This window comes from Poseidonocella sp. HB161398 (assembly GCF_005870025.1).
Classification (GTDB): domain Bacteria; phylum Pseudomonadota; class Alphaproteobacteria; order Rhodobacterales; family Rhodobacteraceae; genus Mangrovicoccus.
In genome coordinates this window covers 1-56139 of sequence record NZ_VATA01000035.1, presented here as the reverse complement: position 1 = coordinate 56139, position 56139 = coordinate 1, and the positions used below count along the sequence as shown (strand labels likewise).

At 67.8% G+C, this 56139-nt stretch carries 50 protein-coding genes and 3 pseudogenes (1 of these 53 only partly in view); 22 read left to right on the top strand and 31 right to left on the bottom strand.

What is annotated here, in order from left to right; translation table 11 throughout:
- The 3 genes in view from FGX59_RS23080 to FGX59_RS23070 are tightly spaced (at most 25 nt apart) and all read right to left on the bottom strand, a layout consistent with a single transcriptional unit that may run on beyond the window.
- On the bottom strand, positions 1-343 hold the 5' portion of the coding sequence (locus tag FGX59_RS23080) for an RNA-binding S4 domain-containing protein (RefSeq protein WP_138469488.1). 26 nt of this gene lie to the left of the window's left edge; 343 of the gene's 369 nt are visible here — the first part of the coding sequence; it begins with the start codon at positions 341-343; its stop codon lies beyond the left edge, outside the window.
- Position 344: 1 nt separating this feature from the next.
- Positions 345-3398 (bottom strand): helicase-related protein, encoded by a 3054-nt coding sequence (locus tag FGX59_RS23075; protein WP_138469487.1) that lies wholly within the window; start codon positions 3396-3398, stop codon positions 345-347.
- A 25-nt stretch (positions 3399-3423) separates the two neighbouring features.
- Positions 3424-3978, bottom strand: a complete 555-nt coding sequence (locus tag FGX59_RS23070; protein WP_138469486.1) for a tetratricopeptide repeat protein — start codon at positions 3976-3978, stop codon at positions 3424-3426.
- Positions 3979-4041: 63 nt separating this feature from the next.
- On the opposite strand from FGX59_RS23070, the gene FGX59_RS23065 reads away from it, so the two are divergent.
- The 6 genes from FGX59_RS23065 to FGX59_RS23040 all read left to right on the top strand — a co-directional run bounded on the left by FGX59_RS23065 (position 4042) and on the right by FGX59_RS23040 (position 8905).
- On the top strand, positions 4042-4329 hold the full coding sequence (locus tag FGX59_RS23065; protein ID WP_138469485.1) for an SCP2 sterol-binding domain-containing protein: 288 nt from the start codon (positions 4042-4044) through the stop codon (positions 4327-4329).
- Between the two features lie 23 nt (positions 4330-4352).
- Complete coding sequence (locus FGX59_RS23060; protein WP_171060791.1) at positions 4353-5300, top strand: alpha/beta fold hydrolase; 948 nt, start codon at positions 4353-4355, stop codon at positions 5298-5300.
- 70 nt (positions 5301-5370) lie between these two features.
- Positions 5371-6075 (top strand): DUF1045 domain-containing protein, encoded by a 705-nt coding sequence (locus tag FGX59_RS23055; protein WP_138469484.1) that lies wholly within the window; start codon positions 5371-5373, stop codon positions 6073-6075.
- A 71-nt stretch (positions 6076-6146) separates the two neighbouring features.
- Positions 6147-6998 (top strand): UDP-2,3-diacylglucosamine diphosphatase, encoded by an 852-nt coding sequence (locus tag FGX59_RS23050; protein ID WP_138469483.1) that lies wholly within the window; start codon positions 6147-6149, stop codon positions 6996-6998.
- A 19-nt stretch (positions 6999-7017) separates the two neighbouring features.
- A complete protein-coding gene (locus FGX59_RS23045; RefSeq protein WP_138469482.1) occupies positions 7018-8247 on the top strand; it encodes a DUF3419 family protein in 1230 nt (409 codons plus the stop codon).
- Between the two features lie 7 nt (positions 8248-8254).
- On the top strand, positions 8255-8905 hold the full coding sequence (locus FGX59_RS23040) for a class I SAM-dependent methyltransferase (protein ID WP_138469481.1): 651 nt from the start codon (positions 8255-8257) through the stop codon (positions 8903-8905).
- A 7-nt stretch (positions 8906-8912) separates the two neighbouring features.
- Here the strand turns inward: FGX59_RS23040 and ccoS are convergent, their stop codons facing one another.
- From ccoS to ccoG, 4 genes are read right to left on the bottom strand one after another with little or no spacing between them, the layout of a single operon-like run.
- Positions 8913-9077 carry a cbb3-type cytochrome oxidase assembly protein CcoS gene (ccoS, locus tag FGX59_RS23035; protein ID WP_138469480.1) on the bottom strand — a complete coding sequence of 55 codons (165 nt, stop codon included), beginning with the start codon at positions 9075-9077 and terminating at the stop codon, positions 8913-8915.
- Entirely contained in the window at positions 9078-11279 is a 2202-nt protein-coding gene (locus FGX59_RS23030) for a heavy metal translocating P-type ATPase (RefSeq protein ID WP_138469479.1), read from the bottom strand.
- Between the two features lie 4 nt (positions 11280-11283).
- The gene (locus FGX59_RS23025; RefSeq protein ID WP_171060790.1) at positions 11284-11745 is read right to left on the bottom strand and encodes a FixH family protein; all 462 of its coding nucleotides are present in this window, start codon (positions 11743-11745) and stop codon (positions 11284-11286) included.
- Entirely contained in the window at positions 11745-13235 is a 1491-nt protein-coding gene (gene ccoG, locus FGX59_RS23020; protein WP_138469477.1) for a cytochrome c oxidase accessory protein CcoG, read from the bottom strand. Before ccoG ends, FGX59_RS23025 begins: the two co-directional genes overlap by 1 nt.
- Positions 13236-13585: 350 nt before the next feature.
- Between ccoG and FGX59_RS23015 the strand changes: the two genes are divergently transcribed.
- Complete coding sequence (locus FGX59_RS23015) at positions 13586-14278, top strand: DUF2270 domain-containing protein (RefSeq protein WP_138469476.1); 693 nt, start codon at positions 13586-13588, stop codon at positions 14276-14278.
- Between the two features lie 19 nt (positions 14279-14297).
- Here the strand turns inward: FGX59_RS23015 and FGX59_RS23010 are convergent, their stop codons facing one another.
- The 5 genes from FGX59_RS23010 to ccoN form a co-directional block, all read right to left on the bottom strand.
- The gene (locus FGX59_RS23010; protein ID WP_138469475.1) at positions 14298-14870 is read right to left on the bottom strand and encodes a hypothetical protein; all 573 of its coding nucleotides are present in this window, start codon (positions 14868-14870) and stop codon (positions 14298-14300) included.
- 164 nt (positions 14871-15034) lie between these two features.
- Positions 15035-15901 (bottom strand): cytochrome-c oxidase, cbb3-type subunit III, encoded by an 867-nt coding sequence (gene ccoP, locus FGX59_RS23005; RefSeq protein WP_138469474.1) that lies wholly within the window; start codon positions 15899-15901, stop codon positions 15035-15037.
- The gene (locus FGX59_RS23000) at positions 15898-16083 is read right to left on the bottom strand and encodes a cbb3-type cytochrome c oxidase subunit 3 (RefSeq protein ID WP_138469473.1); all 186 of its coding nucleotides are present in this window, start codon (positions 16081-16083) and stop codon (positions 15898-15900) included. Before FGX59_RS23000 ends, ccoP begins: the two co-directional genes overlap by 4 nt.
- 12 nt (positions 16084-16095) lie before the next feature.
- Positions 16096-16821: a cytochrome-c oxidase, cbb3-type subunit II gene (ccoO, locus tag FGX59_RS22995; protein WP_138469472.1), complete on the bottom strand. Its 726-nt coding sequence runs from the start codon at positions 16819-16821 to the stop codon at positions 16096-16098.
- Positions 16822-16833: 12 nt separating this feature from the next.
- Positions 16834-18447 carry a cytochrome-c oxidase, cbb3-type subunit I gene (ccoN, locus tag FGX59_RS22990; RefSeq protein WP_138469471.1) on the bottom strand — a complete coding sequence of 538 codons (1614 nt, stop codon included), beginning with the start codon at positions 18445-18447 and terminating at the stop codon, positions 16834-16836.
- A 207-nt stretch (positions 18448-18654) separates the two neighbouring features.
- On the opposite strand from ccoN, the gene FGX59_RS22985 reads away from it, so the two are divergent.
- Positions 18655-19491, top strand: coding sequence for a universal stress protein (locus tag FGX59_RS22985; protein ID WP_138469470.1), 837 nt, complete (start codon positions 18655-18657; stop codon positions 19489-19491).
- A 164-nt stretch (positions 19492-19655) separates the two neighbouring features.
- On the opposite strand, the gene fnrL is transcribed toward FGX59_RS22985, so the two are convergent.
- Positions 19656-20405 carry a transcriptional regulator FnrL gene (gene fnrL / locus FGX59_RS22980; RefSeq protein WP_305036031.1) on the bottom strand — a complete coding sequence of 250 codons (750 nt, stop codon included), beginning with the start codon at positions 20403-20405 and terminating at the stop codon, positions 19656-19658.
- Between the two features lie 63 nt (positions 20406-20468).
- Here fnrL and hemN point away from each other — a divergent pair, with 63 nt between their 5' ends.
- Positions 20469-21824 (top strand): oxygen-independent coproporphyrinogen III oxidase, encoded by a 1356-nt coding sequence (gene hemN, locus FGX59_RS22975; RefSeq protein ID WP_138469468.1) that lies wholly within the window; start codon positions 20469-20471, stop codon positions 21822-21824.
- A gap of 12 nt (positions 21825-21836) precedes the next feature.
- Here hemN and FGX59_RS22970 read toward each other — a convergent pair whose 3' ends face one another.
- The 8 genes from FGX59_RS22970 to FGX59_RS22935 form a co-directional block, all read right to left on the bottom strand.
- Positions 21837-23453: an ABC transporter ATP-binding protein gene (locus tag FGX59_RS22970; protein WP_138469467.1), complete on the bottom strand. Its 1617-nt coding sequence runs from the start codon at positions 23451-23453 to the stop codon at positions 21837-21839.
- Positions 23450-23752 carry a hypothetical protein gene (locus FGX59_RS22965; protein WP_138469466.1) on the bottom strand — a complete coding sequence of 101 codons (303 nt, stop codon included), beginning with the start codon at positions 23750-23752 and terminating at the stop codon, positions 23450-23452. Before FGX59_RS22965 ends, FGX59_RS22970 begins: the two co-directional genes overlap by 4 nt.
- Complete coding sequence (locus FGX59_RS22960; protein WP_240722662.1) at positions 23749-24891, bottom strand: ABC transporter permease; 1143 nt, start codon at positions 24889-24891, stop codon at positions 23749-23751. The genes FGX59_RS22965 and FGX59_RS22960 overlap by 4 nt, the downstream gene beginning before the upstream one ends.
- A 1-nt stretch (position 24892) precedes the next feature.
- The gene (locus FGX59_RS22955) at positions 24893-25987 is read right to left on the bottom strand and encodes a microcin C ABC transporter permease YejB (RefSeq protein WP_138469465.1); all 1095 of its coding nucleotides are present in this window, start codon (positions 25985-25987) and stop codon (positions 24893-24895) included.
- A gap of 7 nt (positions 25988-25994) precedes the next feature.
- Positions 25995-27914 carry an extracellular solute-binding protein gene (locus tag FGX59_RS22950; RefSeq protein WP_138469464.1) on the bottom strand — a complete coding sequence of 640 codons (1920 nt, stop codon included), beginning with the start codon at positions 27912-27914 and terminating at the stop codon, positions 25995-25997.
- 279 nt (positions 27915-28193) lie between these two features.
- Complete coding sequence (gene groL / locus FGX59_RS22945; RefSeq protein ID WP_138469463.1) at positions 28194-29834, bottom strand: chaperonin GroEL; 1641 nt, start codon at positions 29832-29834, stop codon at positions 28194-28196.
- 60 nt (positions 29835-29894) lie between these two features.
- Positions 29895-30188, bottom strand: coding sequence for a co-chaperone GroES (locus tag FGX59_RS22940; protein WP_138469462.1), 294 nt, complete (start codon positions 30186-30188; stop codon positions 29895-29897).
- A 273-nt stretch (positions 30189-30461) separates the two neighbouring features.
- Positions 30462-31820 (bottom strand): calcium-binding protein, encoded by a 1359-nt coding sequence (locus tag FGX59_RS22935; RefSeq protein WP_138469461.1) that lies wholly within the window; start codon positions 31818-31820, stop codon positions 30462-30464.
- Positions 31821-31977: 157 nt separating this feature from the next.
- On the opposite strand from FGX59_RS22935, the gene purU reads away from it, so the two are divergent.
- Entirely contained in the window at positions 31978-32862 is an 885-nt protein-coding gene (purU, locus tag FGX59_RS22930) for a formyltetrahydrofolate deformylase (protein ID WP_138469460.1), read from the top strand.
- Positions 32863-32913: 51 nt separating this feature from the next.
- The gene (locus tag FGX59_RS22925) at positions 32914-33855 is read left to right on the top strand and encodes an SH3 domain-containing protein (protein ID WP_138469459.1); all 942 of its coding nucleotides are present in this window, start codon (positions 32914-32916) and stop codon (positions 33853-33855) included.
- A gap of 117 nt (positions 33856-33972) precedes the next feature.
- Here FGX59_RS22925 and FGX59_RS22920 read toward each other — a convergent pair whose 3' ends face one another.
- Positions 33973-34755, bottom strand: a complete 783-nt coding sequence (locus FGX59_RS22920) for a glycosyltransferase family 25 protein (RefSeq protein WP_138469458.1) — start codon at positions 34753-34755, stop codon at positions 33973-33975.
- A 200-nt stretch (positions 34756-34955) separates the two neighbouring features.
- Here FGX59_RS22920 and FGX59_RS22915 point away from each other — a divergent pair, with 200 nt between their 5' ends.
- The 7 genes from FGX59_RS22915 to FGX59_RS22885 all read left to right on the top strand — a co-directional run bounded on the left by FGX59_RS22915 (position 34956) and on the right by FGX59_RS22885 (position 41104).
- A complete protein-coding gene (locus FGX59_RS22915) occupies positions 34956-35876 on the top strand; it encodes a manganese-dependent inorganic pyrophosphatase (RefSeq protein ID WP_138469457.1) in 921 nt (306 codons plus the stop codon).
- A gap of 166 nt (positions 35877-36042) precedes the next feature.
- The gene (locus FGX59_RS22910; RefSeq protein ID WP_138469456.1) at positions 36043-36918 is read left to right on the top strand and encodes a TIGR01459 family HAD-type hydrolase; all 876 of its coding nucleotides are present in this window, start codon (positions 36043-36045) and stop codon (positions 36916-36918) included.
- A 70-nt stretch (positions 36919-36988) separates the two neighbouring features.
- Positions 36989-37417, top strand: a complete 429-nt coding sequence (locus FGX59_RS22905) for a MaoC family dehydratase (protein ID WP_138469455.1) — start codon at positions 36989-36991, stop codon at positions 37415-37417.
- Positions 37418-37502: 85 nt separating this feature from the next.
- A complete protein-coding gene (locus tag FGX59_RS22900) occupies positions 37503-38441 on the top strand; it encodes a bifunctional riboflavin kinase/FAD synthetase (protein WP_138469454.1) in 939 nt (312 codons plus the stop codon).
- A gap of 28 nt (positions 38442-38469) precedes the next feature.
- Positions 38470-38910 carry a YcgN family cysteine cluster protein gene (locus FGX59_RS22895; protein ID WP_138469453.1) on the top strand — a complete coding sequence of 147 codons (441 nt, stop codon included), beginning with the start codon at positions 38470-38472 and terminating at the stop codon, positions 38908-38910.
- 1 nt (position 38911) lies between these two features.
- Complete coding sequence (locus FGX59_RS22890) at positions 38912-39952, top strand: low specificity L-threonine aldolase (protein WP_138469452.1); 1041 nt, start codon at positions 38912-38914, stop codon at positions 39950-39952.
- A gap of 132 nt (positions 39953-40084) precedes the next feature.
- Complete coding sequence (locus tag FGX59_RS22885; RefSeq protein ID WP_138469451.1) at positions 40085-41104, top strand: ribose-phosphate pyrophosphokinase; 1020 nt, start codon at positions 40085-40087, stop codon at positions 41102-41104.
- A 409-nt stretch (positions 41105-41513) separates the two neighbouring features.
- Here the strand turns inward: FGX59_RS22885 and atpC are convergent, their stop codons facing one another.
- From atpC to FGX59_RS22855, 6 genes are all read right to left on the bottom strand, one after another.
- A complete protein-coding gene (gene atpC / locus FGX59_RS22880; RefSeq protein ID WP_138469450.1) occupies positions 41514-41909 on the bottom strand; it encodes an ATP synthase F1 subunit epsilon in 396 nt (131 codons plus the stop codon).
- A gap of 12 nt (positions 41910-41921) precedes the next feature.
- On the bottom strand, positions 41922-43340 hold the full coding sequence (gene atpD / locus FGX59_RS22875; RefSeq protein WP_138469449.1) for a F0F1 ATP synthase subunit beta: 1419 nt from the start codon (positions 43338-43340) through the stop codon (positions 41922-41924).
- 25 nt (positions 43341-43365) lie between these two features.
- On the bottom strand, positions 43366-44241 hold the full coding sequence (locus FGX59_RS22870) for a F0F1 ATP synthase subunit gamma (protein ID WP_138469448.1): 876 nt from the start codon (positions 44239-44241) through the stop codon (positions 43366-43368).
- Positions 44242-44262: 21 nt separating this feature from the next.
- Positions 44263-45801, bottom strand: a complete 1539-nt coding sequence (atpA, locus tag FGX59_RS22865; RefSeq protein ID WP_138469447.1) for a F0F1 ATP synthase subunit alpha — start codon at positions 45799-45801, stop codon at positions 44263-44265.
- Positions 45801-46367: a F0F1 ATP synthase subunit delta gene (locus FGX59_RS22860; RefSeq protein WP_138469446.1), complete on the bottom strand. Its 567-nt coding sequence runs from the start codon at positions 46365-46367 to the stop codon at positions 45801-45803. The genes atpA and FGX59_RS22860 overlap by 1 nt, the downstream gene beginning before the upstream one ends.
- Positions 46368-46599: 232 nt before the next feature.
- Positions 46600-47445 carry a class I SAM-dependent methyltransferase gene (locus FGX59_RS22855; RefSeq protein WP_138469445.1) on the bottom strand — a complete coding sequence of 282 codons (846 nt, stop codon included), beginning with the start codon at positions 47443-47445 and terminating at the stop codon, positions 46600-46602.
- 61 nt (positions 47446-47506) lie between these two features.
- On the opposite strand from FGX59_RS22855, the gene gloB reads away from it, so the two are divergent.
- The 4 genes and pseudogenes from gloB to FGX59_RS22835 all read left to right on the top strand — a co-directional run bounded on the left by gloB (position 47507) and on the right by FGX59_RS22835 (position 53924).
- Positions 47507-48274, top strand: a complete 768-nt coding sequence (gloB, locus tag FGX59_RS22850) for a hydroxyacylglutathione hydrolase (RefSeq protein WP_138469444.1) — start codon at positions 47507-47509, stop codon at positions 48272-48274.
- A 191-nt stretch (positions 48275-48465) separates the two neighbouring features.
- On the top strand, positions 48466-50790 hold the full coding sequence (clpA, locus tag FGX59_RS22845; protein WP_138469443.1) for an ATP-dependent Clp protease ATP-binding subunit ClpA: 2325 nt from the start codon (positions 48466-48468) through the stop codon (positions 50788-50790).
- An 85-nt stretch (positions 50791-50875) separates the two neighbouring features.
- Positions 50876-51766: a M23 family metallopeptidase gene (locus FGX59_RS22840; RefSeq protein ID WP_240722660.1), complete on the top strand. Its 891-nt coding sequence runs from the start codon at positions 50876-50878 to the stop codon at positions 51764-51766.
- A 1097-nt stretch (positions 51767-52863) separates the two neighbouring features.
- Positions 52864-53924 (top strand): annotated as a pseudogene (locus FGX59_RS22835) (IS110 family transposase).
- 391 nt (positions 53925-54315) lie between these two features.
- On the opposite strand, the pseudogene FGX59_RS22830 reads toward FGX59_RS22835, so the two are convergent.
- The 3 genes and pseudogenes from FGX59_RS22830 to FGX59_RS39755 all read right to left on the bottom strand — a co-directional run.
- A pseudogene (locus FGX59_RS22830) lies at positions 54316-54773 on the bottom strand (transposase); the annotation flags it as partial.
- Between the two features lie 75 nt (positions 54774-54848).
- Positions 54849-55433, bottom strand: a complete 585-nt coding sequence (locus FGX59_RS39760; protein WP_370296196.1) for a transposase — start codon at positions 55431-55433, stop codon at positions 54849-54851.
- A gap of 411 nt (positions 55434-55844) precedes the next feature.
- Positions 55845-56139, bottom strand: a pseudogene (locus tag FGX59_RS39755) (transposase); the annotation flags it as partial.

Sequence of the window (56139 nt, the reverse complement as noted above, 5' to 3'; positions counted from 1 at the left end):
CGCGCGCCTGGTCGCGCTCGCGGCGGCTCGGCGCCGCGCCTGCCGCCGGTGCGGCCGGATCGCGCGGCTGCTCGGGCGTCAGGTCCTCGTAGAGCGCCTGCGCCTCGGGGGCCGGGCCGCGGCGGGTGCCGATGGCGGCGATCCTGACCACCCGAAGCCGGCTGCCCTGCGGAAAGCTCAGCGTGTCTCCGGGCTTCACCACCTGCGAGGATTTCCGCACATGGGTGCCGTTGAGGCGGAGCTGGCCCGAGGACGCGACCTCTGCGGCCAGTCCCCGGGTCTTGAAGAAGCGCGCATGCCAGAGCCATTTATCGACCCTCAGCCGCGGCGCGTCCTCGCTCATGTCAGCGCTTGTCCTTCAGCCCCATCAGCGCAGCGGCGAAGGGGTTGTCGGGGTCGATGGCCTTTTCCTTGCGCTGCGGCTTGGAGGAATAGACCTTGGCGCCCTGCTCCTTGCGGGGACCGTCCTTGTTCCAGTCGCGCTTGCCGCCGCCGGGCTTGCCCTTGCCGCGGGGCTTGCCGCCGCCTTCGCTGCGCGGCTTGCCGTCGCGCTTGCCGCCGCCTTCGCCGCCCTGGGACTGGCCGCGGAAGTTCTTGCGGCCGCCATTGCGCTCGCCGCCGCGGCGGCGCGGGGCCCAGGCGAAGGTGTAGAACACCTCGGTCACGACCTCGGCGTCTTCCTCTGCGGGCGCTGCCGCTTCGGCATCAGCCTCTGCTGCCGCTTCCACAGGAGCCTCTGCCTCTGCCTCCGCCTCGGCGTCAGCCTCTGCAGGTGCCTCGGCGTCTGCCGCAGCCTCGGCGTCTGCCTCGGCGGGTGCGGCCTCGGCGACGGTCTCTGCTTCGGGCGCGGACGCCTCTTCGGCCGGTGCTTCTTCGGCAGGTGCTTCTGCGGCCTGCACTTCGACGGCCGGCGCTTCGGCCTCTGCCTCTGCTGCGTCAGCCGCTTCGGCAGGCGCCTCTTCGGCACCCACTTCCGCCGCTGCTTCGGCTGCAGGCGTTTCCGCCGCTGCGGGCGCGGGCTTCGCCTTCTGGCGCTCGCCCCGCTCGGCCTTGTAGCCCAGCCCCTGCATCAGGTCGGCGAACTGCTCCAGCGTCATGCCGGTGATCGACAGCATGTCGGGCGTCGCCTCGAAGCCGCCGCGGGTGTCCTGCGCGCGCAGGAGGTCGGCCAGCCGCTCCAGCATGTCGATGCGGATGGAGCGGACGCCGGCCGGACGGTAGCCCGCCATCGGGTGGTAGCCCTCGGGCACATGCTCGTCGGTCGGCACGGTGACCAGGCCCGGCGGCGGCGCAGAGGGGAAATCGTCGAGATTGCTGTCGAGCGCCCAGAGCACCAGCCGCAGGCGGGTCGGCGCGGGCTTCAGCAGCAGCGGCAGGAAGATGGTGAACTGGCCGAAGCGCACGCCGTGCTTGCGCAGCTGGCCGCGGGTCTCCTGGTCGAGCGCCTTGACCTCCTGGGCGATCTGGTCGCGCGGGATGATCCCCTGCCCCTCGGTCAGCCGGAAGGCGAAGCCGCGGGCCGCCGGGCTCAGCGCCTCGTCGCGCGACATGGCCAGCAGCGGCTCGAAGGCGGCGTTGATCTTGCGGTCGATGAAGTGCTGCAGGCGGCGCTGCACCTTCTGGGCGACCTCCGCCCCGGCTTCCTCGTCGACGAAGGCCTTCACCTGCGGCTTGAGCGTCTCGGCCCCGACGGCCAGCTTGCCGACGGCATGCTCGCCCCACATCAGACCGCCCTGGTCGGTGAAGTCGAGTTCGGTATCCGGCGCATTGTAGAACCGGTCGGCGCGCAGATGGAATTCCGGCGCAAGCGCCGCCACCGCCGCCTGGCGCAGGGTCTTCGCCTCGTCCGCCGTTGCGGCCTTGTCCTGGCTGAAGCGGAACCCTTCGAGCCGTCCGACGAACTGACCTTCCACGGTCACTTCGCCCTTGTCATTCACCTCAGCCACAAGGCTCTCCTTTTCCTTCAACCGCCGCAGGAGCACGCTGGTGCGCCGGTCAACAAATCTCTGGGTCAAGCGCGCGTGAAGCGCATCCGACAGGCGGTCTTCTACAGAACGAGTCACCTCGCGCCAATGGCTTTCGTCATCCAGCCAGCCCTGGCGCTGTGCCACGTAGGTCCAAGTGCGAATATAGGCCAATCTCTTCGACAGCGCATCTATGTCGCCTTCGGTCCGGTCGATGCGGCGGACCTGCGCCGCCATCCAGTCGTCGCTGATTCGCCCGCGGTCGTGGAGGAACTCGTAGAGCCGCTCCAGCAGCGCCGCGTGCTCGGTCTCGGAGATGCCGCGGAAGTCCGGGATCCGGCAGACATCCCACAGGAGCCGGATCGACTTCGCGTTGTTCGCGCGGTTGCGGACCTCGACCGAGGCGGCCAGCGATTTCAGCGCCAGGATGTCGTCCGCATCGCGCGCCCGGGTCAGCCATTCGTCGCTGGTATGCTCCTCGAGCGAGGCGATAAGCCCGCCCAGATTGGCGAAATTCAGCCGCGAGTTGCGCCATTGCAGCTTGGTGACCGGGGCGAAGCGGTTGTCGACGATGGCCTGGGCCAGCTCCTCGTGCAGCGGCCGCGCCTCGCCGGTGACGCCGAACGTGCCGTCCTCGGTATGCCGCCCGGCCCGCCCGGCGATCTGCGCCAGCTCGTTGGGCTGCAGCGGACGCATCCGGCGGCCGTCGAACTTGTGCGTCGAGGAAAACGCGACATGGCGGATGTCGAGATTCAGCCCCATGCCGATCGCGTCGGTGGCGACGAGGTAGTCGACATCGCCGTTCTGGTACATTTCCACCTGCGCGTTGCGGGTGCGCGGCGAAAGCGCGCCCATCACCACGGCGGCCCCGCCCTTCAGGCGGCGGATCACCTCGGCGATGGAGTAGACCGAATCAACCGAGAAGCCGACGATGGCCGAGCGCGCGGGCATCCGGCTGATCTTCTTCATGCCGGTATAGGACAGCTCGGAGAAGCGCTCGCGCGACTGGAAGGTCGCCTCGGGGACCTGGGCGGCGATCGCGCCGCGCATGGTCGACGCGCCGAGGAACAGCGTTTCCTTGAAGCCGCGGGCGCGCAGCAGCCGGTCGGTGAAGACATGGCCGCGCTCGGGATCGGCGCAAAGCTGGATCTCGTCGATGGCCACGAAATCGGCGCCCAGCCCTTCGGGCATCGCCTCGACCGTGCAGACCCAGTACTGGGTGCGCTCGGGCACGATCCGCTCTTCGCCGGTGACCAGGGCGACGACGGAGGGGCCGCGCTTGGCGACGATCCGGTCATAGACTTCCCGGGCCAGGAGCCTCAGGGGCAATCCGATGACCCCGGTGCGATGGGAGAGCATGCGCTCGATCGCGTAATGGGTCTTGCCCGTATTCGTGGGGCCCAGAACTGCCTGGACCCGTCCGCGCGCCGTCATGGGCCTTTTCCTTGAAATGGGCGGGTCAGATTTCCTGCTCGCCCAGTTCCCTTTTGATCCGCTCGATGGCGTCTTCTACGTTCGGCTGGTGCGGATGTATAGCCAGTGCGGCATCGTAGACCTCGAGCGCCTCCTTCACGTGGCCGAGCTCCTCGAGGATCATGCCGAAGCCCGAGAGCGCCCCGAAATGCCGCGGATTGAGCGCCAGCGTGCGTTCGATATCGGCCACGGCCAGTCCCAGCTCGCCCTCCTGGTAGAAGGCGGTGGCCCGCGCGTTCCAGCCCTCGGCGAAATCCGGCGCGTGATCGGTCAGCGCGGTCAGGTGGTCGACCGCCGCCTCCAGGTCGCCTGCCGCGATCGCCTCGCGGCCGCGTTCCAGGAGAAGATCCATCGACGGCGAGCCCGAGCGCGACCATTCCTGCCAGATCTGGGATTCGACCCCCTGCCAGTTCTCGGTCGCAGGGTCCTGCAGCTCGGCGAAGAGCTCGTCGAGCGTCTCCGCGACGGCAATCGCCGGCGACGCAACGGAACAGGCCAGGGCGAGGAAAACCGGTTTCAAAAGCGGCGAAGGTCTGGTCATAGTCCGAGCATAGCGGCTTGCCGCTGTTTGGCCATACCCATCGTGACTGAGGAAGGGTCGGATATGAGCAATGTGATCGACGGGGCGGTGGAAGCCCTCAAGGCGAAACTGGGCGACAGCTTCGACGGCTCGGCGAAATTCCACATCCTCGACGAGGGCAGCATCGTCGTCGACGGCGCGGGCGTGCGCGAAAGCGACGACGAGACCGACGTGACGCTTTCGGCCGACCGCGACACGTTCGAGGCGATGCTCGACGGCGCGCTCGACCCCTCCAGCGCCTTCATGACCGGCCGGCTGAAGATCGAGGGCGACATGGGCGCGGCAATGAAGCTCGGCGCGGCGCTCTCCTGAGCGGCCCCGCCGCAGGATCTCCGATGACCGGCGCCGCGACTGCCCCCCTCTTCGCGTCCGAGACCAGCATGCCCGAGGGCAGCCGCGCCGTCTGGCGCGAGGCCTCGGACGGGGTGCGGCTGCGGATCGGGGAATTCGGCCACGGCCCGAAGGGCACCGTGCTGTGCTTCCCCGGCCGGACCGAATATGTCGAGAAATACGGCCCCACCGCCTGCGACTTCGCCCAGGCAGGCTACGGATTCGTGGTGATCGACTGGCGCGGACAGGGTCTGGCCGACCGGCTTCTGCCCGATGCCGCGCTCGGCCATGTCGACCGTTTCGCCGACTACCAGCGCGACGTCGCCGAGCTGGTCGCCCATGCCGAGGCCGCCGCGCTGCCGCGGCCCTGGTTCCTGCTGTCGCATTCGATGGGCGGCGCGATCGCGCTCGACGCGCTGCAGCGCGGGCTCGATGTCCGGGCCGCGGTCTTCTCGGCGCCGATGTGGCAGGTGGCCATGGCCTCCGTGCTGCGGCCGGTCGCGCGGATCGTCCCGGCCCTCGCCGAGCCGCTGGGCCTCTGGCGGCGACTGGTGCCCGGCACGACGCATGACAGCTACATCCTCTCGGCCGATCCGCAGGACAACCTTCTGACCAGCGACCCCGAGACCTTCCGCTGGTTCCGCGGCCATCTGCAGCGCCATCCCGAGCTGGCCCTGGCCGGGCCGACGCTGCGCTGGCTGTCCGAGGCGCTCAAGGCCTGCGACGCCTTCGGCCGCACCGAGCTGCCGCGCCTTCCGGTGCAGGTCTTTCTCGGCAGCCGCGAGCGCATCGTCTCCTCCGCCCGCATCCGCGAATTGGTGCGGCACTGGCCCTCGGCCGGGCTGACCGTGATCCAGGGCGGCGAGCACGAGGTGCTGATGGAGCGCCCGGCGCTGCGCGGCCAGGTCATCTCCGGCGCGCTGTCGCTCTTCGACGCGCATTGCGGCAACTGAGCATTTGCGCCCCGCCGCGGCGGCCCCTACCCCGTCGGGCAGGCCCGCTTCTGCCAGGACGGAGAGCAAAATGACGGAATTCCGGCGCTACGCCGTCTACTACCTGCCGCCCGAGGGGCCGCTGGCCCGATTCGGCGCGAGCTGGCTGGGCTGGGACGTGCTCACCGGCCGCCCCGCCGCGCAGCCCGCAGAACTCGCCCCCGGGCTCGATCTGGCCGCCATCACCGCGACGCCGCGCAAATACGGCTTCCACGCGACGGTCAAGCCGCCCTTCCGGCTCGCCGAAGGCGAGTCCGCTGGGGCGCTGGCCGAGGCCTTCGCCGCCTTCTGCGCCAGCGCCGCGCCCGTGCGCATGGAGGCGCTGCGCCTCTCCCGGCTGGGCAGCTTCCTGGCGCTCGCCGCCGAGGGCGACCCCGCCCCGCTCCGCCACCTGGCCGCGGCGGCCGTCCGCGATCTCGACCGGTTCCGCGCCCCCGCCCCCGAGGCCGAGATGGCCCGGCGCCGCGGCCGCGGGCTGAGCCCGGCGCAGGAGGAGAACCTGCAGCGCTGGGGCTATCCCTACGTGATGGAGGAATTCCGCTTCCACATGACGCTGACCGGGTCGCTGCGCGCGCCGGGGCTCGCCGAGCGCGCCGAGGCGGTGCTCGGCCCCGCGCTGGCGCCGCTCCTGCCCGCGCCCTTCGAGATCGGCACGCTGTGCCTCGCGGGCGCGGACCGGGAGGACCGGTTCCGCCTGATCGCGCGCCATCCGCTCGGCGGACCGCCCGCCCCCTGAGGGCGGCAGACTGCCGCTCCCCCGGCGGCGTCACGGCAGTGTCATGCAAAAGGTGTTTAGGACGGGCCAGCATGACCAGCGACGCCCCTCTCCCAGGCCTTCCCGCCCAATGCCGCACGCTCTTCGTGTCGGACATCCATCTGGGCACCCGCGGCTGCCAGGCCGAGATGTTCCTCGATTTCCTCGCCCATGTGCGGCCCGAGCGGATCTACCTTGTCGGCGACATCTTCGACGGCTGGCGGCTGCGCCGCGGCTGGCACTGGCCGCAGGCGCATAACAACGTCGTCGAGGCGCTCTTGGCGCGCGCCCATCAGGGCGTGCCGATCATCTACATCCCGGGCAACCATGACGAGGTGATGCGGCGCTACCTCGGCACGCATTTCGGCGGCATCGACGTGCGCGACGAGGACACCCATGTCACCGCCGACGGCCGCCGCCTGCTGGTGGTGCATGGCGACAAGTACGACGTCGTGGTGATGAACGCCAAATGGCTCGCCCATGTCGGCGACTGGGCCTACAATGTCACGCTGATGGCCAATACCGTCTACAACCATGTCCGGCAGCTCTGGGGCGGCCAGTACTGGTCGCTGTCGAACTGGGCCAAGCAGACCGTCAAGCGCGCGGTGAATTTCATCGGCGAGTTCGAGAGGGTGCTGGCCGACGAGGCGCAGCGCGGCGGCTTCGACGGCATCGTCTGCGGCCATATCCACAAGGCCGAGCTCTCCGAGCTGGGCAGCGTGCTCTATGTCAATTGCGGCGACTGGGTGGAAAGCTGCACCGGCATCATCGAGGACCATGACGGCCGGCTGCGGCTCGTCGACTGGGCCGGCGCAAAGCGGGACCAGGCCCGCGTGGTCCGGGATGCGCAGCGCAAGGGCAAGAAGAAAAAGAAGAAATCCAAGAAGGAAAAGGCCGCGACCTGAGCGGCCCCGGAGCATCGACATGACAGATCAAAGCTTCGCCCGCCAGCAGCTCGGCGGCGCCGTCCACCAGAAACCGGCCCTCTCGGCCACAGGCGCGCTGGAGCGGGTCTTCTCCGGCCTCTTCACCGGGCTGGTCTATGCCCAGATCTGGGAGGACCCGGTGGTCGACATGGAGGCGCTGGAGCTCTCCCCCTCCGACCGGCTCGTCTGCATCGCCTCGGGCGGCTGCAACATGATGAGCTATCTCTCCACGGGGCTCGCGGGCATCACCGCGGTGGATCTCAGCCCCGCCCATGTCGCGCTGAACCGGCTGAAGCTCGCCGCCGCGCAGAGCCTGCCCGATCACGCCGCTTTCTACGATTTCTTCGGCCATGCCGGGCGCAAGGGCAATGCCGCGCTCTACGACACCCATGTCGCGCCCGCGCTCGACCTCGAGAGCCGCGCCTTCTGGGAGGCCCGCCAGGGCCGGATGCGCCGCCGGATCGAGATGTTCGAGAACGGCTTCTACCGCTACGGCGTGCTCGGCCGCTTCATCGCCGCCGCGCATCTGGTCGCCGGGCTCGGCAAGGTCGATTTCGCCCCGCTCCTGGCCGCGCGCTCGCTGGAGGAGCAGCGCGACTTCTTCGAGGCCGAGGTGGCGCCCTTGTTCGAGACCCGCGGCGTGCGCTTCCTGGCGCGGCGCAAGGCCTCGCTCTTCGGGCTGGGCATCCCGCCGGCGCAGTTCGACAAGCTCGCAGCCGATGGCGGCGGCGACATCGTTCCGGTGCTGCGCGAACGCACGCGCAAGCTGATGTGCGACTTCCCGATTTCCGAGAACTACTTCGCCTGGGCCGCCTTCAACCGCGGCTACCGCGCCGACGGGACCGGGCCGGTGCCGCCCTACCTGGTGGCGGAGAACTGGCAGGCCGTGCGCTCCGGCGCCGCCCGGGTCGAGGTGCTGAACCGCAACCTCACCGACATGCTGGCCGGGAAGCCAGCCCGCAGCCAGGACGCCTATGTGCTTCTCGACGCGCAGGACTGGATGACCGACGCGCAGCTCAACGCGCTCTGGCGCGAGATCACCCGCACCGCGCGGCCCGGGGCGCGGGTCGTCTTCCGCACCGGCGGGGCGCCCGACATCCTGCCCGGCCGCGTCGCGCCCGGCACGCTGGGGCGCTGGGTCTCGATCCCCGAAGAGGGCCGCCGCTTGTGGCAGCGGGACCGCTCTGCCATCTATGGCGGGGTCCACAAGTACACCTTCCAGGGATAGCCGCGCGATGACCTCCACCTTCGACCACGGCGCGCTGATGGACCGGGTCTACCGCCACCAGGCGGCGATCTACGACCTCACGCGGAAATACTACCTGCTGGGCCGCGACCGGCTGATCGAGGATCTCGACCTGCCCGAGGGCGGCAGCGTGCTGGAGATCGCCTGCGGCACCGGGCGCAACCTGATCCGCATCGGCCGCCGCTATCCCGCCGCCGGGCTCTGGGGCGTCGACATCTCCGCCGAGATGCTGCGCCAGGCGGAGAAGAACAGCCAGCGCGCGGGCATGTCCGGCCGCATTGCCTTCGCCCGCGCCGATGCCTGCAGCTTCGATCCCGCCGAAACCCTGGGCAAGGGCCAGTTCGACCGCATCGTCTTCAGCTACTGCCTGTCGATGATCCCCGACTGGCAGGGCGCGCTGGCCCATGCCGTGCCGATGCTGGCCCCCGGCGGACGCATACACATGGTCGATTTCGGCCTGCAATCCGGCCTGCCCGGCTGGTTCGGCAAGGGCATGGTCTTCTGGCTGTCGAAATTCCATGTCGCCCCGCGCGAGGGCATGGAAGAGGCCTTCGCGCAGATCGCCGCCGCGCACGGGCTCCGCGCCGAGGTGGCGCCGCTCTACCGCGACTACGCAGTGATCGGCACGCTGTCGCGCTGAGCGGGCCTCAGTCGTCCTGCTTGGGCTTGTCGTCGTACTCGCCCGACAGGATACGCCGGGCATCGCCCTCGGGATCGTCGTACTGGTCGGATTTCAGCGTCCAGAAGAAAGCCGCCAGCCCGACCGCGCCCAGAAGCAGCGAGGCCGGGATCAGGATTGCCAGGATTTCCATCTATCGCACTCTCAGCGCATTGAGGGAGACCGTGATCGAGCTCGCCGACATCGCCGCGGCCGCGATCAGCGGCGAACATAGACCGGCGACCGCCAGCGGCACGGCCAGGACATTGTAGACGGTGGCGATGCGGAAATTCTCGCGGATGCGGCGCACCGCCTTGCGGGCCGTGGCCCGCGCCTCGGGGATGGCCGAGAGATCGGCATGGAGCAGCACCATGTCCGAGGCCACCCGCGCCGCCTCGAGCGCGGAGGCGGGCGAGACCGAGGCATGGGCCGAGGCCAGCGCCGCCGTGTCGTTCAGCCCGTCCCCGGCCATCAGCACCTTCGCGCCCGCGCCCGCCAGCGCCTGCACATGGGCAGCCTTCTCGGCCGGCAGCATGCCCGCGCGCCAGGTCGCGATGCCGAGGCTTTCGGCCAGGGCGCGCACCGCCGGTTCGGCATCGCCCGAGAGCAGCTGCACCTCCAGCCCCTGCGCCTTCAGCCCCTCGACCGCCTCGCGCGCGCCGGGCCGCAGCCGGTCGCAGAAGCCGATGGCCAGCGGCTGGTCTTCGCCGAGACGCAGCCAGGTCGCAGTGCCCTGGGCCTCGGCGCCGTCGCCGCCGGTCCAGCCGAGCCGCCCGAGCCGCAGGACCTGGCCCTGCCAGCGCCCTTCGATGCCGTAGCCCGGCACTTCGCGCAGCGCCTCGACCGGCGCGGGCGCGACGCCCTCGGCATCGGCGGCGCGGGTGATCGCCATGGCCAGCGGATGGGCGGAGCCCTGCGCGATCCCGGCCGCGAGGGGCTGCATCGCCGGGTCGAGCGCGGCGAACCCCTCTGCCTCGGGCTGGCCCAGGGTCAGCGTGCCGGTCTTGTCGAAGACCGCGATGTCGGTCTCGGCCAGCCGCTCCAGCGCGGTGGCGTCCTTGATCAGGAGCCCGCGGCGGAAGAGCCGCCCGGAGGCCGCGGTCGTCACCGCCGGAACCGCCAGGCCGAGCGCGCAGGGACAGGTGATGATCAGCACCGCCGCCGCGATGTTCAGCGCCACGCGCAGATCGCCCGTCCCGGCCAGCCAGCCCGCGAAGGCCAGGGCCGAGAGGATATGGACCCCCGGCGCGTAGAGCTTCGCCGCCTTGTCGGCGAGCGAGGAATACTGCGACCGGCCGCTCTCGGCGATCGCCACCAGATCGGTCAGCGCATGCAGCGACGTGTCCCGGCCCACCGCCGTGGCGCGCATCACCAGGGGGCCGGTCAGGTTGACCTCGCCCGCGCTGACCGCGACGCCCGGCCCGGCGAAGACCGGCAGGGTCTCGCCGGTCAGGAGCGCGCGGTCGAGCTCGGAACTGCCCTCCGCCACCACGCCGTCGACCGGAATGCGCGCGCCCGGGCGCACCCGGATCAGGTCGCCCACGGCCAGCTCGGCCTGCGGCACGGTCTCTTCCGCGCCGTCGCGGATGCGGGTGGCGCGGGCGACTTCCAGCGCGGCCAGCTCCTCGGCCGCCGAGCGCGCCACGGCGCGGGTGCGGTGGTCGAGATAGCGCCCCGCCAGCAGGAAGAAGCAGAGCATCAGCGTCGCGTCGAAATAGGCATGCGCCCCGGACTGCACCGTCTCGTAGAGCGAGGTGACGATGGTCAGCACGATCGCCAGGGTGATCGGCACGTCCATGTTCAGGCTGCCCCGGCGCAGCGCGCTCCAGGCGTTGCGGTAGAAGGGCTGCCCGGCAAAGGCCACGGTCGGCAGCGCGATCATCGCGCTGATCCAGTGGAAGAGGTCGCGCGTCGCCCCCTCGGCCCCGGCCCAGACCGACACCGACAGGAGCATCACGTTCATCGTCGCGAAGCCCGCCACGCCGAGCCGCATCAGGAGCTCGCGCCCCGTCCGGTCGGTCTGGGTGGCCGCGAGCGTCCCGGCATCGAGCTCATGCGCCTCGACCCCCGCCGCCGTCAGCGCGGCAACCAGCATCTCCGGCGTGACCGTGCCCGCCGCGGTAACCGCGGCGCGCTTCATCGTCATGTTGACCCGCGCCTCGCGCACGCCCTCGACGCCGCGCAGCGCGCGCTCCGCCGCCATCATCGCGTCGGCATCGGCGATCCCGGGCAGCGACAGCATCAGCCGTTCGGTGCTTGCCGCGCGGATGCGGGCGACGGTCTCCTGCGGATCTGTGGCGACGCAGGCCGGACAGGCCGCCGCGCCGGGGATCTCCGCGCTGTCGGCCATCGCCATCGGATCAGGCCCGCCCGTTCTGGATCAAGAGCGGGATCCGGCGGCTGAATTCCGCGCCATTGGCGGCGACCGCCTTCAGCCGGATGTTCCAGTTGCCGTCGGGCAGATCCAGCGGCGTGGCATAGACCGCGCCGTTGCGGGTGAATTCCGGGGTGACGTCGTCGCGGGTGGAGGTCGCCCAGCCGACCAGCGCCACCATCGAGGCGATCTCCGCCGGGCCGCCATCGGGCCCGGTGATCTCGATTTCCAGCACGCCCTCTCCGTAGCGGGCATCCACCGTCCAGCCGAGCGCGTCCTGCGCCGCCTTGTGGGCGTCGAATTCCTGGCTCGCCTGGTAGCTGTTCGGCACCTCGATGCCGGGGAAGGTCTCCACCGCCTGCCAGGCCAGCAGGATATTGACCGCCACCACGACCCCGAAGGCCGAGACTGCGATCATCAGCACCTTGAACCCGGTCAGCTCGCCCATCACTTCGCTTCCTTGCCGTTGAACACCGTCGACTTCTCGACCGCTTCCTCGCTCACCGTATCCTCGACATGGATCCAAAGATCGGTCCGGTCCGAGGTCGCGGGCCCCGTGCCCGGCGCGGCCATGATATAGACCCGCTGCAGCATCGTCGAATCCGCAGGCACCATCACGGTCTGGCTGTCGGAGCCCTCGAGCTCCACCGCGAAGCTGTCATCGGCCTCGACCGTGATCAGGTAGGGCCGGTCCTCGCCGTGCTTGTTCCGGAGCCGCACGTCATAGGTGTTGCGGATCGTGCCGTCGGACATGGTCACATAGACCGGGTTGCGGATCGGCGCGACGGTCACCGAGATGTCCTCGCGCAGGAAGAGCGCCGCCACCAGGCCGACGCCCACCCCCGCCCATAGCACGGTATAGAGGATCGTGCGCGGCCGCAGGATGTGCCGAAGCACCGGGATCGGCGTCTTGCCCGATTTCTCGTGCTCCTCGTCGGTCAGCGCCATGTAGTCGATCAGGCCGCGCGGCTTGCCGACCTTGTCCATGATCTCGTTGCAGGCGTCGATGCACAGCGCGCAGGTGATGCATTCCAGCTGCTGGCCGTCGCGGATGTCGATGCCCATCGGGCAGACATTGACGCAGGCGTTGCAGTCGATGCAGTCGCCCAGGACCGGCGCGTCCTTCGGCGCCTCGCGCTGGCTGATCGCGTCGGCGGTATGGGTCGTCTCGGCCACTTCGACATGCTTGCGGCGGTGCTTGCCGCGCGGCTCGCCCCGCCAGGAGCGGTAGGCGACGGTGATCGTGTCTTCGTCCATCATCGCCGCCTGGATGCGCGGCCAGGGGCACATGTAGACGCAGATCTGCTCGCGCATGAAACCGCCGAAGATGAAGGTCGTGGCGGTCAGGATGCCGACGGTGGAATAGGCGACCAGCGGCGCCTGGAAGGTCACGAGGTCATGCAGCAGCGTCGGGGCGTCGGCGAAGTAGAACACCCAGGCGCCGCCGGTGGCCACCGCGATGGCGAACCAGGCCGTCCATTTGGTGATCCTCAGCCGCGCCTTCCTGGCGTCCCATTTCTGCCGCAGCAGGCGGATGCGGGCGTTGCGGTCGCCCTCGACCCAACGCTCCACCAGGATGAAGAGGTCGGTCCAGACGGTCTGCGGGCAGGTATAGCCGCACCAGACCCGCCCGAGCGCCGAGGTGAAGAGGAAGAGGCCGAGGCCCGCCATGATGAGAAGGCCCGCGACGAAGTAGAATTCATGCGGCCAGATCTCGATCCAGAAGAAGAAGAACCGCCGGTTCGCGAGATCGACCAGAACCGCCTGGTCGGGCAGCTTGGCGCCGCGGTCCCAGCGGATCCAGGGCGTGACATAGTAGATGCCAAGCGTGACGATCATGATGATCCATTTAAGCCGGCGGTAGTTTCCCGAAACGCGCTTGGGGAAGATCGGCTCGCGGCTGGCATACAGGGAGGGGGGCTGCTCGCTCACGCTCATGACATATTCCGATTCGACTGCAGGTCTTGTATTCGTGTATCTGCCATGCGCGATTGGCTAGGGACTTGACGTGGATCAATCATTGCCAGAACGTCGCAAAGGCCTGCAGTTGACAAAAAAAGCATCGGCACCCCCCAAGGAAACGCGCGAACAGGAAGGGGCGCCGATGCTGAGCGGATCCGAACGAGGTTCAGCTCCGCCCGGTCCTTATGTGCCTTTCTACCCGTGACTCGCCCTCCCGGCTTTGACTCAGGTCAAGCCGCCGATTCCAGTTGGGCCGGAACGGCTTTCCGTCCGATACTGGATCCGAACCCGGCGCAGATTCGGGGCGAACTGGAAGGGGAGGAAAGATGGCACAGGCACAGCCGCGGCTGGCAAGCGCCAGCGCGAAGCGCGAATTCACCCAGGCCGAGATCGGGGCCCTGGCCCATCTCTACCGCGGCGAGGTCTACCGCAGCACGATCTGGCGGACCCGGCTGGACACGACGACGAACTGGTCGGTGGTGACGCTGGGCGTGGCCCTGTCGATCACCTTCGCCTCGCCCGGCGCCTCGGAGCTGCCGCTCCTGCTGGTGGGGGTGCTGATCGCGCTCTTCATGGTGCTGGAGGCACGGCGCTACCGCTATTTCAACGTCTGGCGGGCGCGGGCGCGCTGGATGGAGACGCATTTCTACGCGCCGATGCTCGACGATGGCGACCTGCACACCGAAGAGAACTGGCAGAAGGTGCTGGCCAAGGACTACTGGCGGCCGGAATACCATGTCAGCATGACCCGCGCGATGGGGCGGCGGATACGGCGCAACTACCTGTGGATCCTGTCGATCCAGTTCCTGGCCTATCTCGGCAAGCTGATCGTGCATCCGGTTCCCGCCTCGGGGATCGGCGACGTGGTCGCGCGCGCCGCGATCGGCCCGGCGCCGGGCTGGCTGGTCCTGGCCTTCGGCGGCCTCTATCTCGGCTCCTGGCTCGGCCTCGCCGAATGGGTGCGCCGCCGCGATTCGGAAAGCGCGCGGCGCAAGGGCGGCGGCCGGTCGCTGGGCTGACCGGCCGGACCCCCGGCCGCTAGCGCCGCCGCCGCCCGGCAACGAAGCCTGCCGCGCCGAGGCCTGCGGCCAGGAGAGGCAGCCCTGCAGGCAGCGGCACCGCCGCGGCATAGAGGTCCAGCCCGCCGGCATAGTCGGTCGCAAAGGCGACCGAGCCCGCCCCGCTCGAGACCGGCATGTCGACATAGAGCATGACATCGTAGTCGTCGCCCGAAACGCCGGTGCCCACGACGGTCGCGCCGGACAGGGAGAAGCTGTAGACCCCAAGCGCATCGGACGGGGTGAAGACGAAGCTGCCCATTTCCGTGCCGTTGAGCGACAGGGCGAGGCCCAGATCCTCGTCGAGCGAGTTGTAGGTCAGGCCGAGCTCCAGATCGACGCTGCCGATCGTGGCCAGGCCGGTGCCGGAGAAGCTCTGCGAGATCGAATGCCCGAGGAAGAAGAAATAGCCGGTCGTCGTCGGCGTGCCGGTGGTCGAGGAGGCGTCGAGCGACGATTCCGTCGGGAAGCTGAAGGTCGCGGCGGAGGCCGCGCCGACGCTGGCGGCAGCCAGGCCGGCTGCCAGGAGGAAAGCGGATAGTCTCAAGGCCATGAACGGCACCTTTCTGCTCTGTCGCCCCGCCCCGGCCTGTCCGGCCTGCCCCTCCGGCCTAGCCCGGAATGGTTTCCAATCCCTCTACCCGTCCTGCCTGCCCGCAAAGGAAAAGGGCGGCGCCCGCCAGGCACCGCCCTTCCTTTTTCCCGGTCTGCCGGGGGCTATTCGCCGCCGCCCAGCCCGTGGACATAGGCCGTGACCGCGCGGATCTGGCTTTCCGTCAGGCGCGCGTTCCAGTTCGGCATGACGCCGAAGCGGGCATAGGTGATCGATTCCACGATCGAATCGTAGTCGCCGCCATAGAGCCAGATCGCATCCGACAGGTTGGGCGCGCCGACCGAACGGTCGCCGACCCCGCCTTCCTGGTGGCAGGCCACGCAGTTGTCGGCGAAGAGCTGGCTGCCCTGCTCGACCAGCGAGGCGTCCTGCGGCTCGCCCGAGAGCGACATGACGTAATTCGCGAGCGCGGCGATTTCGGACGCGTTGAGCATCTCGCCGAAGACCGGCATCTCGGAATAGCGCGCCTCGTCGTCGGTCTCGTTGCGGATGCCGTGGGTGACGGTGTAGTGGATCGACTCCAGATCGCCGCCCCAGAGCCAGTCGTCGTCGAGCAGGCTGGGGAAGCCCACCGCCCCGGCCGCGCCCGATCCGTGGCACTGCGCGCACCAGGTGCGGAACACCGCCGCCCCGGCATTGACCGCATAGCCGTTCAGCTCGGGATCGGAGACGATGGCGGCCAGGTCGGTCTGGGCCAGTTCCGCGTCGATGGCGGCATTGGCCTCGCTGAAGCGGGCCATCTCCTCGGCCACCTGGCCGCGGGTCGAGAAGCCCAGCAGCCCCGGCCAGGCGCCGGTGAGCCCGGGCCAGGACGGCATCAGGAGCGTGTAGACCGCGCCCCAGCCGATGCAGATGTAGAAGACGATCAGCCACCAGCGCGGCATCGGGTTGTCGTATTCCTCGATCCCGTCCCAGGAATGGCCCGTCGTGGGGACGTCGCCCTGATGGGTCTTGTCGGAGTGGTTGCTCATGTCCGGGCCTCCTGCCCCTCGTCATCCTGCGCGGGCTTGTCGTCGTGGCGGAAGATCATCTCGGCGCTGTCGCGATAGGCCTTGGACTTGCCGAAGATCACCCAGATGCAGATGCCGGTGAAGATCGTGAAGAGATAGACAAGCGTGAAGTTGTCCATGATCTCGCGGAAGATCTGTTCCATGCGGTCTCTCCCTTACCGGCTCGGATCGGGCGTGAAGGTCGAGAAGTCGACCAGCGTGCCCAGCATCTGCAGATAGGCAATCAGCGCGTCCATTTCCGAGATCCCCGGCTGGCTGTCGAAGTTGCGCACCTGCGCCCCGTGATAGCGCTCCACCAGACCGTCATAGTCGCTGTCCGGATTGGCCTGGTTGCGGAAATCCGCCTCGGCATTCTCGATCATCTCGTCGGTATAGGGGACGCCGACCATGCGGTGGGTCTCCATCTTGGCGACGATGTTCTCGGGCTGCACCAGCGTCTCGGTCAGGAAGCCGTATTTCGGCATGATCGATTCCGGCACCACCGATTGCGGGTTGGTCAGGTGCGCGACATGCCAGTCATCCGAATAGCGGCCGCCGACGCGGGCCAGGTCCGGCCCGGTCCGCTTCGAGCCCCACTGGAACGGATGGTCGTACTGCGACTCGGCCGCCAGCGAGTAGTGGCCGTAGCGCTCCACCTCGTCGCGCATCGGGCGGATCATCTGGCTGTGGCAGACATAGCAGCCCTCGCGGATGTAGATGTCCCGCCCGGTCAGCTCCAGCGGGGAGTAGGGGCGCATGCCCTCTACGTCCTCGATGGTGTTCTGCAGCCAGAACAGCGGCGCGATCTCGACGATCCCGCCGATGGTCACGACCAGGAAGGAACAGACCAGCAGAAGGGTGGCGTTGGTCTCGAGGACCTTGTGCTTGTCAAGAATACCCATTCTTCCCGTTCCTTATTCCGCGGGCTGCGCTGCTGCGGCGACGGAAGACTCGTCTTCCTTCGCTTCGCCGCGGGTGGCCGTGAGGTAGAGGTTGACGGCCATGATGATCCCGCCGGCGACGTAGAGCACCCCGCCCAGGGCGCGCACGACATACATCGGGAACTTGGCCGCCACGGTGTCGGCGAAGGAGTTTACCAGGAAGCCGTTGGCATCGACCTCGCGCCACATCAGGCCTTCCATGATGCCGGTCACCCACATCGAGGCGGCGTAGAGCACGATGCCGATGGTGGCGAGCCAGAAGTGCCAGGAGACCATGGAGAGGCTGTAGAGCCGCTTCTTCTGCCACAGCGCGGGCACCAGGTAGTAGAGCGCGCCGAAGGTGATCATGCCGTTCCAGCCGAGCGCGCCGGAATGGACATGGCCGATGGTCCAGTCGGTGTAGTGCGACAGCGAGTTGACCGCGCGGATCGACATCATCGGACCCTCGAAGGTCGACATCCCGTAGAAGCCCACGGCGACGACCATCATCCGGATCACCGGGTCGGTGCGCAGCTTGTCCCAGGCGCCCGAGAGCGTCATCAGGCCGTTGATCATGCCGCCCCAGGAGGGCATCCACAGGATGATCGACATGGTCATGCCCAGGGTCGAGGCCCAGTCGGGCAGCGCGGTGTAGTGCAGGTGGTGCGGGCCCGCCCAGATGTAGAGGAAGATCAGCGCCCAGAAGTGGATGATCGACAGCTTGTAGGAGAAGACCGGACGCTCGGCCTGCTTGGGGATGAAGTAGTACATCATGCCCAGGAAGCCCGCGGTCAGGAAGAAGCCCACGGCATTGTGGCCGTACCACCACTGGGTCATCGCGTCCTGCACGCCCGAGAAGACCTGCACCGACTTCGAGCCGACCAGCGAGACCGGGATCGAGATGTTGTTCACCACGTGCAGCATCGCCACGGTGACGATGAAGCTGAGGTAGAACCAGTTGGCGACGTAGATGTGCTTCTCTTTGCGCTTGATGATCGTGCCGAGGAAGACGGCCAGGTAGGCGACCCAGACGATGGTCAGCCACCAGTCCACGTACCATTCCGGCTCGGCATATTCTTTCGACTGGGTGCCGCCCAGGAGGTAGCCGGTCGCTGCCAGGATGATGAAAAGGTTGTAGCCCCAGAACACGAACCAGGCGAGATTTCCGCCCCAGAGCCGCGCGGCCGAGGTCCGCTGGACGACGTAGAAGGACGTCGCGATCAGCGCGTTGCCGCCGAAGGCGAAGATCACCGCGGAGGTGTGCAGCGGCCGCAGCCGCCCGAAATTCATGTAGGGCTGGGCAAATTCGAAGTTCAGCTGCGGGAAGGCAAGCTGCGATGCGATGAAAGTCCCTGCAGCGAAGCCGATAACGCCCCAGAAGACGGTTGCAATGACGCCGTAGCGCACCACATCATCCATGTAGACTGTAGTATCGATCGCGGGTTTCGGCTCGTCGATCCTGCGCAGGGTGTAAAGGAACAGCCCCCCGCCGACGAGCATGATGATGATTGCGTGCACCATATAGGCGACATCGTGGGCGTAATTCGCCGCGATGGCCGCCAGGAGTGCGATCAATCCGAAGGCAACGAGCTTCAGATAATCGACCATGACATGTCCCTTCGTCCCTTTGTCCGAAAAGCGGAGAGCGCCGACACAGAATCTCCGCGGGGTTTGCGTGCATGCTGCTATGCAACTGCGACGTTACCACCTCATTGATCTGTATCAAAACATCGCGATTGCACCATTGTTTCAGATCAAGGCGCAGCAATGCGACGCAGCTACATTGGTCGTACTTACTCGAAAGGAGGAAGGGCTATGACCTACAAATCCCTCATGTGCATCCTGCGCACGGCAGAGGGCGACCTGGCGCATCTGGACCATGCGGTACGGCTGGCCCGGCGCTACGACGCCCATCTCGACGTGCTCTGCCTCGGCGTCGACCGGGTGCAGGTCGGCTTCTACTACGCCGGCGCCACCGCGCTCGTCGCCGAGAACTCGCTGGCCCAGGCCGAGACCGACGCCCGCGAGCTGAAGGACTTCGTCACCAAGCGGCTGGACGAGACGGATATCCGCTGGAGCGCCGAAGCCATGATCGTCCAGTGGGGCGCCATCGGCCCGGCCATCGAGCAGGCGGCGCGCTATACCGACCTGGTCATCCTGCCGCGGCCCTATGGCGACATCCGCGGCCCCGAGGACGAGGCCATCACCGAGGCCGCGCTGTTCCTCGGCCCGACGCCGGTGCTGACCGTGCCGCCGGGCTGGGCGAATGACGCGCCGGTCGATCCGGTGATCGCCACCAACCAGGGCCCCGAGGCAATCGCCGCCGTGCGCGCCGCGATGCCGGGGCTGGAACAGGTCGGACAGGCCAATATCGCCATCGTCGATCCGCCCCGCCACGGGCCGGAACGCTCGGATCCGGGCGGCGCGCTGTCGATGATGCTGGCCCGCCACGGCGTCCGCGCCGAGGTGTCGATCCTCGCCCGCACGATGCCGCGCATCTCCGACGTGCTGGTCCGGCATGTCCAGGACCGCAAGGCCGACCTGGTCATCATGGGCGCCTACGGGCATTCGCGGCTGCGCGAGGCCGTGCTCGGCGGACCGACCCGCGACATGCTGGCCGAAGCTCCCGTGCCGGTGCTGATGGCCCGCTGAGCCGGGCCGCGGCAGGACGGACCCCCGCGCTCCGGGCCTTCCGGGCCCGCGCCGGACAAGACGACCGCCCCCCCGCAGGGGCGGCCCCTCCCCTTTCTCCTGAAGCAAAGCGCCCCGGTCCTTGCGGCCGGGGCGCTGTGCGTTCTGGCGAAGGAGCCTGCGGCTCAGATCAGGTAGCCGCCGTCGCTGTCGTCGCCGGTCTCGCCGAGCAGCCGCTCGAAATCCGGGATGGTGACGTGGCGCTTGCCCTCGAGCAGGATCACCCCGTCCTTGCGGAGCGCGGTGATCTGGCGGCTCACCGTCTCCAGCGTCAGGCCCAGGTAGTCGGCCATCGCCTCGCGCGTCAGCGGCAGGTCGAAGGCCATGATCTTGTCGTTGGCCTTGAGATTCAGCGAGGCGTCGCGGCGGGCGATGATGGCGATCAGGCTGGCGATCTTCTCGCGCGCGGTCTTGCGGCCGAGTAGCAGCATCCATTCCCGCGCGGCGTCGAGCTCGTCCAGCGTCATCTCCAGCAGGCGCTGGCCGATATGCGGCGTGCGGGCCATCAGCGATTCGAAGGGCCGCTTGCGGAAGCAGCAGATGATCAGGTCGGTCGTCGCCACCACGTCATAGGCGGCATCGTCCCGGCCCGGACGGCCGATGAAATCCGACGGCAGCAGCAGCCCCACCATCTGGGTGCGCCCGTCCTCCATCGTCTGCGACAGGGTCGCGATGCCCGAGACCACCGAGGCGACGAAGTCCATCCGGTCCCCGGCCCAGACCACGGTCTGCCCGGCCGGGTAGCTGCGGTAGTACTTGATCTCCTCGAGCTGCTCGAGCTCGTCGGCCTCGCAGCGCGCGCAGACGGCACGATGCCGGATCGGGCAGTCGCGGCAGTCCGGAACGTGATGATGGTCTGGCAGGCTGTGTTTCACGGCTGTCGTCATTACTTGACCTCGATCAAGGTCACAGGGGCAGGGTTGAGGAAATCTAGGCGAATGGGACTGATGACACAACTCTCTCGGCTCGGATTATTTGACGCGCGGGTTCCGCGCTACACAAGCTATCCGACGGCGCCGCAATTTTCGAACAACGTGGATGCAGGGCTGAACCGGCGCTGGATTAGCGCGATTGCGCCCGGCTCCGAGATTTCGCTCTATGTCCATGTGCCCTTCTGCCGGCATCTCTGCTGGTTCTGCGCCTGCCGCACGCAGGGCACCCAGAAGCTCGACACGGTGCGGGCCTACCTGGACACGCTGCTGACGGAAATCCGCCAGCTGCAAAGCCACTTGCCACAGGGCGTGACCCTGTCGCGGCTGCATTGGGGCGGCGGCACGCCGACCATGCTCGATGCCGGGATGATCACCGCCCTGGCTGCCGAGATCGCCCGGGTCGCGCCCTTCGCGCCGGGGGCGGAATTCTCGGTGGAGATCGACCCGAACGAGATCGACGAAGAGCGCCTGGACGCGCTGGCGGCCGCCGGGATGAACCGCGCCTCGATCGGCGTGCAGGATTTCGACCCCGAGATCCAGAAGACCATCGGCCGGATCCAGAGCTATGAGGTGACAGAACGCGCCGTGCGCATGCTGCGCGCGGCCGGGGTGAAGAGCCTGAATGCCGACATCCTCTTCGGCCTGCCCGACCAGTCGCCGCAGAGAATCGCCGAATCAGTGCAGAAGCTCCTGAGCCTCGCCCCCGACCGGGTGGCGCTCTACGGCTATGCCCATGTCCCCTGGATGGCGCGGCGCCAGTCGATGATCCCCTCCGAGCTGCTGCCCACCCCCGAGGAGCGGCTGAAGCTCTTCGAGGCGGCGCGGCGGCTGTTCCTGTGGGACGGCTACGAGGAGATCGGCATCGACCATTTCGCCCGCCCCTCGGACAGCATGGCCGTGGCGCTGCGCGAGGGCCGGCTGCGGCGGAACTTCCAGGGCTATACCGAGGACCCCACCGAGGTGCTGATCGGGCTCGGCGCCTCCTCGATCTCGCGCTTCCCGCAGGGCTATGCGCAGAACGCCGCCTCGACCTCGGACTATACCGCGCTGGTGCGCGCCGGGCGGACCCCGACGATGCGCGGCCATGCCTTCACCGCCGAGGACAAGGTCCGCGCCCGGATCATCGAGCTTCTGATGTGCAACTTCGCCTTCGAGCTCGGCCAGGTGCTGGTCGAGGACGGCCCCTCCGCCGAGGAGGTCCGCGGATGGATGGCGCAGGCGGCCGCGCAGTTCGACGGCTTCGCCCGGCTGGAGGATGACCGTTTCGCCATCACCCGCGAGGGGCGTCCGCTGGCGCGGATGGTGGCCCGGGCCTTCGACGCCTACGAGATGAGCAAGACGGGCCACTCGACCGCGGTCTGAGGGCCCGGCCCCCTAGGCCGTCACGGCCGCGGCCTCGCTCTTGGCGAAAGCCGCGGCCATCAATTCCCTGGTATAGGCGCTCTCGGGACGGTCGAAGACCGCCGCGCTGTCGCCCGCCTCGACGATGTCGCCGCGCTTCATCACGATGACCTTGTGGCTCAGCGCCCGCACCACCCGCAGGTCGTGGCTGATGAACAGGTAGCCCAGCCGGTACTTGGCCTGCAGCCGCCGCAGCAGCTCGACGATCTGCACCTGCACCGTCATGTCGAGCGCCGAAGTCGGCTCGTCGAGCACGACGAGCTTGGGCTTCAGCACCATGGCCCGGGCGATGGCGATGCGCTGGCGCTGCCCGCCCGAGAATTCATGCGGATAGCGGTGCATCATCGCGGGCGAGAGACCGACCTCGGTCAGCATCTCGGCGACGACATCCTCGGCCCGGCGGCCCTTCTCGGTGCCGTGCACGCCCAGCCCCTCGCCGATGATCTGGCCGATATTCATCCGCGGGCTCAGCGATCCGAAAGGATCCTGGAAGACGATCTGCATGTCGCGCCGGACCGGGCGCAGCTGCTTCGACTTCCAGCCCTGGATGTCGGTGCCCTCGAAGAGGATGCGGCCCTCGGAGCCGACCAGCCGCATCAGCGCCAGCGCCAGCGTGGTCTTGCCCGAGCCGGATTCGCCGACGATGCCGACGGTCTCGCCCTGGCGCACCGACAGCGCGGCGGCATTGACGGCCTTCACATGGCCGATGGTCTTGCGCATGAAGCCCGCGGTGATCGGGAACCAGACCCGCAGATGGTCGGTCTTCACCACCTCCGCGGCATCGGCGGGCACCGGATCGGGCAGGCCCGCGGGCTCCGCCGCCAGCAGCTTGCGGGTATAGGGGTGCTGCGGATCGGCGAAGATCTCGGCGGTCCGGCCGGTCTCGACGATCTCGCCGTCCTTCATCACGCAGACCCGGTCGGCGAAGCGGCGCACGATGCCGAGGTCATGGGTGATGAAGAGCATGGAAAGCCCCTCCTCGCGCTTCAGCTCGGCCAGCAGGTCGAGGATCTGCGCCTGGATCGTCACGTCGAGCGCGGTGGTCGGCTCGTCGGCGATCAGCAGTTCCGGCCGGTTGGCCAGCGCCATGGCGATCATCACCCGCTGCCGCTGCCCGCCGGACAGCTGGTGGGGATAGGCCGAGAGCCGCGAGGCCGGGTCGACGATCCCCACCTTGTCGAGCAGCTCGAGGATCCGCTCCCGCGCCTTGGCCCCGGTCAGCCCCTGGTGCAGCGCCAGGCTCTCGGCGATCTGCTTCTCCAGCGTGTGCAGCGGGTTGAGCGAGGTCATCGGCTCCTGGAAGATGAAGCTGATGTCGTTGCCGCGGATCTCGCGCAGCGACGCCTTGCCGGCGCCGACCATCTCGCGGCCCTTGTAGGTGATCGAGCCCGAGACGCGGGCGTTGTCGCCCAGGAGCGACACCGTCGAGAGCGCCGTCACCGACTTGCCCGAGCCGCTTTCGCCGACCAGCGCGACGGTCTCGCCCTTGGCGACGTCGAAGCCCACGCCCTTGACGGCGTCATGCAGCTTGCCGTCCTGCGAGAAGGCGACCCGGAGGTCGCTGACCTTGAGGATCGTGTCGCGCGTCATTGGCCGATCAGCACCCATGTCAGAAGGAAAATGCAGGCGGCAAGCGCCCAGACGGCGGTCTGCACGACCGGCCCCGGCAGGCGGCCGAGCCGCAGATGCAGCCGGAGCCCGATCCCCGCGCAGAGCACCGGCAGCAGGAGCCCGGCCGAGGCGATCGCCTCGTCGACCCAGTCCGGCGGCGCATCCGCCATGCTGGCGCGCAGCTCGCTCACCGCGATGGCCAGGCAGCCGCCGATGATGGTCAGCGACCCGTACCAGGCGGCCATTGCCGCCATGCGCCCGTGCACCGCCCCGGTCATGCGAAGGTCTTCCGCGGGTCGAAGGCGTCGCGGACCCCCTCGAAGACGAAGACCAGCAGCGACAGCATGATCGCGAAGGTGAAGAAGGCGGTGAAGCCGAGCCAGTAGGCCTGCAGGTTCTGCTTGGCCTGCAGCGTCAGCTCGCCCAGCGAGGGCGCCGAGGACGGCAGGCCGAAGCCGAGGAAGTCGAGCGTGGCGAGCCCGCCGAGCGTCGAGGTGATGACGAAGGGCAGCATGGTCAGCGTCGCCACCATGGCATTGGGCAAAACATGGCGGAACATGATCGTCAGGTTCGACACGCCGAGCGCCCGTGCCGCGCGGACATACTCGAAATTCCGCGCGCGCAGGAACTCGGCCCGGACCACGCCGACCAGTGCCGTCCAGCCGAAGAGCGTCATCAGCACGACAAGAAGCCAGAAGTTCATCTGGAAGATCGCCGCCACGATGATGATGATGTAGAGCTGCGGGGTCGCCCCCCAGATCTCGATCACCCGCTGGAAGATCAGGTCGGTCCAGCCGCCGAAGAAGCCCTGCACCGCCCCGGCCGCGACGCCGATGACCGAGGTCAGGGCCGTCACCGCCAGCGCGAAGAGCACCGACAGCCGGAAGCCGTAGATCACCCGCGCCAGCACGTCGCGTGCGGTGTCATCGGTGCCCAGCCAGTGCTGCGCGTCCGGCGGCGAGGGCGCGGTGCCCGAGATGTCGTTGACGGTGTTGTAGCTGTAGGGGATCAGCGGCCACAGCAGCCAGCCGCGCTGCACCGGCTCGCCGAGCACGGTGCCGTCGCTGCGGACCTCCTCGATGACGCCCTCGGGATCGTCCCAGCACGCCTCCGAGCCCGCCGCGATGATCAGGCACTGCACCTCGATGTCGCGGTAGACCGCCTCGGTGCGGAAGTCGCCGCCGAAGGCCGTCTCGGGGTAGAAGTTGAAGATCGGCGTGTAGAAGGCGCCCTCGAAGCGTACCAGGATCGGCTTGTCGTTCGCCAGGAACTCGGCGAAGAGCGAGACGAAGAACAGCACGCTGAAGATCACGAGCGACCAGAAGGCCCGGGAATTGGCGCGGAAGTTCCGCAGCCGGCGCCGGTTGAGCGGCGAGATCCGGCCCTGGCGCGGGATCTCCATGTCGGTGGCGGCCATCTCAGGTCTCCCGGCTTTCGAAATCGATCCTGGGATCGATCCAGACATACATCAGGTCCGAAAGCAGCGTCACCACCAGACCGATCAGGCCGAAGACGTAGAGCGTCCCGAAGATCACCGGATAGTCCCGGCTGATCGCCGCCTCGTAGCCCAGCCTCCCCAGCCCGTCGAGCGAGAAGATCGTCTCGATGATCAGCGAGGAACCGAAGAAGACCGAGACGAAGAGCCCCGGGAAGCCCGCGATCACGATCAGCATCGCGTTGCGGAAGACATGGCCGTAGAGCACGCGGCTTTCGTCCAGCCCCTTGGCGCGGGCGGTGACCACGTACTGCTTCTTGATCTCGTCGAGGAAGCTGTTCTTGGTCAGCAGCGTCAGCGTCGCGAAGGAGGCGATGGTCGAGGCCAGCACCGGCAGCGCGATATGCCAGAAGTAGTCGGCCACCTGGCGGGGGAAGCTCATCTGCTCCCAGCCGTCGGAATGCAGGCCGCGCAGCGGGAACCACTGGAAGTAGCTGCCCCCCGCGAAGAGCACCAGCAGCAGGATCGCGAAGAGGAAGCCCGGGATCGCGTAGCCGACGATGATCGCGCCGCTCGTCCAGGTGTCGAAGCGCGACCCGTCCTGCACCGCCTTGCGGATGCCCAGCGGGATCGAGATCAGGTAGGCGATCAGCGTCGACCAGAGCCCCAGCGAGATCGACACCGGCATCTTCTCCAGCACCAGGTCCACCACCGAGATCGAGCGGAAGTAGCTCTCGCCGAAATCGAACTGGGCGTAGTTCCACAGCATGGTCAGGAAGCGCTGCCAGGCGGGCTTGTCGAAGCCGAACTGCTTTTCCAGCTCCTCGATGAAATCCGGCGGCAGGCCGCGGGCGCCAAGGTACTTGTCGCTGCCGCCGCCGGCCTCCGGGGTCATCTGGGTGCCCATGTCGCCCGAGCCGGAGATCGCCGAGAAGGCGTCCCCCTGCCCTTCGATGCGGGCGATGATCTGCTCCACCGGTCCGCCGGGGACGAACTGGGTCAGGACGAAATTGATCAGCATGATCCCGATCAGGGTCGGGATGATCAGCGCCAGGCGCCGCAGGATGTAGCTTCCCATGGCCGGCCTACCTCAGGACCCCCTTGGCTTTGAGGGCATCGGCCTTCTCCTGGTCGTACCACCAGAAATCGAACTGGCCGAGATCGAGCGGCGGCATGGTGCCGGGATGGCCGTAGATGTCGTAATAGGCCACGAAGCTCTTGTCGTTGTACCACAGCGGGATGTCGAAGCGGGTGTAGCGCAGCGCCCGGTCGAGCGCCCGCGTCGCGGTCTTCAGATCCTCGAGCGATGTCGCGCCGACCGCCGTGGCGATCAGCCGGTCGACGCCCTCGTCGCGCAGCCGCATCAGGTTGCGCGAGCTGTTGTCGGCGGTCTGCGAGCCGAACCACTGGTAGAGGCCCAGCGACGGCTCGAAATCCATCGTGAAGCCCTGGTTGGCGAGGTCGAAATTGCCCGAGCGGCGGCGCTCGACATATTGCGAGGTGTCGACCCGCTCCAGCCGGCCCTGGATGCCCATCAGCTGCAGGTTCTGCAGGAACGGGTTCACCATGCGGTCATAGGTCGGGTTGGTCTGGATGATGACCAGCTCCAGCGGCTGGCCCTCGGCATTGCGGCGGATGCCGTCATCGCCGATCTTCCAGCCCGCCTCCTCCAGCAGGTTCCCGGCCTCGCGCAGCGTCCGGCGCGACAGCCGGTTGCTGTCGGGCTCATGCGCGGCGGGGGCCACTGCCTCGCCGGTCAGGATGTCCTCGCCGAAGAGCCCCTCCTCGACCAGCGGCTGCAGGAGCGCGGCCTCGCCCTCCGAGGGCGTACCGGTCGCGGCCAGGTCGGTGCCGTCCCAGAACGACACCGGCTGCTTGTAGAGATCGTAGAAGATCGTCCGGTTGGTCCATTCGAAGTTGAAGGCGAGGCTGATCGCTTCGCGGACCCGCTTGTCCTGCCATTTCGGACGGTCGAGATTGAACACCCAGGCCAGGTGGTAGCCGACATTGCCGTCGGCGATCTCTTCCTGCTTCACGGCGCCGTTCTGGACATTGGGGAAATTGTAGCTCTCGGCCCAGTTCTGCGCCTTGTCCTCGATCCGGAAGGTGTACTCGCCCGACTTGAACCCCTCGAAGGCGGCAGAGGTGTCGGCGAAGTACTCGACGCGGATGCGGTCGAAATTGTTGCGCCCCTTGGAGACCGGCAGATCCTCGGCCCAGTAGTCGGGATTGCGCTTGTAGACCACGCGGCGGTTGAAGTCGTAGCTGTCGAGCATGTAGGCGCCGGTCGACATGAACGGCTCCAGCGTCGACTCGTCGAGCCGCTGGCCGCGCTCCTCGAACCATTTCTTCGAGAAGGCCGGGGTCGAGCCCGCCAGGCCGATCCGGTCGCGCACCGAGCTTTCGGGATTGAAGGTGAACTTGATCGTGTAGGGGTCGATCACCTCCACCTTGTCGTAGAAGTTCTCCACGATGCGGCGGTATTCCGGGATGCCCTGGGTCATGAACAGGTTCGAGGTGAAGGCGATGTCCTCGGCCGTCATCGGCGTGCCGTCCTGGAAGGTGACGTCGTCGCGCAGATGGAAGATCACCCAGCTGAGGTCCGCGGGGTATTCCAGCGAGGTGCACATCAGGCAGTAGAGCCCGTAGGGATCATCCGCGAAGGAGGTCATGATCCGTTCCGAGCCGATCGTGTTCAGCGCCGCCGGCACGCCCGCGATCGCGTACTGGTTGAAGCTGTCGAAGCTGCCCTGCGCCCAGATCGAGATCTCGCCGCCCTTCGGCGCGTCCGGATTGACATAGTCGAGATGGTCGAAATCCGCCGGGTACTTCAGCTCGCCGAAGCTGGAATAGCCGTAGCTCTCGGTGACCTCCTGGTCCTCCTGCGCCGCCAGCGGGCCGGCGGCGATCAGCGCCAGCGCCGAGGCCCCGAGGATCCGGCCAGTCCTGCGCCCCCGCTCTCTTGCAGGCAGGGCGGCGGCAGCATCGGGTCGGATTCGCGTCATGGAGGCCTCCGTTCGGGAAAGTCTGTCCGGGTCGCCCACAGCTAAAGGGGCCGGAGTCCAAGTTTCAAGCGGCGAATTCGGCCCCTTGCGGGATAGTGATGCCGCAGGACGCGCTTGCCCGGCCCGGCCGCGCCCCCTGCCCGGCGCAGTGCGGCGCAAATGCAGAAAGGGCCGCCCGAGGGCGACCCTTTCCGGATCGATGCGGCTAGCGCCCGGAGGACTGCCCCCTTGCGGAGGCAACCGCCGGTTGCCGGACCGGTTTCCCGAAGGAGCCCGGTCTTACATCATGCCGCCCATGCCGCCCATGTCGGGCATGCCGCCGGCCGCCGGAGCGTCCTTCTGCGGCTTGTCTGCGACCATGGCTTCGGTGGTGATCAGCAGGCCTGCGACCGAGGCTGCGTCTTCCAGCGCGGTGCGGACGACTTTCGCCGGGTCGATGACGCCGAACTTGAACATGTCGCCGTACTCTTCGGTCTGCGCGTTGAAGCCGAAGGTCAGGTCGGAGGACTCGCGGACCTTGCCTGCAACGACGGCGCCGTCGACGCCTGCGTTCTCGGCGATCTGGCGCAGCGGTGCTTCCAGAGCGCGGCGCACGATGGCGATGCCGGCATTCTGGTCTGCGTTCGCGCCTTCGACACCCTCGAGAGCCTTGCCGCCCTGGACCAGGGCAACGCCGCCGCCGACGACAACGCCTTCCTGCACGGCTGCGCGGGTCGCGTTCAGAGCGTCGTCGACGCGGTCCTTGCGCTCTTTCACTTCGACTTCGGTCATGCCGCCGACGCGGATGACTGCGACGCCGCCTGCGAGTTTCGCAACGCGCTCCTGCAGCTTCTCGCGGTCGTAGTCAGAGGTGGTCTCTTCGATCTGGGCGCGGATCTGGGCAACGCGTGCCTCGATCTCGGCCTTCTCGCCAGCACCGTCGACGATGGTGGTCTCGTCCTTGGTGATGGAGACTTTCTTGGCGGTGCCGAGCATGTCGATGGTGACATTCTCCAGCTTCATGCCGAGGTCTTCCGAGATCACCTGGCCGCCGGTCAGGATCGCGATGTCCTGCAGCATGGCCTTGCGGCGGTCGCCGAAGCCCGGTGCTTTCACGGCTGCGATCTTCAGGCCGCCGCGCAGCTTGTTGACCACGAGGGTCGCCAGCGCTTCGCCTTCGACGTCTTCCGCGATGATCAGCAGCGGCTTGCCGGACTGGATGACCGACTCGAGCAGCGGAACCATCGGCTGCAGCGAGGACAGCTTCTTCTCGTGCAGCAGGATGATGCAGTCGTCGAGTTCCGCGATCATCTTGTCGGCGTTGGTCACGAAGTACGGCGACAGGTAGCCGCGGTCGAACTGCATGCCTTCGACGACATCGGTCTCGGTGATGAGGCCTTTGTTCTCTTCGACGGTGATGACGCCGTCATTGCCGACTTTCTGCATCGCGTCCGCGATCTGGCGGCCGATTTCGACTTCGCCATTGGCGGAGATGGTGCCGACCTGGGCGACTTCGTCGCTGTCGGTCACGTCGCGTGCGGCAGCCTTGATGGCCTCGACGACTTTCAGCGTGGCCAGGTCGATGCCGCGCTTCAGGTCCATCGGGTTCATGCCCGCTGCGACCGATTTCATGCCTTCCTTGACGATGGCCTGGGCCAGGACGGTGGCGGTGGTGGTGCCGTCGCCTGCTTCGTCATTGGTGCGCGAAGCGACTTCGCGGACCATCTGGGCGCCCATGTTCTCGAACTTGTCTTCCAGTTCGATTTCCTTCGCCACGGACACGCCGTCCTTGGTGATGCGCGGTGCGCCGAAGGATTTGTCGAGGACCACGTTGCGGCCTTTCGGGCCGAGGGTCACTTTCACCGCGTCTGCAAGGATGTTCACGCCCTTGAGCATGCGGTTGCGGGCGTCGGTGTTGAACTTGACGTCTTTAGCAGCCATTGGAGCTCACTCCGTTCGGTTGGTCTAGGTTGATTGGAAAGGTCTCAGGCAGCCGGCCGCTTACGCAGCTTCGGTGATGCCGAGAATGTCGCTTTCCTTCATGATCAGCAGCTCTTCGCCGTCGATCGTGACTTCGGTGCCGGACCACTTGCCGAACAGCACCTTGTCGCCGGTTTTCACGGACATGGCGATCAGCTCGCCGGAATCCTTGCGTGCGCCTTCGCCGCAGGCGACAACCAGGCCTTCGGCCGGCTTTTCTTTCGCGCTGTCGGGGATGATCAGGCCACCTTTGGTTTTCTCTTCGCTCTCGACACGCTTGACGAGAACACGGTCATGCAGCGGCGTGAATGCCATCTCTGACTCTCCTGTCTCAGAGTTTATGACGCTTTTAGCACTCGCCTCCGGTGAGTGCCAACACGGCGAGAGGTAGTCACGACCTCCCCCGCATGTCAAGTCCGCCGGCGGGCAAAATCCGCTGCATCGTCCTGCGCCCCGCCCATCTGCCTGCGGGGCCCGCGATTTCCGCGCCGCCGCCCTGGGGCACCTCCCCCGCCCAGCAGGTAGTCAGCCCCCGCCGCGGCTGCAACCCGGGCGGCGGAGGACCGGCGATTCCCTGCCCGGGACGCCCTAGAACAGGAAGTCGGCGTTGGACAGATCCGCCTCGGCCACGCCCCGGAGCAGGATCGAAAGGCCGTAGGTCTCCGAAAGATCGATCAGCACGCCGCCCGCCGTCTCAACGGCATGGGCGGACAGGCTCGCTCCGTAGCCGGTGAGGGCCAGCGCCGTGAGGTCGATCAGGTCGGTGCCGTCCTGGAAATCGGCCACCGTGTCGAAGCCGTCGCCGGCCGAGAAGACGAAGGTATCGGCGCCGCCGCCGCCGTCGAGCATGTCGTCGCCCTTGTTGCCCTCCAGGATGTCGCTGCCGCCACCGCCGCGCAGCGTGTCGTCGCCCGCGAATCCCCGCAGCACGTCGAAGCCCAGACCACCGCCAATCTCGTCGTTGCCGCGCCCACCGACCAGCAAGTCGCTGTTGAGCCCGCCATCCAGCGTGTCGTCGCCGTCCCCGCCCCGCAGGTCGTCGCCGCCGGCCCCGCCGGCCAGAAGGTCGTCGCCATCCCCGCCGGTCAGGGTGTCGTCGCCGTCGCCGCCCGAGACAGACTCGGCCTTGCCCCCGCGCCCGTCATAGACATCGTTCCCCGCGTCGAGATCCACGCGCCCCGCCGCGCCGGCATTGCGGAACCGGTCGTCATCATCGCCCATCGCGACATCGCCCATGGTCCCGCCGACGCTCATGACAACGTCGCTGCCCGCGCCCGTCTGGAGCTGCTGCATGCTGCCGGTGTTCCAGATCTCGTCGTCTCCGCTCTGCGTGTCGACCCGCCCGAGGATCGTCCCGGAATTGTCGATCGCGTCGCGCTCCGACCCGCCCGAGATCGCCCAGCCGAAGCCGCACGGCGCGCCGAGCGCCGCGATCGTGCCGCTATTGGTGATCTGCGACACGTCGCCGACGATCTGGACGCCGGCATAGCCCTGGATCGTGCCGCTATTGGTCAGATAGGCGCTGCCCGTGCCCGGCTGCAGCCACACCGCGGAGCCGACGACCGAGGTGATCATGCCGGAATTCGACACATAGGCATTGCCGAACCCGTCGGTCACCCGACCGTAGAGACCGTAGTAGTAGCCCGAGACGTAGCCCGCATTCTCCACCGTCAGCAGGGAGGTGAAGCGCGAATAGAGCCCGTAGAGCGACTGCGACACCAGCTGGCCGGTGGCGCCGACACTCAGCCGGAACTGCGCCGACTGCTGGTTGATGCCGTTGTCGTCGCCGCTGAAGACCGTCCCGAAGATCGCCAGATCGGCATTGCCGTTCACCACGACGGCATCGTCCTGCAGCGCCAGGCTGGCGCCCTCGGCGACGAAGCCGACCTCCCCCGCATTCAGCGTGCGCTGCGCCTGCGAGCTTCCGAAAAGATAGAATGTGGCCATGTCGCCCCCCTTGGTTTCTCGGGACGATCCTGGGCCCGGCGACCCCGGCCTGGCCAGTGGGGATTTCCGTCCGGCCCCCGCCCGGCGGGCCGATTGGCTATGGCAGCCCGGGCCCGATCGCGCTAGGCGGTGGCAGCTACCTGCCGGAGACCCGCCCATGTCCGACTATGTCGTCACCGTCACCTGCCCGTCCCGCCGCGGGATCGTCGCCGCCATCGCCACCTTCCTGGCCGAGCATGGCTGCAACATCACCGACTCGGCCCAGTTCGACGATCCCGAAACCGGGCGGTTCTTCATGCGCGTGAGCTTCGCCTCCGAAACCGGCGCCGGACTGCCCGCCCTGCGCGACGCCTTCGCCGCCGTGGCCGCCGAGTTCGGCATGGCGGCCGAGTTCTTCGACGGCGACGAGCGTCCCAACGTGCTGATCATGGTCAGCCGCTTCGGCCACTGCCTGAACGACCTGCTCTACCGCTGGCGGATCGGCGGGCTGCCGGTGAACATCTGCGGCGTGATCTCGAACCACATGGACTACCAGAAGCTGGTCGTGAACCACGACATCCCCTTCCACCATGTCGAGGTGACGAAGGAGAACAAGCCCCAGGCCGAGGCGCAGATCATGCGCATCATCGAGCGCTCGGACACTGACCTGGTGGTGCTGGCCCGCTACATGCAGATCCTCTCGGACGAGATGTGCACCAAGATGTCGGGGCGGATCATCAACATCCACCATTCCTTCCTGCCGAGCTTCAAGGGCGCCAATCCCTACAAGCAGGCCTATCAGCGCGGGGTGAAGCTGATCGGCGCGACCGCGCATTACGTCACCGCCGTGCTCGACGAGGGCCCGATCATCGAACAGGACACCGTGCGGGTGAGCCATGCCCAGAGCCCGGCCGACTATGTCAGCCTCGGCCGCGACGTGGAAAGCCAGGTGCTGGCCCGCGCCGTGCATGCCCATATCAACCACCGGGTCTTCCTCAACGGATCGAAGACGGTCGTCTTCCCCGCCTCGCCGGGCGGCTACGCCTCCGAGCGGATGGGCTGAGCCCGGCTTCCGCTAGTGGATTCTTAACTCCGGCGGCCTAGGCCGGAGGGCATGATCCGCCTCTGCCTCGCCCTGTTCCTGGCCTGCCTCCTGCCGGCCGCCGCCTTCCCCGGCGGCGGGGGCGAGATGCTGCGGATCCGCCCCGTCCAGATCGTGCTGCGCGAAGGGCCCGGCACGGCATTCCCGGCGGCCGAGACCGCCTACAAGGGCGAGGAGCTGCCGGTGCTGGAGCGCCGCGGCAACTGGGTGAAGGTCGCGCTGCGCCGCGACGGCCGCTGGACGGAGGGCTGGCTCAATTCCGCCTTCGCCGAGGAGATCGGCCCCGAGGACCGCCCCCCGCCCCCGCCGCGCTGGCCGCCGCCCCCGCGCTGGCCCCCGGATCGCGACAGGCCTCCGCGGGACTGGTCCGGCCGGGACTGGCCGCCGCAGGACCGGCCTGAACGGAGCTGGCCCAATCAGGAACGGCCCAATCAGGAACAGCCCGATCAGCACTGGCCCGACCGGAATCGCTCCGGTCAGGACCGGCCCCGCAATGGCGGGCAGGATGGCCGCGGATACGGCCAGGCGCCGGACGGTTGGTACGCGCCCCGGCCGGAGGACCGCGGCTCCCGGCGGGACTGGCCAGGCACTCAGAACCCCGGGAATGGCAGGGACGGCGCTATCCCGGACGGAAGGGACTATCGCCGCTATTCGCCCCGGCCGCGGGACGGCGGATCACAGCCCGGCTATCAGCGTCCCGGGAATGGCAGGGATGGCGCCGCTCCGGCAGGACGGGACTATCGCCGCTACTACCTCGATCCGGACGGGACCCGGTTCCGGCAGGGCCAGGGCGGGCAGAACGGCCATGGCCATCCGCCCGACGACCGGGACACGGGCAGGACGGACGGACGCTGGCAGGGCGGGAACTGGCGCGATCGCCAGGGGGGCAGCTCCGCGCAGGACTGGCGGGACAGGAACTGGTCGCGGCAGGGCGCGCCGGAGAACGGCGGCTAGCCCGACGCCGCGGGCCCGGTCGCGTTCCTGGCATTGCAGCACCGCGGAAGCGCGCCCAGGACGGCGGGACGGCCCCGAATGGGACCGGGCACGGCAGCCCGGACCAGGCGGTCCCGGTCAGGATGCCCGCTGGCGGCTCCGGCGCATGCCCCAGTAGCGGCGCCATCTCGACCGCCAGGTGCTGCGGAACTTCCACCAGCCGCTCTTGCCGCCCTGCTGCCACAGCGCGATGCGCTCCGGCTGGGTCTCGATGATGCTGCCCGCGGTGGATTGCTGCAGCACGATCGGCACGGACAGGCAGTAGCCATGGCCGTGGATCGCGCAATCCGTCCGCGTCCAGTTGTCGACCGTGCCGAGGATCAGCGATCCGCGCCGCAGGAAGCGCTCCGCACCCTCCCGCGACCACAGGAGCCCGTGCATGAAGAGCGGGAAGTCGAAGCAGTCGCAGAGCTCGATCCCGTCCTCCGTGGCCAGCGGCCATTTGCTGCGGCGGAAATTCGGCTTCACCGTGGCGCCGAGATTGATCAGCCGCCAGCCGGGCAGCCGTCCGGCATCGAGCTCGGACAGGAGCGCCTCCAGCACGGCCGGAAAGGCCGGGGTCAGGTGCATGTCGTCCTCGAAGACCAGCCCGTAGGACTTGCCGCTCTCGAGAAAGCGGCGCGCGGCGTCGAGATGCGACAGGTAGCAGCCGACCTCGCCGCCGGAAAGCCGCGTGCCGTTCCACAGCGTGTCGAGCGGCGGGTAGTAGCCCGGCAGCTCGCGCGGCGCCTTCCCGCGGCCGTCGAAGGCCGGGCAGCGCTCGAATTCGAGTCCCGCGGCCTCCAGATGCGCCGAGGCGGCCGCCAGGCGGTCCCGGCTGCCCTCCAGATTGATGACCTGGACATGCAATTGCGCGTGCATTTTCGCCTCTTCCACCGGTTCGCAGGACAAAACAGGACCCCGAGAGTAGTGAAGCTTCGCCCCGAGAGGAACCCCCGAACCCGGCCTCCCGCGGCCGGCATTTGCCCAAAGGCCACTGCGGCGACCTGCCCCCCTGTTTACGGCCCCGTCCCGCAGTGTAAAAGCGCCGCCAGGCACCTCCGATTCAAGGACAGGACAAGATGACCATCAAAGTTTTCGGCCATCAGGCCCCCGACACCGACTCCACCGGATCGCCGCTGATCTGGGCCTGGTACCTGTCGGACGTGAAGGGCACCCCGGCCGAAGCCAAGCTGCTCGGCGAACCGAATACCGAAGCCGCCTTCGTGCTGGAGAAATGGGGCTTCGAGAAGCCGGAGATCATCGACACCGTCGCCGAGGGCGAGCCGGTCGTGATCGTCGACACCAACAACCCCGCCGAGCTGCCCGAGGGCATCAACGGGACCGACATCCTGGCGATCATCGACCACCACAAGCTGGTCGGCGGCATCGAGACCAAGGGCCCGATCGACATCACCATCCGTCCGCTGGCCTGCACCGCGACCATCATGTACGACCTGATGGGCGATGACGCGGCCAAGATGCCCGACAACATCAAGGGCGCGATGCTCAGCTGCATCCTGTCGGACACGCTGGAATTCCGCAGCCCGACCACCACCGAGACCGACAAGGCGCTGGCCGAGAAGCTGGCCTCCGAGCTGAACATCGCCATCGGCAGCTATGCCGCCGAGATGTTCGCCGCGAAATCCGACGTCTCCGCCTTCTCCGATGCCGAGCTGATCCGCATGGACTCGAAGAAATACGAGGTCGCGGGCACCAATTTCCGCGTCTCCGTGCTGGAAACCACCGCGCCGGAGATCCCGCTGGGCCGCAAGGCGTCGCTGATGGCCTCGATGCCCGATGTCGCCAAGGAAGACGGCGTCGACGAAGTGCTGCTGTTCATCGTCGACATCCTGAAGGAAGAGGCCACGCTGCTGGTGCCGAACGACACCGTCAAGACCGTCGCCGAGAAGAGCTTCGGCGCGACCGTCGAGGGCGACAGCGTCGTGCTGCCGGGCATCATGTCCCGCAAGAAGCAGATCATCCCGTCGCTGGCGCTCTGAGCGCTGCCGCAGGGACCGAATTCCGAGGGGGCCGGCATCGACCGGCCCCCTTTCCTTTTGCGGGCCCGGCCGGATCTGCGACCCTTTGCGGGGCAAAGCCCGCTGTCCTCCGGGGCGGAATTCGCATAGGCACGGGACGCAACCGAGGCAAATGCGGGAACCGACCATGAGCCAGATCATCCGTGCCCTCGCCGAGATCGGCGCCTCCTACGACGCCGTGCTCTGCGATCTCTGGGGCTGCCTGCATAACGGCGTCACCGCCTTCCCCGAGGCCGTCGCCGCGCTGCAGGCCTACCGCGCCCAGGGCGGCAAGGTGCTTCTGCTGACCAATTCGCCGCGGCCGAAATCGCAGGTGATCCTGCAGCTCGACGAGCTCGGCGTGCCGCGCGACGCCTGGGACGAGGTCGCGACCTCGGGCGATGCCGCCCAGGCCGCGATGACCGCCGGCCAGTTCGGCACCAGGGTCCACCATATCGGCCCCGAGCGCGACCTGCCCTTCTTCACCGACATGGAGCCCGACATCCAGGGCGAGACGGAGATCCGCCGCGTGCCGCTCGACGAGGCCGAGGGGATCGTCTGCACCGGGCTCGACAATGACGACACCGAGACGCCCGAGGACTACAAGGCGCGGCTGATGCTCGCCAAGCAGGCCGGGCTGCCGCTTCTATGCGCCAATCCCGACGTGGTGGTCGACCGCGGCGAGACGCGGATCTTCTGCGCGGGCGCAATTGCCGAGCTCTATACCGAGCTGGGCGGGCGCTCCTACTATTTCGGCAAGCCGCATCCGCCGATCTACGACCTGGCGCGGCGCCGCCTGACCGGGCTGGGGCGCATTTCCGACGACCGCGTTCTGGTGATCGGCGACGGCCCCGCGACCGACGTGAAGGGCGGGATCGCCGAGGACTACGACACGCTCTTCGTCACCGGCGGGCTGGCCGCGGCGCAGACCGGCACGGCAGAGCATCCCGACCCGGAGAAGCTCGAGGCCTATCTGGGCGAGATCGAGATGAGCCCGACCTACGCCATTGGTCGGCTCCGCTAGGGCGGGCCGTTGCGCCGGGGCCCGCCCCGGCCTAACCAGCCCGCAGCAGACAGGAAAGGACGAGGACGCCATGACCGAAGTCGGCACCGTGTATCTGGAAGACCTGAAGATCGGCGACAGCCGCAGCCTGACCAAGCTCGTCACCCCGGAGCTGGTGCAGAAATTCGCAGATGTCTCCGAGGACCGCAATCCGATCCATCTCGACGAAGCGGCGGGCAAGGCCTCGATCTTCGGCCAGTGCATCGCCCATGGCATGCTGTCGGCCAGCCTGTTCTCGGCGCTTCTGGGCGAGCGCCTGCCCGGCCATGGCACGATCTATCTCGGCCAGACGCTGAAATTCCTCGCCCCGGTCAAGATCGGCGAGGAGGTCACCGCCACGGTCACCGTCAAGGAGATCGTGCCCGAGAAAAAGCGCGTGATCCTCTCCTGCGAGGCCGTGGTCGGCGATCAGAAGGTGATCAGCGGAGAGGCAACCGTGCTGGCCCCGGCCCGCGGCTGACGCCTTGCGGTCACATCTGCGTCCGCGCGGCGGCCGCGGCCGCCTGCCGCTTGAAACGCCCCCGCGCCGGGGGTAAGCGACCGGCATGCGGATCCTGCAGCAATTCCAAGACCTGAGCGGAGACGATCGCGGCGCGAGCGCTGCGATCGGCAATTTCGACGGCGTCCATCTGGGCCACCAGAAGGTGATCGGCCTGGCCCGCGAGGCCGCCCGCTCGCTCGGCGCGCCCCTGGGCATCGTCACCTTCGAGCCGCATCCGCGCGAGGTCTTCGCCCCCGACGCCCCGCCCTTCCGGCTGATGAATGCCGAGGCCAAGGCCAACCGCCTGGCCAAGATCGGGGTGGAGCGGCTCTACCAGCTGCCCTTCTCGAAGGAGCTGGCCGCGCTCTCGGCCGAGGATTTCGCCCGCGACGTGCTGGCGCGCGGGCTCGGGCTGCGCCATGTCGTGGTCGGCGCCGATTTCCGCTTCGGCCATGGCCGCGAGGGCAATGTCGCGATGCTGGAGGAATTCGGCCGCCGCTTCGGCTACGGCACCACCGTCGCGCCGCTCCTGGCGGCAGAGTCGCGCTCGGTCTCCTCCACGGCGATCCGCATCGCGCTGGAGCAGGGCCGCACCGAGGAGGCCCGCGCCATGCTGGGCCACTGGCACCGCATCGAGGGGCCGGTGATCCATGGCGAGAAGCGCGGCCGCGAACTGGGCTACCGCACCGCGAACATGTCGCTCGACGGGCTGCACCTGCCGCGCTTCGGCGTCTATGCCGTGCTGGTCGACGTGCTCTCGGGCCCCGACCGCGGCACCTATCGCGGCGTGGCCAGCCTTGGCGTGCGGCCGATGTTCGGCGAGAACAAGGCCAATCTGGAGACCCATATCTTCGACTTCTCCGGCGACCTCTACGGCCGCCACGTGTCGGTGGCGCTGGTTTCCTGGCTCAGAAGCGAGCAGAAATTCGACGGGCTCGACGCCCTCATCGCCCAGATGGACCGCGACAGCGACACCGCCCGCGGCATCCTTGCGGCGCTCTGACCCCACTCACGCAACCGGGAGACACGGGATGCGACCCAATTTCTGGAAGACCGTCCCGCCCGCGAAGATGACCCGCGAGGAGTGGGAAGCGCTCTGCGACGGCTGCGGCAAGTGCTGCCTGAACAAGCTCGAGGATGCCGATACCGGCGAGGTCGCCTTCACCCGCGTCGCCTGCCGCCTGCTCGACGACGAGACCTGCCTCTGCTCGAAATACGAGATCCGCAAGCAGATCGTGCCGGAATGCGTGGTGCTGACCCCGAGCGCGCTGAAGGACGTGGCCTACTGGCTGCCCTCGACCTGCGCCTACCGGCTGGTCCATCTCGGCCGCCCCCTGCCCGACTGGCACTACCTGGTCTCGGGCTCGCGCGACACCGTCCACCAGGAGGGCATGTCCGTCCAGGGCTGGACCGTGCCGGAATACGAAGTCGATGAAGACGACTGGGAAGACTACATCATCGAGGATCTCTGAGATGCATTTCGCCTCCGACAATGCCGGTCCGGTCCATCCAAAGGTGATGGAGGCGCTGATCCGCGCCAATCAGGGCCATGCGCCGAGCTACGGCGCCGACGATCTGACCGCCGCCGCGACCGGCGCGCTTCTTGCCGCGCTGGAGGCTCCCGGTGCCGCGGCCTTCCTGGTCGGCACCGGCACGGCGGCGAATGCGCTGATCCTCGCCGCGATGGCCGCGCCCTGGGAAACCGTGTTCTGCGCCCGCACCGCCCATATCGAGGAGGACGAATGCGGGGCGCCGGAATTCTTCTCGGCCGGCGCCAAGCTGACCCTGATCGACGGGCCGGACGGCAAGATCGCCCCCGAGGCCCTGGAAGCCGTGCTGGAGGCCCATCAGGGCCACGGCGTGCACCAGGTCCAGCCCGGGCCGGTCAGCCTCACCCAGGTCACCGAGAAGGGCACGCTCTACTCTCTGGCCGAGCTGCGCGAGCTCTGCGCCATCGCCCACCGCTTCGGCCGCAAGGTCCATATGGACGGGGCGCGCTTCGCCAATGCGGTGGCCGCGCTCGGCTGCACGCCGGCCGAGGCAAGCTGGCAGGCCGGGGTGGACGCGCTGAGCTTCGGCGGCACCAAGAACGGGCTGATGGGCGCGGAGGCGGCCGTGTTCTTCGACCCCGCCCTGGCCCGCGACTTCGCCTTCCGCCGCAAGCGCGGCGCGCATCTCTTCTCCAAGCACCGCTATCTCGCCGCCCAGATCGGCGCGGCGCTCGAAGACGGGCTCTGGCTGGAGATGGCCGGGGCCGCCAATGCCGCCGCCCGCCGCCTCGAAGAGGGGCTGGCCGCGACCGGCCAGGTGCGGCTCCTCCATCCGCGCGAGGCCAACATGATCTTCGCCGGGATGCCCCGCGCGCTCCACCGCAAGCTGAAGGCGGGCGGCGCCGAATACCATGTCTCCGGCACGCTGGAGACCGGAGATCCGGGCGAAATGCTCGCCGCGCGGCTGGTCTGCGACTGGAGCGCGGACCCCGCCGATACCGACCGTTTCCTCGCGCTCTTCTGACGCGGCGCCCGGGCGGAAAAACATGTTGCAATCCGGCCCGGGCGACCGTGTCGGCTTTGACTTTGCCCGGCGCAGTGATAACCCACGCGCGACTTCCGAATCCGTCTCGTCCCGACTGCCAAGGACCCTCCCATGCCGATCAGCAACGAACCGAAAATCATCGCAGGCAACGCCAACAAGCGGCTGGCCAATGCCGTGGCGCGCCGCATGTCCATGCATCGCGGCATGAATGTCGACCTGGTCGATGCGCGGGTGGAACGCTTCAACGACGGCGAGATCTTCGTCGAAGTCTTCGAGAATGTCCGCGGCGAGGATGTCTACATCCTGCAGCCGACCTCGCGCCCGGCGAATGACAACCTGATGGAGCTGCTGATCATCGCCGACGCGCTGCGCCGCTCCTCTGCGGCGCGCATCACCGCGGTGATTCCCTATTTCGGCTATGCCCGCCAGGACCGCCGCACCAAGTCGCGCACCCCGATCTCCGCGAAGCTCGTTGCCAACATGCTGACCGAGGCCGGCGTCTCGCGCATCGTGACCATGGATCTGCATGCCGCGCAGATCCAGGGCTTCTTCGACATCCCGGTGGACAACCTCTATGCCGCGCCGCTCTTCGCGCTCGACATCATGGAGAACTTCAAGGACAGCCTCGACGGCATCACCGTGGTTTCGCCGGATGTCGGCGGCGTGGCCCGCGCGCGCGAGCTGGCGACCCGCATCGGCGCGCCGCTGTCGATCGTCGACAAGCGCCGCGAGAAGGCCGGGGAAGTCGCAGAGATGACCGTGATCGGCGAGGTCGAGGACCAGATCTGCATCATCGTGGATGACATGTGCGACACCGCCGGGACGCTCTGCAAGGCGGCCGAGGTGCTGCTGGAAGCGGGCGCGAAGGAAGTCCACGCCTATACCTCGCATGGCGTCCTCTCGGGCCCGGCCGTGGAGCGCGTGACCAATTCCAAGCTGAAGAGCCTGGTCATCACCGACTCGATCGAGCCGACCCAGGCCGTGCTGAACACGCCGAATATCCGCATCGTGCCGACCGCGCCGCTCTTCGCCCAGGCGATCCTGAACACCTGGAACGGCACCTCGATCTCCTCGCTGATCGACGTCAAGACGCTGGGCCCGATCTACGAAGGGCTCTACGGCCAGCACTGAGCTCGCCTCCGGCCCGGGCCCTTGCGCCCGGCCGCGACCCGGACATGAAATGGCCCCGCATCCCGGAAGGGAGCGGGGCCTTCTTTTATGAAAAGTCCTTGGCCCCGACACTAGCAGCCAAGGGTTGCCGTTTTACGAAGGCGCGGCAGGTTGCGGCCTGCCTGCCCGGCGCCGCGGCGCGCAGCTTTCAGGGACGGCCAGCGAGGCCCGGATCGCTGCCCGACCCGCCCTGCCCCGGCGGCGCGCCGCGCAGCGCCGATCCCCGGCTGGTGGACGAGATGCGGGCCGCCATCGCGCCCGTCTTCGAGAAGCGGCGGCGGCGCGGCTCCGCGCCGGAGGCTAGGGCCCGGAACGGCAAAGGCCCCGCCTTGCGGCGGGGCCTGATGTCCTGCAGCGGGCGCAAAGGCGCTTACTGCATGTTCTCGAGCAGATGCACGAAGTCGTAGACCAGCTCGGTCGCGACGTCGCGCTCGGGGCCCTTGGCTGCCTCGGCGGCCTTGCGGGCCTGCTCCAGCTCCGCCTCGAGGGCGGCACGGCCTTCCGGGCCCTTCTCGAAGGCGCGCTCGGCCAGGACCGTCGCGCCTTCCGCGGAGATATCGGCGAAGCCGCCGGTCACCGCGAATTCAAGCGTCTTGCCGTCCGCCGTGACGGTCAGCATCCCGGGCTTCAGCGTCGTGATCATCGGCCAGTGACCGGGCATTGCGGTCAGCTGGCCTTCCGATCCCGGCAACTGGACCGCGGTCACCTTGAGCGAAGCGAGGCTCCGCTCGGGCGAGACCAGATCGAATTGCATGGTGTTTGCCATCGGGACCGGTCCTTACGCCGCTTCCGCGGCGAGTTTCTCGGCCTTGGCGATCACCTCTTCGATGCCGCCGACCATGTAGAAGGCGGATTCCGGAAGATGGTCGTACTCGCCGGCAACAACCGCCTTGAACGACTTGATCGTGTCCTCGAGCGGGACCTGCTTGCCGTCGGCGCCGGTGAAGACCTTCGCCACGTCGAAGGGCTGCGACAGGAAGCGCTGGATCTTCCGGGCGCGGGCCACGGTCAGCTTGTCCTCTTCGCTCAGCTCGTCCATGCCGAGGATCGCGATGATGTCCTGCAGCGACTTGTAGCGCTGGAGGATGCCCTGCACGTCACGCGCGACCTGGTAGTGCTCCTCGCCGATGATCAGCGGGTCCATCAGGCGCGAGGTGGAGTCGAGCGGGTCCACGGCCGGGTAGATGCCGAGCTCCGAGATGGCGCGGTTGAGAACCGTCGTCGCGTCGAGGTGCGCGAAGGTCGTGGCCGGTGCCGGGTCGGTAAGGTCGTCCGCCGGAACGTAGACGGCCTGGATCGAGGTGATCGAGCCGTGCTTGGTCGAGGTGATCCGCTCCTGCATGGCGCCCATGTCGGTGGCCAGCGTCGGCTGGTAGCCCACGGCGGAGGGGATGCGGCCCAGAAGCGCCGACATTTCCGAACCCGCCTGGGTGAAGCGGAAGATGTTGTCGACGAAGAACAGCACGTCGGTGCCGGTCGCGTCGCGGAACTGCTCGGCCAGGGTCAGGCCGGTCAGCGCGATGCGGGCACGGGCGCCCGGCGGCTCGTTCATCTGGCCGTAGACCAGCGCGATCTTGGAGTCCGGCAGGTTGTCCGGGGTCAGAACGCCCGACTCGATCATCTCGTGATAGAGGTCGTTGCCTTCGCGGGTCCGCTCGCCGACGCCGGCGAAGACCGACAGGCCCGAGTGCACTTTCGCGATGTTGTTGATCAGTTCCTGGATCAGAACCGTCTTGCCCACGCCCGCGCCGCCGAAGAGGCCGATCTTGCCGCCCTTGGAGTAGGGGGCCAGCAGGTCGATGACCTTGATGCCGGTGACGAGGATCTGCGCTTCGGTCGCCTGCTCGGCGAAGTCCGGCGCGCTTGCGTGGATCGGGCGGAATTCCTCGGCCTCGACCGGGCCCTTCTCGTCGACCGGCTCGCCGATGACGTTCAGGATCCGGCCCAGGGTCGCAGTGCCGACCGGCACGGAGATCGGGCTGCCGCTGTCTTCCACCTTCTGGCCGCGGACCAGACCTTCGGTCGCGTCCATGGCGATGCAGCGCACGGTGCCTTCGCCCAGGTGCTGGGCGACCTCGAGAACCAGCTTCTTGCCGTTGTTCTCGGTGGTGACGGCATTCAGGATCGCGGGCAGGTGGTCGTCGAACTGAACGTCGACCACGGCGCCGATGACCTGGATCACTTTGCCAATTGCCATTGTGTTGTGTCTCCGGTTCGTTCCGTTAGAGCGCCTCGGCGCCCGAAATGATTTCGATCAGCTCGCTGGTGATGACGGCCTGACGGGTGCGGTTGTATTCGACCGACAGCTTGTCGATCATGTCGCCGGCATTGCGCGTGGCGTTGTCCATGGCGGACATCCGCGCGCCCTGTTCCGAAGCCGCGTTTTCCAGCAGGGCCGCGAAGATCTGGGTCGCAACGCCGCGGGGCAGCAGTTCGGCCAGGATCGACTCCTCGCTGGGCTCGTAGTCGTAGACCGTCGAGGCGCCGCCATCCTCCGGAGCGTCGTAGCTCGCCGGGATGATCTGCTGCGCGGTCGGCTTCTGGCTGATCACGCTCTGGAACTTGGCATAGAAGATGGTCGCGACATCGAACTCGCCCGCATCGAAGCGCTCGAGCAGGCTCTTGGCGATGTCGGCGGCATTGGCGTAGCCGACCTTCTTCACCTCTGCCATGTCGACATGGCCGATCATCAGCTGGCCGTAGTCACGGCGCAGCTGCTCGCGGCCCTTCTTGCCGACGGTGATGATCTTCACCGTCTTGCCCTGGAGCTTCAGCGCCTCGATGCGGCTGCGCACGAGCTTCACGATCGACGAGTTGAAGCCGCCGCAGAGCCCGCGCTCCGAGGTCATGACGACGAGCAGCTGCACGTCGTCCTTGCCGGTGCCCTTGAGCAGGAGCGGCGCGGAATCCGCGCTGCCCACCGATGCTGCCAGCTGGCCGAGCACCGCGTTGAACCGCTCCGTGTAGGGGCGGGCCGCCTCGGCGCTCTCCTGGGCGCGGCGAAGCTTCGCCGCGGCCACCATCTGCATGGCCTTCGTGATCTTCCGGGTCGATTTGACCGAGGAGATCCGGTTCTTTAGGTCCTTGAGACTTGGCATGGGTCCTGTCCCCTCCTAGCCTCAGGAAAAGGTCGCTGCGTATTCGTCGAGCACCGCCTTGATCTTGGCTTCCGCGTCACCCTTGATCTTGGGATCCTCGGTGGTGATCCAGTCGAGCAGGTCCTTGTGCTGGTTGCGCAGGAAGGCCAGCAGCCCTGCCTCGAAGCGGCCGACATCGCCCACCGGGACGCTGTCGAGATAGCCCATCGTGCCCGCGCAGATGACGCAGACGATCTCGGCATTGGTCAGCGGCGCGTATTGCGGCTGCTTCATCAGCTCGGTCAGGCGCGCACCGCGGTTCAGCAGGCGCTGGGTCGCGGCGTCGAGGTCGGAACCGAACTGCGCGAAGGCGGCCATCTCGCGGTACTGGGCGAGCGACAGCTTGATCGGGCCGGCGACCGACTTCATCGAGTTGGTCTGGGCCGAGGAGCCCACGCGCGACACCGACAGACCGGTGTTCACGGCCGGGCGGATGCCCTGGTAGAACAGCTCGGTTTCCAGGAAGATCTGGCCGTCGGTGATCGAGATCACGTTGGTCGGGATGTAGGCGGACACGTCGCCGGCCTGGGTCTCGATGATCGGCAGCGCGGTCAGCGAGCCCGAACCGTGGTCCTCGTTCAGCTTCGCCGAACGCTCGAGCAGGCGGGAGTGCAGGTAGAAGACGTCGCCCGGATAGGCTTCGCGGCCCGGCGGACGGCGCAGCAGCAGCGACATCTGGCGGTAGGCGACGGCCTGCTTGGAGAGGTCGTCGTAGATGATCAGCGCGTGGCGGCCGTTGTCGCGGAAGTATTCCGCCATCGCGGTCGCGGTGTAGGGCGCGAGGTACTGCATCGGCGCCGGGTCGGAGGCGGTGGCCGCCACGACGATCGAGTACTCGATGGCACCGGTGGCCTCGAGGCGCTGCACCAGCTGCGCCACGGTGGAGCGCTTCTGGCCGACGGCGACGTAGATGCAGTAGAGCTTCTTGTGCTCGTCGCCGCCCGCCGCGTCGTTATAGGCCTTCTGGTTCAGGATCGCGTCGAGCGCCACGGCGGTCTTGCCGGTCTGGCGGTCGCCGATGATCAGCTCGCGCTGGCCGCGGCCGATCGGGATCATCGCGTCGACGGCCTTCAGGCCGGTCGCCATCGGCTCGTGCACCGATTTCCGCGGGATGATGCCCGGCGCCTTGACGTCGGCGATGCGCTTCTCGGAGGCGTCGATCGGGCCCTTGCCGTCGAGCGGGTTGCCGAGCGCGTCGACGACGCGGCCCAGCAGCGCTTCGCCGGCCGGCACGTCAACGATCTCGTTGGTGCGCTTGACGGTGTCGCCTTCCTTGATGTCCTGGTCGGTGCCGAAGATCACGATGCCGACATTGTCGGCTTCGAGGTTCAGCGCCATGCCCATGATCCCGCCAGGGAACTCGACCATCTCGCCGGCCTGGATGTTGTCGAGGCCATAGACGCGGGCGATGCCGTCACCGACGGACAGCACGCGGCCGACCTCGGTGACTTCCGCCTCCTGTCCGAAGTTCTGGATCTGCTCCTTGAGGATCGCAGAAATTTCCGCTGCCTGGATTCCCATTATCCGACCTCTTTCATTGCATTCTGGAGGTGAGCGAGCTTCGAGCGGATCGAGGTGTCGATCATCTTCGAGCCCACCTTGACGATGAGACCGCCGATCAGGGTCTGGTCGACGGTCATGTTCACTTTGACGAGCTTGCCGATCTTCTCGTGGATGGCGAAGGCCAGCGTATCGATCTGGGCGTCGCTGAGTTCGGTCGCGCTGATCACCTCTGCGGTGACTTCGCCCTTCTCGTCCGCGATCATCCCCTTCAGCTGCGCGACGAACTGCGGCAGCACGAAGAGTCGGCGCTTGGAGGCCATCAGGCCCAGCGTGTTCGCGATGGTATCCGACAGGCCCATCTTGCGGGCCACTGCCATGATCGCATTGCCCTGGTCGGCACGGGTATAGAGCGGCGAGGAGACCATCGCCGAAAGATCGGCGCTGTCCTCCAGGGCCGCTTCGAGCGCGTCCAGGTCGGATTCGAGGTTCGGGATCTGCCCGGCTTCCTTGGCCAGGTCAAACACGGCCGTGGCATAGCGCTCGGCAATGCCAGAGGAGATCGCTGCTGGTTCGGACACGTCCACCCTTCCGCATGAAGGCCCCGGGGCATTTGGCGAAACCCGGGGCGGTCTTAGGCCCCCACCAAGCGCGGGACCGCCAAAATTAAGGGGGGAGTTATCAAAGCCGGCCCGTGCAGGCAACCGATCAAAATGGTGGTACGGTGCATGAATGCATTGAACGACAGGAACTTAGCCTAGGGTGCGACCCTATGGACAGGCAAAGGAAACCAAAAGGTTAAGCTATCACGAAGCCGTGTTAGCGCTGTCCGGAGCCTGATGGTTCAGATATGAGGTCGCGGTTGAGTTGTGAAACCGCCTGCCGTTGCGGCAGTTGGGAATCACCGCACCGGCGGTTCGGCAGCGGCCCGGCGACCGGCTTCGGCAGCGCGTCGAGAATCTTCAGAGGGCGGCGGAGATCGTCGCGCACCGGCGTGCCGCGCGGCGCGAAGACCCGCTTCGAGGCCTCGAGCATCAGCACCCCCCCGGCATAGCGGCTGGAGAGGCTGCGGCCGATCTGGTTCCACATCGCCCCGGTCCTCAGCCAGAAGCGGCGGTGCGAGGGCGGCTGGAACAGCGTCACGGTATGCGCCTCGGGAACGAAGCCGAAGGGCCGGATCTGCGCCTCTAGCTGGCCCAGGCTGTAGGGGCGGCCGAAGCCGAAGGGTGTCTGGTCCGAGCGCGCCCAGAGCCCGGCGCGGTTCGGCACGATGAAGAGGATCCGCCCGCCCGGCCCCAGCACGCGATGGCATTCCTCGAGGAGCGCCGCCGGATTCTCGGTGGTTTCCAGCCCGTGCATCACCACCAGCTTGTCGACCGCGCCGGTCGAGACCGGCCAGGCGGTTTCCTCGCAGAGCACGGAGACATTGGGCATCGCCGCGGGCCAGGGCATCACCCCCTGGGCCGAGGGCATCAGCCCGACCACCCGCCGCGCATCCGACAGATAGGGCCGCAGCAGCGGCACCGCGAAGCCGAATCCGGCCACCATCTGGCCCTGCGCCTCGGGCCAGAGCCGCTGCACCTGGCCGCGGATCGCCTTCTGCGCGGCGCGGCCCAGGCTCGTCCGGTAGTAGAAATTCCGCAGATCGAGCACATCAAGGTGCATTGCGCCAAGTCCTCAGATCGGTGACCCTCGGGGCACCATAGCGACATCCGTGAGCCTTTCCATGCCCCTGACCCTCGTCACCATCCCCTGCCTCAGCGACAATTACGCCTATCTCGTCCACGATCCCGCCTCCGGCGCCACCGCAGTCGTCGACGTTCCCGAGGCCGGACCCGTCGAAGCGGCGCTGGCGGCGCGCGGCTGGACGCTGAGCGACATCTGGATCACCCATCACCATCATGACCATGTGGGGGGCGTCGACGCGCTGCGCAACGCCACCGGCGCGCGGGTGACCGGCGCCCGGGCCGACCTGCACCGCCTGCCCCGGCTCGATGCCGCGGTCGCGCCCGGCGACAGCTTCGAATTCGGCGGCGAGACCGCCGAAGTGCTCGACGTCTCGGGCCATACGGTCGGCCACATCGCCTATGTGCTGCCCGGCTCGGCCCTGGCCTTCACCGGCGACAGCCTGATGGGGCTCGGCTGCGGGCGGCTCTTCGAGGGCACGCCCGAGATGATGTGGGAGAGCCTCCTGCGGCTGCGCGCCCTGCCCGGCGCGACTCTGATCTGCTCGGGCCATGAATACAGCCAGTCGAATGCCCGTTTCGCCGTCACGATCGAGCCCGGCAACGCCGCGCTGGCCGCCCGCGCCGCCGAAATCGACTCTGCGCGGGAGGCCGGAGAGGCCACCGTGCCCGTCCCGTTAACCTTGGAGAAAGAAACCAACCCTTTCCTGAGGGCGGATCTCCCGGCGCTGAAGGCCGATCTCGGCATGGCAGGCGCTCCGGATCCGGAAGTTTTCGGCGAAATCCGGCGAAGAAAGGACTCCTTTTGACTAGAAATAAGCCAAACGGCGTCTATTTAATCAGGAGAACCGTATGTGCCATGCGTCGGCCATGCCAAGCTCGGAATAGGCGAAATTGCCACTTGAAGCGGAGCCAAGAAAACCGAACTTTAAACATACGAGGTCACCGTTCGGCTGGGGCCCCCGGTCCCATCCGACCCTTACTATAAGGAGCACGGAGCGTGCCTTCATTCTCGACTACCCTCGAACAGGCAATCCACGCGGCTCTGGCCCAGGCCAACAGCCGCCGTCATGAACTGGCCACGCTGGAGCATCTTCTCCTCGCGCTCATCGACGAACCGAACGCGGCCAAGGTCATGCAGGCCTGCGGGGTGGATCTCGAGGCACTGCGAAAGACCCTGATCGAATTCATCGACGAAGAGCTCTCGACGCTGGAAACGGATGTCGAGGGGTCCGAAGCGGTGCCGACAGCCGCCTTCCAGCGCGTGATCCAGCGTGCCGCGATCCACGTCCAGTCCTCGGGCCGCACCGAGGTCACCGGCGCCAATGTCCTGGTCGCCATCTTCGCCGAGCGCGAGTCGAACGCGGCGTATTTCCTGCAGGACCAGGACATGACCCGCTACGACGCGGTCAATTTCATCGCCCATGGCGTCGCCAAGGACCCGTCCTTCGGCGAGTCGCGTCCGGTCTCGGGCGCCAGCGACTACGAGGAAGAATCCCAGACGACCCAGGAAACCGCCGAGAACAAGGAATCGGCCTTGGCAAAGTATTGCGTCGATCTCAACGCCAAGTCGCGCAAGGGCGATGTCGATCCGCTGATCGGCCGCGACGCCGAAGTGGAGCGCTGCATCCAGGTCCTGTGCCGGCGGCGCAAGAACAACCCGCTGCTGGTCGGCGATCCCGGCGTCGGCAAGACCGCGATCGCGGAAGGGCTGGCGCGCAAGATCGTCAATGGCGAGACGCCCGAGGTCCTGGCCTCGGCCACGATCTACTCGCTCGACATGGGCGCGCTGCTGGCCGGCACCCGCTACCGCGGCGATTTCGAGGAACGGCTGAAAGCCGTCGTCACCGAGCTGGAGGCGCATCCCGACGCCATCCTCTTCATCGACGAGATCCACACGGTGATCGGCGCGGGCGCCACCTCGGGCGGGGCGATGGACGCCTCCAACCTGCTGAAGCCCGCGCTCCAGGGCGGCAAGCTGCGCTGCATGGGCTCCACCACCTACAAGGAGTTCCGCCAGCATTTCGAGAAGGACCGCGCGCTCAGCCGCCGGTTCCAGAAGATCGACGTCAACGAGCCCTCGGTGGATGACGCCGTGAAGATCCTCAAGGGCCTCAAGCCCTATTTCGAGGAGCATCACGACATCAAGTACACCGCCGACGCGATCAAGACCGCGGTCGAGCTGTCGGCGCGCTACATCAACGACCGGAAGCTGCCGGACAAGGCGATCGACGTGATCGACGAGGCCGGCGCTGCGCAGCACCTGCTGCCCGACAGCCGCCGCCGCAAGACCATCAGCGCCAAGGAGATCGAGGCCGTCGTCGCCAAGATCGCCCGCATCCCGCCGAAGAACGTCTCCAAGGACGATGCAGAGGTGCTGAAGGATCTCGAAGCCACGCTGAAGCGCGTCGTCTTCGGCCAGGACAGCGCGATCGAGGCCCTCGCCTCGGCGATCAAGCTGGCCCGGGCCGGGCTGCGCGAGCCCGAGAAGCCGATCGGCAACTACCTCTTCGCGGGCCCGACCGGCGTCGGCAAGACCGAGGTCGCCAAGCAGCTCGCCGACACGCTGGGGGTGGAGCTCCTGCGCTTCGACATGTCGGAATACATGGAGAAGCACGCGGTCTCCCGCCTGATCGGCGCGCCTCCGGGCTATGTCGGCTTCGACCAGGGCGGCATGCTGACCGACGGCGTCGACCAGCACCCGCATTGCGTGCTGCTGCTCGACGAGATCGAAAAGGCGCATCCGGATGTCTACAACATCCTGCTGCAGGTCATGGATCACGGCAAGCTGACGGACCATAACGGCCGCCAGGTGGATTTCCGCAATGTCGTGCTGATCATGACCTCGAATGCGGGCGCCGCGGAACAGGCCAAGGCTGCGATCGGCTTCGGCCGCGACCGGCGCGAGGGCGAGGACACGGCCGCGATCGAGCGGACCTTCACGCCCGAGTTCCGCAACCGCCTCGATGCCGTCATCAGCTTCGGCCCGCTGCCGCGCGAGGTCATCCTGCAGGTGGTCGACAAGTTCGTCCTGCAGCTGGAAGCCCAGCTGATGGATCGCGGCGTGTCGATCGAGCTGACCCCCGAGGCTGCCGCCTGGCTGGCCGACAAGGGCTATGACGACCGCATGGGCGCGCGCCCGCTGGGCCGCGTGATCCAGGAGCACATCAAGAAGCCGCTGGCGGAGGAGCTGCTCTTCGGCAAGCTCGCCAAAGGCGGCACGGTGCGGGTGGCCGTCAAGGACGACAAGATCGAGCTGGAGAGCATCCCGCCGCAGAACCCGCGGCTCTCCGGCAACAAGCCGCCGCTGCTCACAGCGGACTGATCCGCTGCGCAGTGCCGCGCTCCTGATCGCCGCCCTCGCACCTGCCGGTGCGGGGGCGTTTCAGCTTGGATGGCCCCTCGACTGCGTGCCCGGCGAAAGCTGCGTCATCCAGCACTATGTCGACCGCGATCCCGGCCCGGGCGCCCGCGACTATGCCTGCCACGGCCTGACCTATGACGGTCACAGGGGCACCGATATCCGCGTCGCGACCGAGGCCGATCTGCACCGCGCCCCGCCCCTTGTCCGCGCCGCGGCTGCGGGCACGGTCACCGCGATCCGCGACGAGATGCCGGACGCGCTGATCGGCCAGCCCGGCGCCCTGCCCCGCGACCAGATTGCCGGGCGCGAATGCGGCAATGGCGTGGTGATCCGCCACGAGGACGGATGGGAGACCCAGTACTGCCACATGGCGCGCGGCTCGATCTCCGTGGCGCCGGGCGACGAGCTGGCCGAGGGCGACCCGCTCGGCCGCATGGGCGAAAGCGGCGCGACGGAATTCCCGCATCTGCATTTCAGCCTGCGCCGCGACGGCAAGACCGTCGATCCCTTCGCCCCGGCAGCAGAGACGGACTGCGGCGACGCCACGGGGGCGCTCTGGCGCGAAACGCCCGCCTACCGGCCCGGCGGCTTCCTGGCCGCGGGCACGCTGGAGCGGATCCCGGACTATGCGGAGGTGCGCCGCGGCCTGCCGCCCCGCCCGGAGGCTACGCGCCGCGCCCCGGCCCTCGTGCTCTGGGGATTCGGCTACGGCGCGCGCGCGGGCGACGCGATCCGCTTCGTGCTGGAGGGACCGGACGGCGAAGTCTTCGACCGCACCGAGCTCCTGGAGAAGCCGCAGGCCCAGGTCTTCCGCGCCTTCGGCCGCCGCACCCCGCCCGATGGCTGGCCCGCCGGAGACTACCATGCGCGGCTCGAATGGCGCCGCGACGGTGCCGTGATCGACATCCGGACGGTGCCGCTCTCGCTTTCCGATTAGAGGGCGGCGAGATTCAGACCCAGCCGCGCAGACCGGCCGCGCGCCGGCAGGAGGCAGGCACATGAAACCGCTGGGGTCTGACGATGCGACAAGATCAACTGCGAGGCTGCTCCTCGACGTTTCCCGCACCACGCCGCGACCGTCCCGGAGCATTGAGGCCTGTTGGAGAGCCGCTCGAGCGGATTGCGCGACCGGTCGAGGCGCCCCCCGACGGACCGCGGGCCCTTCCGGTCACGTCAGCCCGGAAGACGGTTTCGGCCGCCAAGGGCGGAAGACACATCAAGGACGGCGCCGTCATCGTCTCCGCCATGGGAATCCCTTCGCCTGGAACCTCAAATGGCGCCCGAGGCGCGCCCCGTCTTATCCAGGGTCCGCAACCCGCGGCCGCTTGACTGCCGCCGACAGAGCCCGTCCAACGGCCATCGCGAAGATCGTGAGGCTCGAGCGGCCAAGAGAACGACACTCGCGGTCCTTGCCCGCTCGCATCCTGCCCGAAAGCTCGGGGGATCAGCCTTTCCGCAGGCAGCCATTCTCCTGCCAAGCCCCGACGCGACGCACCTGGATCCGGACTTGACCAAGCGGGCGGAACGATTGCAGAAGGCGGCATGCGGGCCGCACCGTTTGGGCAGAAGCCGGCGGGGCGCACTCATCGGCAAGACCCGGATATTGCCGCTCGGCACCTGACGGTCATCCCTTCGCGTGACGCCGTGCGGCCTATCGCGAGCAGAGGCTTGATCAGATCCGAGTCGGCATCATCAATACCGGAACGCGCCATCCATCGCCCCCGATGCGGAAGATGGATCATATGCCTGAACAATCCCCCACCGAAGTTTCAGGCCCTGCCTCGACCGGAGCTCGCTGGGCCGCGCCACATTTTCAAAATCACCACTCGGGGTGAGGCGCTGCTCGTGTCCCGGCTGGTGGTGTGGCTGTCGATATGCCGCGCGCTCACTGGCGGGCCGAGCTGGTCAGTCTCGCCGTTCTGCGGGCAGGCTGACGGCAACATCATCGCGGACCGGCGCGAGGGTTACCAGATGTCGTCATGGGGCGGCCAGGACCGGATAGGCTGGCGCTTCCACATCCCAGAGGAGGACGGCATGAAGACCTTCATCGGCATCGACGTTTCGCTCGCGAGCTCCGCAGTCTGCGTGCTCGACGAAGATGGGCAGGTCGCGAAGCGGGCGCAGATCGACAGCGAACCCGAGGCGTTCATCGCCTTCCTGCGGGATCTGCCCTTGACCATCGAGACAATCGGGCCGGAGGCAGGTCCGCTGTCGCAGTGGCTCCACCGCGGCCTGGGCGAAGCCGGCTTCGACCTGGTCCTGATGGAGACGCGGCAGGACAAGGCGGTCCTGAAGGCCATGCCCGTCAAGACCGGCCGCCGGGACGCCGAGGGCATTGCCCGGCTGCTGCGCATGGGCTGGTTCAGGCCTGGTCATTGTCGGTGTCCGCCCAGGAGATGCGCGCCCTGCTCAGCGCGCGCAAGGCGGTCCAGAAGGCGGCACATGCCAGCGAGCAGTCGCTGCGCGGCGTCCTGCGCAATTTCGGGATGAAGCTCGGTCCTGCCGGCAAGGGCAAGGGACGCTACGCGGCACGGGTCCGCGAGCTGGTTGTCAGAAATACCGCGCTGGAGGCAGTAGGGATGCCCGGGCGATGCTGCGCGACAAGCTGTCGAAGCTGGACCGCAGGGTGCTCGAACTTGCCCGGCAGGACGACGCCTGCCGCCTGATGATGACGATGCCGGGCGTCGGTGCCGTGGTCGCATTGACTGTGCGTTCGGCGACCCGGCGCGGTTCCGGTCGTCGCGCGACTTGGGGCCATTCGTCGGTCTGACGCCGCGGCGGGAACAGTCCGGCGAGCGCGATGTCACCGCCAGGATCACCAAGGCAGCGGATGCCGGATTGCGGACGGCGCTTTTCAACAGGGCCACCGCGACGATGCATCATGCGAGGCCCTGCTGGCTCAAGGCATGGGGACTGTGCAGGTTGCCAGGCGCCGCGGCTCGAAGCGCGTCACGGTCGTCGTCGCACGGCGGGATCGGCGTTCAGGCGCTTTCGCGGCCCCGCAGGGGCCACGGTCGCCCTCACTGCTTCATCGCATGTGGCCGGACGGCACCGAGTTCCGCCTGCAGCGCGATCCGGTCCCGCCTGCCGCCTGAGACTTCCGCCGCCAAAGGGAAAAGGGAGAAGGCGAGCTCCTGGCAGGATCCGTCCCGCCACGACGTAATCCCCACCGGGACGCGGTTCCCGGCGACGCCGGACATGACGCTGCCGCCGGACATCCGTCCGAGCGCGTTTTCCAGATGGGCGCCCGGGAACCGATCTCACCGACATCATGTAGGCGGCCTGCGCGTCGGCCACGGACGGAAGCATGACACCGGCCTGGGACTGGGAGTGGAAGCGATGGCGCTGCGGAAGGAGCACATGGCCCTGAACAGGACCAACGCGGCTGTCGGCGCCGGCGGTGCTCCGATGTTTGATGTCTCCGCGCCGCCCGCGCCTCGCGTTCCGCAGCCAGCCCGGCAATTGCGGCAGCCTTGTCGCGCAGAATCAGGATTGACGGCCGGGACCCCAAGACGGAAGCGTCATGTTCCTGGCGCGCTGAACCGTCAATTCCCCGGTCTGCTCCATCAGGATCGCGCCGACGAGACGGCGGATCGAGGCTTCGTCGGGAAGCGAGGGCATGACTGCCACCGGTCCGAAGAAATGCCCGACCGCCAACGACGTCGGTGCGGCGCTTGATCCCGCCGTTCAGGCGCTCGATCGGATGGGTGCTGGATCTTGGGTCCCGTGCTGCTGGGGAACGGTCATGCAGGCCGGAACGTCCTCCTCCGCATTCGCCATCGGGCTCGAACCGATGGCACCGCGATGGCTCATTCCCTGAGGGCCGCGGGCTTGGGCAGTTTCGGGCGCATCTGGTCAGCGACTTGGCGCCGTTGCGCGTTTGCCGCCGCATGGTCCGGCCGGGCGAAGACGGTGGCGACGAAGGCCGGGACCACGCGCCAGCTTGGGCCAGGGCATTGCGCCGGTTGTCAATCGGCACCGAAAAATGGGTCTGACTCGATTTTGATGCAGGGCTTTGTCTATGGCATCGCGGTCAACCTCGCCTTCGGCGTTGCAACACCCGCGCGGCCATACATCTGCCGCTTCAGCATCTTCAGGCGGTTGATTTGTCCCTCGGTCTGGCCATTGGACCATGGCTCGGTCAGGGCTGCGGCCACCGCGTCGAAATCTTTCCGGAGGCCGCGGGCAAAGGCGCCCAGCATGCTGTCCCCGGCCTCATCCAGCCAGGGAGCCAGCGCGTCTTCCGTGCCGTTGCGGACCATTTCAGTGAAGCTGTCCGCCAGCGCTCTGGCGGTCGCCAGGGCCGGCAGCGCTGCCTCGACGCGGGCCACCGTAAGCGCGTCTTCCTTGCTCAAATTCTCCCGGTCCCGCGTCAGCAGCCGCGCGATCTTGCGGGCGGGCGGCGTTTTTCCCGTTCTCGCGAGAACTGCCTGCTCGGCACGGCGCTGGCGGGTGGCCCACTCTCCGAGTTCAATACGGTCTGCGAAGCAGGTCGATCGATCCGGGGGATCGATCGAAGTCGCAGAACCCTGAGGCTGCCTCTGAAGCCATTGGAGCGCAGGCGGCGCCAGAGCTCGGCGCCGTTCCGGCAGCCGCCGGACCATTCGCGTTCCAGCTCGGGCAGCCACGGTGTCAGGCTGCTCTCGCGGATGCGGAAGACGTCCTCGCGCTCGCCGCGAAGGACCTGCCCGACAAGTTTGCGGCTGCGGCCGGTCTGGCGCATGATCCGCCGGTCAGGCCATGCCGCCATCGGCCAGCTGGCGGAGTGCGCAGGGGACCGTCGCGTCAGTGGCGAGGCGAAAGCCCCGCAGCACGCGGTTGGTCTGCTGGCGCCGCAGAAAGCCCTCATACTGCAATTTTTCCACCGCCGTCAGCATCTTGGGGTCCACCGTACGGCCACCGACCGCCTTGCGGATCGCGGGCATGCTCCTCTTCACAGCCAGCAGGAAGGCTTCGCTCGCCTGCTGCGGGACTTTCGCCGCGCCACTGGCGCGACGGTTCCCTGCGCAGTCGGGCAGATGCCAGCGATCGGCGACCCGTTGTCCGGCAGCGGTTTGCGCGCAAACCGCGAGAGGAGGGATCGCGTCCGGCAGGGCCCGCGAGACCGCGCCCGCATGGCCGCCATGGCGGTCGCGCGCGACGATCCCGATGCCGGGGTGATCCTTCAGCCAGGCTTCGACCGTTGCCGGTTCGCGGTCAGGCAGAAGGTCAATGACCCGGTGCCGCTCCAGATCGCAGATCAGCGTCCCATAGCGCTGCCCCTTCCGCCAGGCCCGGTCATCGATGCCGATGACCCGCGGTTCCGTCGTC

What these genes read in the sequence shown, in the direction of transcription:
- FGX59_RS23045 (WP_138469482.1), top strand. Translation starts at nt 7,018, where the DNA reads ATGACAGATCAAAGCTTCGCCCGCCAGCAGCTCGGCGGCGCCGTCCAC.
- FGX59_RS22935 (WP_138469461.1), bottom strand. Translation starts at nt 31,820, where the DNA reads ATGGCCACATTCTATCTTTTCGGAAGCTCGCAGGCGCAGCGCACGCTG.
- FGX59_RS22970 (WP_138469467.1), bottom strand. Translation starts at nt 23,453, where the DNA reads ATGACGCGCGACACGATCCTCAAGGTCAGCGACCTCCGGGTCGCCTTC.
- ccoG (WP_138469477.1), bottom strand. Translation starts at nt 13,235, where the DNA reads ATGAGCGTGAGCGAGCAGCCCCCCTCCCTGTATGCCAGCCGCGAGCCG.
- ccoN (WP_138469471.1), bottom strand. Translation starts at nt 18,447, where the DNA reads ATGGTCGATTATCTGAAGCTCGTTGCCTTCGGATTGATCGCACTCCTG.
- FGX59_RS39760 (WP_370296196.1), bottom strand. Translation starts at nt 55,433, where the DNA reads ATGGTCCGGCGGCTGCCGGAACGGCGCCGAGCTCTGGCGCCGCCTGCG.
- groL (WP_138469463.1), bottom strand. Translation starts at nt 29,834, where the DNA reads ATGGCTGCTAAAGACGTCAAGTTCAACACCGACGCCCGCAACCGCATG.
- FGX59_RS22895 (WP_138469453.1), top strand. Translation starts at nt 38,470, where the DNA reads ATGCGACCCAATTTCTGGAAGACCGTCCCGCCCGCGAAGATGACCCGC.
- FGX59_RS22960 (WP_240722662.1), bottom strand. Translation starts at nt 24,891, where the DNA reads ATGGCCGCCACCGACATGGAGATCCCGCGCCAGGGCCGGATCTCGCCG.
- FGX59_RS23000 (WP_138469473.1), bottom strand. Translation starts at nt 16,083, where the DNA reads ATGGAACAGATCTTCCGCGAGATCATGGACAACTTCACGCTTGTCTAT.
- ccoO (WP_138469472.1), bottom strand. Translation starts at nt 16,821, where the DNA reads ATGGGTATTCTTGACAAGCACAAGGTCCTCGAGACCAACGCCACCCTT.
- ccoS (WP_138469480.1), bottom strand. Translation starts at nt 9,077, where the DNA reads ATGGAAATCCTGGCAATCCTGATCCCGGCCTCGCTGCTTCTGGGCGCG.
- ccoP (WP_138469474.1), bottom strand. Translation starts at nt 15,901, where the DNA reads ATGAGCAACCACTCCGACAAGACCCATCAGGGCGACGTCCCCACGACG.
- FGX59_RS22885 (WP_138469451.1), top strand. Translation starts at nt 40,085, where the DNA reads ATGCCGATCAGCAACGAACCGAAAATCATCGCAGGCAACGCCAACAAG.
- FGX59_RS23030 (WP_138469479.1), bottom strand. Translation starts at nt 11,279, where the DNA reads ATGGCGATGGCCGACAGCGCGGAGATCCCCGGCGCGGCGGCCTGTCCG.
- FGX59_RS22915 (WP_138469457.1), top strand. Translation starts at nt 34,956, where the DNA reads ATGACCATCAAAGTTTTCGGCCATCAGGCCCCCGACACCGACTCCACC.
- hemN (WP_138469468.1), top strand. Translation starts at nt 20,469, where the DNA reads ATGGGACTGATGACACAACTCTCTCGGCTCGGATTATTTGACGCGCGG.
- FGX59_RS22955 (WP_138469465.1), bottom strand. Translation starts at nt 25,987, where the DNA reads ATGGGAAGCTACATCCTGCGGCGCCTGGCGCTGATCATCCCGACCCTG.
- FGX59_RS22925 (WP_138469459.1), top strand. Translation starts at nt 32,914, where the DNA reads ATGATCCGCCTCTGCCTCGCCCTGTTCCTGGCCTGCCTCCTGCCGGCC.
- FGX59_RS22965 (WP_138469466.1), bottom strand. Translation starts at nt 23,752, where the DNA reads ATGACCGGGGCGGTGCACGGGCGCATGGCGGCAATGGCCGCCTGGTAC.
- FGX59_RS23025 (WP_171060790.1), bottom strand. Translation starts at nt 11,745, where the DNA reads ATGGGCGAGCTGACCGGGTTCAAGGTGCTGATGATCGCAGTCTCGGCC.
- FGX59_RS23040 (WP_138469481.1), top strand. Translation starts at nt 8,255, where the DNA reads ATGACCTCCACCTTCGACCACGGCGCGCTGATGGACCGGGTCTACCGC.
- FGX59_RS23055 (WP_138469484.1), top strand. Translation starts at nt 5,371, where the DNA reads ATGACGGAATTCCGGCGCTACGCCGTCTACTACCTGCCGCCCGAGGGG.
- FGX59_RS23050 (WP_138469483.1), top strand. Translation starts at nt 6,147, where the DNA reads ATGACCAGCGACGCCCCTCTCCCAGGCCTTCCCGCCCAATGCCGCACG.
- FGX59_RS22920 (WP_138469458.1), bottom strand. Translation starts at nt 34,755, where the DNA reads ATGCACGCGCAATTGCATGTCCAGGTCATCAATCTGGAGGGCAGCCGG.
- FGX59_RS22870 (WP_138469448.1), bottom strand. Translation starts at nt 44,241, where the DNA reads ATGCCAAGTCTCAAGGACCTAAAGAACCGGATCTCCTCGGTCAAATCG.
- gloB (WP_138469444.1), top strand. Translation starts at nt 47,507, where the DNA reads ATGCCCCTGACCCTCGTCACCATCCCCTGCCTCAGCGACAATTACGCC.
- FGX59_RS22905 (WP_138469455.1), top strand. Translation starts at nt 36,989, where the DNA reads ATGACCGAAGTCGGCACCGTGTATCTGGAAGACCTGAAGATCGGCGAC.
- FGX59_RS22985 (WP_138469470.1), top strand. Translation starts at nt 18,655, where the DNA reads ATGACCTACAAATCCCTCATGTGCATCCTGCGCACGGCAGAGGGCGAC.
- FGX59_RS22890 (WP_138469452.1), top strand. Translation starts at nt 38,912, where the DNA reads ATGCATTTCGCCTCCGACAATGCCGGTCCGGTCCATCCAAAGGTGATG.
- FGX59_RS23010 (WP_138469475.1), bottom strand. Translation starts at nt 14,870, where the DNA reads ATGGCCTTGAGACTATCCGCTTTCCTCCTGGCAGCCGGCCTGGCTGCC.
- FGX59_RS22855 (WP_138469445.1), bottom strand. Translation starts at nt 47,445, where the DNA reads ATGCACCTTGATGTGCTCGATCTGCGGAATTTCTACTACCGGACGAGC.
- purU (WP_138469460.1), top strand. Translation starts at nt 31,978, where the DNA reads ATGTCCGACTATGTCGTCACCGTCACCTGCCCGTCCCGCCGCGGGATC.
- atpA (WP_138469447.1), bottom strand. Translation starts at nt 45,801, where the DNA reads ATGGGAATCCAGGCAGCGGAAATTTCTGCGATCCTCAAGGAGCAGATC.
- FGX59_RS22900 (WP_138469454.1), top strand. Translation starts at nt 37,503, where the DNA reads ATGCGGATCCTGCAGCAATTCCAAGACCTGAGCGGAGACGATCGCGGC.
- FGX59_RS23070 (WP_138469486.1), bottom strand. Translation starts at nt 3,978, where the DNA reads ATGACCAGACCTTCGCCGCTTTTGAAACCGGTTTTCCTCGCCCTGGCC.
- FGX59_RS23065 (WP_138469485.1), top strand. Translation starts at nt 4,042, where the DNA reads ATGAGCAATGTGATCGACGGGGCGGTGGAAGCCCTCAAGGCGAAACTG.
- FGX59_RS22910 (WP_138469456.1), top strand. Translation starts at nt 36,043, where the DNA reads ATGAGCCAGATCATCCGTGCCCTCGCCGAGATCGGCGCCTCCTACGAC.
- atpC (WP_138469450.1), bottom strand. Translation starts at nt 41,909, where the DNA reads ATGGCAAACACCATGCAATTCGATCTGGTCTCGCCCGAGCGGAGCCTC.
- FGX59_RS23075 (WP_138469487.1), bottom strand. Translation starts at nt 3,398, where the DNA reads ATGACGGCGCGCGGACGGGTCCAGGCAGTTCTGGGCCCCACGAATACG.
- FGX59_RS22950 (WP_138469464.1), bottom strand. Translation starts at nt 27,914, where the DNA reads ATGACGCGAATCCGACCCGATGCTGCCGCCGCCCTGCCTGCAAGAGAG.
- FGX59_RS22940 (WP_138469462.1), bottom strand. Translation starts at nt 30,188, where the DNA reads ATGGCATTCACGCCGCTGCATGACCGTGTTCTCGTCAAGCGTGTCGAG.
- FGX59_RS23060 (WP_171060791.1), top strand. Translation starts at nt 4,353, where the DNA reads ATGACCGGCGCCGCGACTGCCCCCCTCTTCGCGTCCGAGACCAGCATG.
- atpD (WP_138469449.1), bottom strand. Translation starts at nt 43,340, where the DNA reads ATGGCAATTGGCAAAGTGATCCAGGTCATCGGCGCCGTGGTCGACGTT.
- FGX59_RS23015 (WP_138469476.1), top strand. Translation starts at nt 13,586, where the DNA reads ATGGCACAGGCACAGCCGCGGCTGGCAAGCGCCAGCGCGAAGCGCGAA.